The 57,671-nt window shown below is 43.9% G+C and carries 50 protein-coding genes (1 of these 50 only partly in view); 32 read left to right on the top strand and 18 right to left on the bottom strand.

Annotated elements, in window-relative coordinates; translation table 11 throughout:
- The 7 genes from ST37_RS02915 to aldA all read left to right on the top strand — a co-directional run.
- Window positions 1-865 carry the 3' portion of an ABC transporter permease gene (locus tag ST37_RS02915; protein WP_084883664.1) on the top strand. The gene continues 119 nt to the left of window position 1, outside the view, so the window shows 865 of its 984 coding nt (coding positions 120-984); its start codon lies beyond the left edge, outside the window; its stop codon occupies window positions 863-865.
- Window positions 866-883: 18 nt separating this feature from the next.
- The gene (locus ST37_RS02910; RefSeq protein ID WP_084883663.1) at window positions 884-1,891 is read left to right on the top strand and encodes an ABC transporter permease; all 1,008 of its coding nucleotides are present in this window, start codon (window positions 884-886) and stop codon (window positions 1,889-1,891) included.
- A 2-nt stretch (window positions 1,892-1,893) separates the two neighbouring features.
- Entirely contained in the window at window positions 1,894-2,220 is a 327-nt protein-coding gene (gene rhaM, locus ST37_RS02905; protein WP_084883661.1) for an L-rhamnose mutarotase, read from the top strand.
- Between the two features lie 31 nt (window positions 2,221-2,251).
- Window positions 2,252-3,076, top strand: a complete 825-nt coding sequence (gene rhaD / locus ST37_RS02900; protein WP_084883660.1) for a rhamnulose-1-phosphate aldolase — start codon at window positions 2,252-2,254, stop codon at window positions 3,074-3,076.
- Between the two features lie 10 nt (window positions 3,077-3,086).
- A complete protein-coding gene (fucO, locus tag ST37_RS02895; protein ID WP_084883658.1) occupies window positions 3,087-4,238 on the top strand; it encodes a lactaldehyde reductase in 1,152 nt (383 codons plus the stop codon).
- A 354-nt stretch (window positions 4,239-4,592) separates the two neighbouring features.
- Window positions 4,593-5,747 (top strand): FMN-dependent L-lactate dehydrogenase LldD, encoded by a 1,155-nt coding sequence (lldD, locus tag ST37_RS02890; protein WP_084883657.1) that lies wholly within the window; start codon window positions 4,593-4,595, stop codon window positions 5,745-5,747.
- 48 nt (window positions 5,748-5,795) lie between these two features.
- Window positions 5,796-7,229: an aldehyde dehydrogenase gene (aldA, locus tag ST37_RS02885; protein ID WP_084883655.1), complete on the top strand. Its 1,434-nt coding sequence runs from the start codon at window positions 5,796-5,798 to the stop codon at window positions 7,227-7,229.
- A gap of 106 nt (window positions 7,230-7,335) precedes the next feature.
- Here the strand turns inward: aldA and ST37_RS02880 are convergent, their stop codons facing one another.
- The 4 genes from ST37_RS02880 to ST37_RS02865 form a co-directional block, all read right to left on the bottom strand.
- Window positions 7,336-8,226 (bottom strand): carbohydrate ABC transporter permease, encoded by an 891-nt coding sequence (locus tag ST37_RS02880; protein WP_084883653.1) that lies wholly within the window; start codon window positions 8,224-8,226, stop codon window positions 7,336-7,338.
- Window positions 8,227-8,238: 12 nt separating this feature from the next.
- Complete coding sequence (locus tag ST37_RS02875) at window positions 8,239-9,198, bottom strand: ABC transporter permease subunit (RefSeq protein WP_084883652.1); 960 nt, start codon at window positions 9,196-9,198, stop codon at window positions 8,239-8,241.
- A gap of 9 nt (window positions 9,199-9,207) precedes the next feature.
- Window positions 9,208-10,308: a sn-glycerol-3-phosphate ABC transporter ATP-binding protein UgpC gene (ugpC, locus tag ST37_RS02870; protein ID WP_084883650.1), complete on the bottom strand. Its 1,101-nt coding sequence runs from the start codon at window positions 10,306-10,308 to the stop codon at window positions 9,208-9,210.
- Window positions 10,309-10,466: 158 nt separating this feature from the next.
- Window positions 10,467-12,014, bottom strand: a complete 1,548-nt coding sequence (locus ST37_RS02865; protein ID WP_197687442.1) for an extracellular solute-binding protein — start codon at window positions 12,012-12,014, stop codon at window positions 10,467-10,469.
- 1,403 nt (window positions 12,015-13,417) lie between these two features.
- Between ST37_RS02865 and ST37_RS02860 the strand changes: the two genes are divergently transcribed.
- Both ST37_RS02860 and ST37_RS02855 read left to right on the top strand, forming a co-directional pair.
- Window positions 13,418-15,208, top strand: coding sequence for a transporter (locus ST37_RS02860; protein WP_084883648.1), 1,791 nt, complete (start codon window positions 13,418-13,420; stop codon window positions 15,206-15,208).
- Between the two features lie 233 nt (window positions 15,209-15,441).
- Window positions 15,442-16,608, top strand: a complete 1,167-nt coding sequence (locus ST37_RS02855) for a glycoside hydrolase family 88 protein (protein WP_084883647.1) — start codon at window positions 15,442-15,444, stop codon at window positions 16,606-16,608.
- A 148-nt stretch (window positions 16,609-16,756) separates the two neighbouring features.
- On the opposite strand, the gene ST37_RS02850 is transcribed toward ST37_RS02855, so the two are convergent.
- The gene (locus ST37_RS02850) at window positions 16,757-17,830 is read right to left on the bottom strand and encodes a LacI family DNA-binding transcriptional regulator (protein WP_084883645.1); all 1,074 of its coding nucleotides are present in this window, start codon (window positions 17,828-17,830) and stop codon (window positions 16,757-16,759) included.
- A gap of 511 nt (window positions 17,831-18,341) precedes the next feature.
- Between ST37_RS02850 and ST37_RS02845 the strand changes: the two genes are divergently transcribed.
- The 3 genes from ST37_RS02845 to ST37_RS02835 all read left to right on the top strand — a co-directional run bounded on the left by ST37_RS02845 (window position 18,342) and on the right by ST37_RS02835 (window position 23,356).
- Window positions 18,342-19,541, top strand: a complete 1,200-nt coding sequence (locus ST37_RS02845; RefSeq protein ID WP_242426202.1) for a glycoside hydrolase family 88 protein — start codon at window positions 18,342-18,344, stop codon at window positions 19,539-19,541.
- Between the two features lie 129 nt (window positions 19,542-19,670).
- Window positions 19,671-21,452, top strand: coding sequence for a sodium:solute symporter family protein (locus ST37_RS02840; protein ID WP_084883644.1), 1,782 nt, complete (start codon window positions 19,671-19,673; stop codon window positions 21,450-21,452).
- A 194-nt stretch (window positions 21,453-21,646) separates the two neighbouring features.
- A complete protein-coding gene (locus ST37_RS02835; protein WP_084883642.1) occupies window positions 21,647-23,356 on the top strand; it encodes a glycoside hydrolase 43 family protein in 1,710 nt (569 codons plus the stop codon).
- Between the two features lie 172 nt (window positions 23,357-23,528).
- Here ST37_RS02835 and ST37_RS02830 read toward each other — a convergent pair whose 3' ends face one another.
- Entirely contained in the window at window positions 23,529-24,488 is a 960-nt protein-coding gene (locus ST37_RS02830; RefSeq protein WP_084883640.1) for an AraC family transcriptional regulator, read from the bottom strand.
- Window positions 24,489-24,912: 424 nt separating this feature from the next.
- Here ST37_RS02830 and rhaB point away from each other — a divergent pair, with 424 nt between their 5' ends.
- From rhaB to ST37_RS02800, 6 genes are all read left to right on the top strand, one after another.
- A complete protein-coding gene (rhaB, locus tag ST37_RS02825) occupies window positions 24,913-26,289 on the top strand; it encodes a rhamnulokinase (protein WP_084883639.1) in 1,377 nt (458 codons plus the stop codon).
- Window positions 26,290-26,299: 10 nt separating this feature from the next.
- Window positions 26,300-27,562: an L-rhamnose isomerase gene (gene rhaA, locus ST37_RS02820; RefSeq protein ID WP_084883637.1), complete on the top strand. Its 1,263-nt coding sequence runs from the start codon at window positions 26,300-26,302 to the stop codon at window positions 27,560-27,562.
- Window positions 27,563-27,564: 2 nt separating this feature from the next.
- Window positions 27,565-28,377, top strand: coding sequence for a rhamnulose-1-phosphate aldolase (gene rhaD / locus ST37_RS02815; protein WP_197687441.1), 813 nt, complete (start codon window positions 27,565-27,567; stop codon window positions 28,375-28,377).
- Between the two features lie 8 nt (window positions 28,378-28,385).
- Window positions 28,386-28,700 (top strand): L-rhamnose mutarotase, encoded by a 315-nt coding sequence (gene rhaM, locus ST37_RS02810; RefSeq protein WP_084883634.1) that lies wholly within the window; start codon window positions 28,386-28,388, stop codon window positions 28,698-28,700.
- 36 nt (window positions 28,701-28,736) lie between these two features.
- Entirely contained in the window at window positions 28,737-30,116 is a 1,380-nt protein-coding gene (locus ST37_RS02805; protein WP_084883633.1) for a sulfatase-like hydrolase/transferase, read from the top strand.
- Between the two features lie 164 nt (window positions 30,117-30,280).
- Window positions 30,281-31,429, top strand: coding sequence for an iron-containing alcohol dehydrogenase (locus ST37_RS02800; protein WP_084883631.1), 1,149 nt, complete (start codon window positions 30,281-30,283; stop codon window positions 31,427-31,429).
- A 74-nt stretch (window positions 31,430-31,503) separates the two neighbouring features.
- Here ST37_RS02800 and ST37_RS02795 read toward each other — a convergent pair whose 3' ends face one another.
- From ST37_RS02795 to ST37_RS02785, 3 genes are all read right to left on the bottom strand, one after another.
- Complete coding sequence (locus ST37_RS02795) at window positions 31,504-32,094, bottom strand: DJ-1/PfpI family protein (RefSeq protein ID WP_084883629.1); 591 nt, start codon at window positions 32,092-32,094, stop codon at window positions 31,504-31,506.
- A gap of 40 nt (window positions 32,095-32,134) precedes the next feature.
- A complete protein-coding gene (locus ST37_RS02790; RefSeq protein ID WP_084883627.1) occupies window positions 32,135-33,457 on the bottom strand; it encodes an anaerobic sulfatase maturase in 1,323 nt (440 codons plus the stop codon).
- Window positions 33,458-33,522: 65 nt separating this feature from the next.
- Window positions 33,523-34,137 (bottom strand): Crp/Fnr family transcriptional regulator, encoded by a 615-nt coding sequence (locus tag ST37_RS02785; RefSeq protein ID WP_172400918.1) that lies wholly within the window; start codon window positions 34,135-34,137, stop codon window positions 33,523-33,525.
- Window positions 34,138-34,282: 145 nt separating this feature from the next.
- Between ST37_RS02785 and ST37_RS02780 the strand changes: the two genes are divergently transcribed.
- Complete coding sequence (locus ST37_RS02780; protein ID WP_084883623.1) at window positions 34,283-35,101, top strand: sulfite exporter TauE/SafE family protein; 819 nt, start codon at window positions 34,283-34,285, stop codon at window positions 35,099-35,101.
- Between the two features lie 80 nt (window positions 35,102-35,181).
- Here ST37_RS02780 and ST37_RS02775 read toward each other — a convergent pair whose 3' ends face one another.
- The 7 genes from ST37_RS02775 to kduD all read right to left on the bottom strand — a co-directional run bounded on the left by ST37_RS02775 (window position 35,182) and on the right by kduD (window position 41,116).
- Window positions 35,182-36,948, bottom strand: coding sequence for a sodium:solute symporter family protein (locus tag ST37_RS02775; protein WP_084883622.1), 1,767 nt, complete (start codon window positions 36,946-36,948; stop codon window positions 35,182-35,184).
- A gap of 234 nt (window positions 36,949-37,182) precedes the next feature.
- Window positions 37,183-37,809 (bottom strand): bifunctional 4-hydroxy-2-oxoglutarate aldolase/2-dehydro-3-deoxy-phosphogluconate aldolase, encoded by a 627-nt coding sequence (locus ST37_RS02770; protein WP_084883620.1) that lies wholly within the window; start codon window positions 37,807-37,809, stop codon window positions 37,183-37,185.
- A 10-nt stretch (window positions 37,810-37,819) separates the two neighbouring features.
- Window positions 37,820-38,749 carry a sugar kinase gene (locus ST37_RS02765; protein ID WP_084883618.1) on the bottom strand — a complete coding sequence of 310 codons (930 nt, stop codon included), beginning with the start codon at window positions 38,747-38,749 and terminating at the stop codon, window positions 37,820-37,822.
- Between the two features lie 63 nt (window positions 38,750-38,812).
- Window positions 38,813-39,451: an RpiB/LacA/LacB family sugar-phosphate isomerase gene (locus ST37_RS02760; RefSeq protein ID WP_084883616.1), complete on the bottom strand. Its 639-nt coding sequence runs from the start codon at window positions 39,449-39,451 to the stop codon at window positions 38,813-38,815.
- Window positions 39,452-39,496: 45 nt separating this feature from the next.
- On the bottom strand, window positions 39,497-39,823 hold the full coding sequence (locus ST37_RS02755; RefSeq protein WP_084883615.1) for a cupin domain-containing protein: 327 nt from the start codon (window positions 39,821-39,823) through the stop codon (window positions 39,497-39,499).
- 9 nt (window positions 39,824-39,832) lie between these two features.
- The gene (locus ST37_RS02750; RefSeq protein WP_084883613.1) at window positions 39,833-40,342 is read right to left on the bottom strand and encodes a YgjV family protein; all 510 of its coding nucleotides are present in this window, start codon (window positions 40,340-40,342) and stop codon (window positions 39,833-39,835) included.
- Between the two features lie 15 nt (window positions 40,343-40,357).
- The gene (gene kduD, locus ST37_RS02745) at window positions 40,358-41,116 is read right to left on the bottom strand and encodes a 2-dehydro-3-deoxy-D-gluconate 5-dehydrogenase KduD (RefSeq protein WP_084883611.1); all 759 of its coding nucleotides are present in this window, start codon (window positions 41,114-41,116) and stop codon (window positions 40,358-40,360) included.
- A 257-nt stretch (window positions 41,117-41,373) separates the two neighbouring features.
- Here kduD and kdgR point away from each other — a divergent pair, with 257 nt between their 5' ends.
- The 10 genes from kdgR to ST37_RS02695 all read left to right on the top strand — a co-directional run bounded on the left by kdgR (window position 41,374) and on the right by ST37_RS02695 (window position 53,535).
- Window positions 41,374-42,156, top strand: coding sequence for a DNA-binding transcriptional regulator KdgR (gene kdgR / locus ST37_RS02740; RefSeq protein WP_084883609.1), 783 nt, complete (start codon window positions 41,374-41,376; stop codon window positions 42,154-42,156).
- Window positions 42,157-42,238: 82 nt separating this feature from the next.
- Complete coding sequence (locus tag ST37_RS02735) at window positions 42,239-44,107, top strand: DUF294 nucleotidyltransferase-like domain-containing protein (protein WP_084883607.1); 1,869 nt, start codon at window positions 42,239-42,241, stop codon at window positions 44,105-44,107.
- A 5-nt stretch (window positions 44,108-44,112) separates the two neighbouring features.
- Window positions 44,113-44,820: an exonuclease domain-containing protein gene (locus ST37_RS02730; protein ID WP_084883605.1), complete on the top strand. Its 708-nt coding sequence runs from the start codon at window positions 44,113-44,115 to the stop codon at window positions 44,818-44,820.
- 366 nt (window positions 44,821-45,186) lie between these two features.
- Window positions 45,187-46,596, top strand: a complete 1,410-nt coding sequence (gene uxaC / locus ST37_RS02725) for a glucuronate isomerase (RefSeq protein WP_242426201.1) — start codon at window positions 45,187-45,189, stop codon at window positions 46,594-46,596.
- A 30-nt stretch (window positions 46,597-46,626) separates the two neighbouring features.
- Complete coding sequence (locus ST37_RS02720) at window positions 46,627-48,654, top strand: heparinase II/III family protein (RefSeq protein WP_084883602.1); 2,028 nt, start codon at window positions 46,627-46,629, stop codon at window positions 48,652-48,654.
- A gap of 380 nt (window positions 48,655-49,034) precedes the next feature.
- Entirely contained in the window at window positions 49,035-49,868 is an 834-nt protein-coding gene (gene kduI, locus ST37_RS02715; RefSeq protein ID WP_084883600.1) for a 5-dehydro-4-deoxy-D-glucuronate isomerase, read from the top strand.
- Window positions 49,869-49,891: 23 nt separating this feature from the next.
- Window positions 49,892-50,875, top strand: a complete 984-nt coding sequence (locus ST37_RS02710; protein ID WP_084883598.1) for a TRAP transporter substrate-binding protein — start codon at window positions 49,892-49,894, stop codon at window positions 50,873-50,875.
- Between the two features lie 57 nt (window positions 50,876-50,932).
- Window positions 50,933-51,442, top strand: a complete 510-nt coding sequence (locus ST37_RS02705) for a TRAP transporter small permease (RefSeq protein WP_242426199.1) — start codon at window positions 50,933-50,935, stop codon at window positions 51,440-51,442.
- Between the two features lie 6 nt (window positions 51,443-51,448).
- Window positions 51,449-52,756: a TRAP transporter large permease gene (locus ST37_RS02700; protein WP_084883596.1), complete on the top strand. Its 1,308-nt coding sequence runs from the start codon at window positions 51,449-51,451 to the stop codon at window positions 52,754-52,756.
- An 11-nt stretch (window positions 52,757-52,767) separates the two neighbouring features.
- Complete coding sequence (locus ST37_RS02695; RefSeq protein WP_084883594.1) at window positions 52,768-53,535, top strand: IclR family transcriptional regulator; 768 nt, start codon at window positions 52,768-52,770, stop codon at window positions 53,533-53,535.
- 436 nt (window positions 53,536-53,971) lie between these two features.
- On the opposite strand, the gene ST37_RS02690 is transcribed toward ST37_RS02695, so the two are convergent.
- Window positions 53,972-54,217 (bottom strand): hypothetical protein, encoded by a 246-nt coding sequence (locus ST37_RS02690; RefSeq protein ID WP_143698111.1) that lies wholly within the window; start codon window positions 54,215-54,217, stop codon window positions 53,972-53,974.
- A gap of 543 nt (window positions 54,218-54,760) precedes the next feature.
- Here ST37_RS02690 and ST37_RS02685 point away from each other — a divergent pair.
- Both ST37_RS02685 and ST37_RS02680 read left to right on the top strand, forming a co-directional pair.
- Window positions 54,761-55,168: a hypothetical protein gene (locus ST37_RS02685; RefSeq protein WP_084883590.1), complete on the top strand. Its 408-nt coding sequence runs from the start codon at window positions 54,761-54,763 to the stop codon at window positions 55,166-55,168.
- Window positions 55,169-55,319: 151 nt separating this feature from the next.
- A complete protein-coding gene (locus tag ST37_RS02680; protein ID WP_084883587.1) occupies window positions 55,320-56,321 on the top strand; it encodes a S66 peptidase family protein in 1,002 nt (333 codons plus the stop codon).
- Between the two features lie 73 nt (window positions 56,322-56,394).
- Here ST37_RS02680 and ST37_RS02675 read toward each other — a convergent pair whose 3' ends face one another.
- Complete coding sequence (locus ST37_RS02675; RefSeq protein WP_084883585.1) at window positions 56,395-56,928, bottom strand: dihydrofolate reductase family protein; 534 nt, start codon at window positions 56,926-56,928, stop codon at window positions 56,395-56,397.
- Between the two features lie 99 nt (window positions 56,929-57,027).
- Between ST37_RS02675 and ST37_RS02670 the strand changes: the two genes are divergently transcribed.
- The gene (locus tag ST37_RS02670; RefSeq protein ID WP_084883583.1) at window positions 57,028-57,597 is read left to right on the top strand and encodes a TetR/AcrR family transcriptional regulator; all 570 of its coding nucleotides are present in this window, start codon (window positions 57,028-57,030) and stop codon (window positions 57,595-57,597) included.
- The last annotated feature ends 74 nt before the right edge of the window (window positions 57,598-57,671 follow it).

Below are 57,671 nucleotides of genomic sequence, written 5' to 3'. Positions count from 1 at the left end.
TAACGACACGTCCATCTTAATCATCTTGGCGCTTGGGCAAATGCTGGTCATCGTGACACGTTGTATCGATCTGTCGGTCGCCGCCAATGTCGCTCTAACCGGCATGGTGGTCGCTACCATTAATAGCCTTTATCCAGACTTCCCCGTACCCGTCATCATCTTGATTGGTGCTGCGCTAGGAACGGTTTTGGGAATGATCAATGGTTTGCTGGTATGGAAAATGGGTATACCCGCGATTGTGGTGACGTTAGGCACGATGAGTATTTATCGCGGCACAGTGTTCCTTATTAGTAAAGGCGCGTGGATCAACGCCCACCAAATGAGTGAAGCATTTATTCAGATCCCGAGAACAGAACTGTTAGGACTGCCGCTGCTTGGGTGGTCATCGATACTTGCCATCGCCGGTATGTACTACTTCACCAAACATCGCCAACTTGGGCGAAAGATCTATGCAGCTGGTAATAGCCCAACAGCGGCTTACTACATTGGCGTTGATGTAGGCAAGAAGCAGTTTATTGCCTTTACCTTGTCGGGCTTGTTTGCGGGTATTGCGAGTTATTTATGGATTTCTCGTTACGCAGTAGCTTACGTCGATATTGCCAATGGATTTGAACTGCAAGTGATTGCGGCGTGCGTAATTGGCGGCGTTAGTATCGCAGGTGGTACTGGAACCGTTATTGGTTGCGTCTTGGGCGCTTTGTTTCTTGGGATTATCAATAATGCTTTACCGGTTATCGGTGTCTCACCGTTTTGGCAAATGGCCATTTCAGGTTTTGTCATTATCGTTGCTGTGGTCGCGAACTCACGTTCAGAGCGTAAGCTGGGTCGAATTATTTTAAGAAAAGCTGTGCAAAACGCTTCTTAAAAATTGAGGACGACAAAAATGGAAGATCTAAAAAGTAATACCTTTGGTGGGAATTTAAAGCTAAACAAAAGCGTCCCAAACTGGTTGTTCACATGGGAATCATTTTTATTGCTAACGGCTGTTTTGGTATTCATTTTAAACAGTTTTGCATCCCCATATTTTCTTAACGCGTGGTCACTATCGGATGCGACATTCAACTTTTCCGAGAAAGCGATAATCGCATTACCACTAGCAATGGTCATTATTGTGCGTGAAATTGATATTTCAGTGGCTTCAATAATTGCACTAAGCTCTACGGCGATGGGATTTGCGGCTGAAGCGGGCTCAGGTGTATTTGCCATCTGCATGGTAGGAATGACCGTCGGTTGCTTGTGCGGTCTGTTCAATGGGTTATTAGTGACTCGCCTTAACATCCCTTCGATCGTTGTCACTATAGGGACCATGAGTCTATTTAGAGGGATAACCTACATCCTCTTAGGCGATCAGGCGCTTAAAAACTACCCTGAATCCTTTGCCTTTTTTGGTCAAGGTTACGTCTTTTGGTTGTTTGGTTTTGAGTTTGTCTGCTTCTTGGTTTTGGCAGTGGCGTTCTACGTACTTTTACAAAAAACCAACTTTGGGCGCAGAACCTATGCCATAGGCAATAACCCTACTGCGGCCTACTACTCTGGGATCAATGTGGCGAAGCATAAATTGATCTTGTTTACCCTAGTCGGACTGTTTTGCGGTATAGCGTCAATCATGCTCACGTCTCGACTTGGCAGTACGCGACCGACCATCGCTCTAGGCTGGGAGCTGAACATTATTACCATGGTTGTGTTAGGTGGCGTCAGTATTCTTGGCGGCTCAGGCACCATTGTAGGAGTGGTGATAGCGGTCTTTCTTATGGGGTTAGTGACCATAGGACTTGGGCTACTAAACGTGCCTGGCATTGTGATGTCGATAATTATTGGCCTGATGCTCATTAGTGTTATTGCACTGCCAAAAATCTTTGCGATGGTCAAAAACAGAGAGAGAAAGGACTAATTATGTCACATCCATTCATTCGAAAAGCTTTTGTAATGAGACTTCATGAAGGCTGTCATAGCGAATACCAAAAAAGACATGACGAGATTTGGCCAGAGCTGGTTGACGTATTAAAGCATGCCGGTGCCCAGCGGTATTCCATCTTTATGTTACCCAATAGCAGTATGTTATTTGCGTATGTAGAAATCCAAGACCAAGCCGCCTGGGATGCCGTGGCCAATACCGATGTGTGCAAAAGGTGGTGGTCATATATGAAAGATATTATGGAAACCAATCCCGATAATTCTCCAGTTTCAACAGAGTTGACTAGTGCGTTTTTTATGGAATAAACCGCGCAATCTAATACATATAGGAATAGACATGAGTAGCATTCAATTAAACGACCTAGTACTGAACGAAATCGCGAAAGTTTCTGAAGTGGGCACATACCTTTGGGAGCGAGAGTGGGCAGAACGCAATGGAGGCAATATTTCTGTTGATTTGACTGAAATTTTTGGTGAGCCACCCAGCGACCTCAGCCAGTTCCCACACTGTTACCTAACGTCGGTTGGCGAGTTTTCTTTTCCCAAAGAAAGTGCAGGGCACATTTTTTTCGTCAAAGGAACGGGCGAGCGCATTCGAGAGTTAGTGAAACCTCAAGATGCTGGGTGTGTGTTGCGCATCGACGATGAAGCGCAAGGCTATCACATACTTTGGGGCGGGAGAGGGCAAGATGACTACTCACCGACCAGTGAATTTATCTCCCATGTGGAAATTATTATGGCCAAGCAGAAACAAGGTTCGCTTGACCGCAGTGTGGTGCACACTCACCCACTGGAACTGATTATGTTATCGCATCACCCTGACTATGTTCACAGCGATGATGCCTTCACCCACGCTTGCTGGCAAATGTTGCCAGAAGTCAGAGCCTTCGTCCCTCGTGGGATTGGGGTCGTCCCTTATTGTATGCCGGGTAGTCAACAAATCGCCGATGGAACCAAACAAAAATTGGCACACGCAGATGTTGCTGTGTGGGAAAAACATGGTGCAGTGTCGACAGGCAAAGATGCACTGGAAGCGTTTGACTATATCGATGTCGCTAACAAAGGTGCAAAGTTGTTCTTAGGCTGTCTAGCCAGTGGTTTTGTGCCACAAGGGGTGAGTGAGCAAGATATGCAAGATTTAAAAGATACCTTTAATTTGTAGGAGTACAACTATGGTTTTTGCACTAAATCTTCCCAAACTGAGCTTTGCCGGAGCGGGATCAGTAACTGACGCGATTGAAGCGATGAGTAAGGAACCCGTTAGCAAAATCTTACTAGTTACCGACAGTAACTTAGTCAAACTGGGCATCCTGGACAGCTTGTTCGCAGAATTGGAAGCTCACAATATGGCCTATGTAATGTTTGATAAAGTGACACCAAACCCAACGGCCAGTTTGGTGCGAGAGGGTTATCAGCTCTATAAAGATAATCAATGTGACGGTTTTATTGCCGTTGGAGGTGGGAGCCCAATGGATTGCTGCAAGGCAATTCGTGTAATGGCTGCAAACCCAGGCAAAGACATCTGCGAGTTTAATGGCGTGGGCAAGGTTGCCAACTCGGGTGACTTTTTCGTCGCCATTAATACTACTGCGGGTACCGCGGCAGAAATGACGTCAAACTCGGTGATTACCGATGAAGAAAACCAAGTCAAAATGGTGATCATTGATGCCAAGCAGATCCCGGACATTGCCGTTAACGACGCTAACCTTATGTTGGGGTTGCCCGCTGATGTGACCGCAGCAACAGGTATGGATGCGTTAACTCATGCGATCGAAGCCTATACCACCGTTGGTGCGCACCCACTCACCAACCCGACGGCGCTAGAAGCGATTAAATTAATCGCACAGTGGCTTCCCAAAGCGGTGGATGACGGTCAGGACTTGCAGGCTCGTGAACAGTTAGCCTGTGCGCAATTTTTGGCTGGAATGGCCTTTAATAGTGCTGGATTAGGTTTGGTGCACGCGATGGCTCACCAACCAGGAGCTACACACAATTTGCCTCATGGTGTTTGTAATGCGATTTTGCTGCCATACATTTGCGAATATAACGCTCAGTATGTACCAGACAAATTTAAAACCATTGCAGAAGTTATGTCAGGTACGACTCTTGATGTGACTCCAGAGAAAGGTGCAGACATTGCGATTAAGCTCATTAGAGACCTGTCCGAGAGAGTGAAGATCCCTTCTGGATTTAGTGAACTGGGCATTGATACTCATGATGTGAGTGGGTGGATTGCCAAAGCGATGGCCGATCCGTGCTTGGGTGGTAACCCACATCAACCTACTGAAAAAGAAGTCGAAGATCTGTATATGGCTGCTATGTAGCCTTAGTCTGAATCGCCAAAAGTTGGCTGATCTTTCACTATAACCCGCTGTTTGACGGCGGGTTTTTTTATGCACTGAAAAGTGAAGCTGTACCCTGTGAGTTGAGTGCAGAAAGAAAAATGCATGATAACCACATGCTACGCACTTGTTGTGGGAATGTGACTTTGAGTGTGTGGATCTTTAGATTCTCGCCGTAATTTTGCAATCCAGCGAAAAATCTCGAAGGTTACATGGCTAATGAGGCCGTATTATTTTAGCGAAATGTAACATTTGGTTTACAAGGGCGCTTTGCAGCACCTTGTTGTAATACCTAGGTGTTTACGTCACTTATTACTACATCATAGAGGGATAGTTATGATCATTTCTGCACCAGCAGATTTTCGTCTAGCCGCCAAAGAAACCCTACCACCGTTTTTGTTTCACTACATTGACGGTGGCGCAAACAGTGAATGGACGTTAAAGCGAAACCAGCAAGACTTGCATCAGGTTGCTTTAAAGCAGCGTGTGTTAAACGACATGTCCAGCATCGATATTGATATCAAACTCTTTGGTGAATCTCTCTCTATGCCTGTTGCTTTGGCCCCTGTTGGTCTAACGGGCATGTATGCACGCAGAGGGGAAGTTCAAGCGGCTAAGGCTGCAGAGGAAAAAGGTGTTCCTTTTACCCTATCTACGGTGTCCGTTTGTCCCATTGAAGAAGTTGCTCCAGCCATCAATCGACCGATGTGGTTCCAACTTTACGTGCTCAAAGATCGGGGCTTTATGAAAGATGTATTGCAACGTGCTAAGGCCGCTGGTGTTACCACTTTAATATTTACCGTCGATATGCCAGTACCCGGAGCGAGATATCGCGATAAACACTCTGGCATGAGTGGTTCAAACGCCGCGACAAGACGAATACTGCAAGCGATGACTCACCTACGCTGGGCATGGGATGTCGGAGTGTTGGGCAAGCCGCACGACCTGGGCAATATCTCTGCGTACCGAGGCCAACGCACCGCACTTGAAGATTACATTGGCTGGTTAGGCGCCAACTTTGACCCATCTATTTCGTGGAAAGATCTGGAATGGATACGCGATTTTTGGGATGGACCAATGGTGATAAAAGGGATTCTTGATAGCCAAGATGCTCGCGATGCGGTGCAGTTTGGAGCCGATGGCATTGTGGTGTCTAATCACGGTGGGCGCCAGTTAGACGGTGTAACCTCGACCGCGCAAGCACTTCCTGCCATTGCCGATGCCGTAAAAGGGGAGACTAAGATTCTGGTCGACTCGGGCATTCGTTGTGGCTTAGATGTGGTGAAAATGATGGCGCTAGGGGCAGATTGTACCTTATTAGGACGCTCCTATATCTATGCTCTTGCTGCGAAGGGGGGCAAAGGCGTAGAGCAGTTGCTGGACCTCTACCAGCAAGAAATCCGCGTCGCCTTAACTCTTACCGGTATTAACAACATTAATGAGATCAATCATTCCTCGCTGGTTAACTTACAACAAGTGATCAACGAGTAAACGATCGTGTTTGAAAGACCCTACTACCTATAACGAGGAGAACAACACATGGAAACTAAACGACATTACAATAACTATATCAATGGCATGTTTACCGAAACCAGCGAACGTATTGATGTCTATAACCCTGCGACAGAAGCATTGATATCCACGGTGCCGAATTCGAGTGAAAGTGAAGTAGAAAAGGCTTTAGATGCTGCCACGAAAGCAAAGCGTCAGTGGGCAGGTACACCGGCTATTGAGCGAGCAAAGTATCTGCGTGCGATTGCTGAGAAAGTGCGTGAGAAGGCCGATTATCTGGCTACTGTGATCAGTGAAGAGCAAGGCAAGACGCTAGATCTTGCGAAAGTTGAAGTAGGCTTTACTGCCGATTATATCGATTATATGTCTGAGTGGGCGAGACGCATTGAAGGCGAAATCATCACAAGCGATCGACGTGGTGAAAACATTTTCTTGTTTAGAAAGCCCATTGGTGTTGTTGCTGGCATTCTTCCTTGGAATTTCCCTTTCTTCTTAATTGCTCGCAAAATGGCTCCTGCATTGGTTACGGGCAATACCATTGTTGTTAAACCAAGCGAAGAGACCCCCAACAACTGCTTTGAGTTCGCCAAGTTAGTGGCCGAAACGGACCTCCCAGAAGGGGTGTTCAATGTTGTCTCAGGGCGCGGAAATGTCGGAGCGCAACTATCCAGTAGCGGTAAAGTCGATATGATCAGTTTCACTGGCAGCGTTAAAACAGGTGAAAATATTATGGCAGCTGCAGCCCCTCATATTACTAAACTCAACCTAGAGCTTGGGGGCAAAGCACCCGCGATTGTACTAGACGACGCTGACGTGAATTTAGCGGTTAAAGCGATTAGAGACTCTAGAATTATTAACTCTGGGCAAGTGTGTAACTGTGCCGAACGAGTCTATGTTCAGCGGGGGATTGCTGAGGAGTTTATTTCGCATATAACCCGAGAGATGCGGGCGACTCGCTTTGGCGACCCATTGGTTGATCAAAATATTGAAATGGGCCCGTTGGTTAATCGCCAAGGCTTACAGAAGGTTCAAGATTCAGTGAATACCGCTTTGGCGCAAGGGGCGACATTAGAGTGCGGCGGGACAGTCGCAGATAGCGAAAAAGGCCACTACTTCTTACCGACGGTATTAAGCGGATGTGATATGTCTATGGATATCATGAAACTTGAAACCTTTGGTCCAGTATTGCCGATTCAGATAGTGGACTCGCTAGACGAAGCAATAGGCTATGCCAACGATTGTGAGTATGGACTCACTTCATCGATTTATACCAAAGACCTATCAAAAGCACTCCACGCGGTCAAAATGCTAGAGTTTGGTGAAACGTATATTAACCGTGAAAACTTTGAAGCGATGCAAGGCTTCCATGCTGGCGTAAGAAAGTCGGGAATTGGTGGTGCAGATGGAAAACACGGTCTGTACGAATACTTAAGTACGCAAGTTGTTTACATGCAGTCTTAACAATTAGGTATTTACAGCTGCGTAACGCTGTGCAGTCAATGATGGGATGACAAAAAGCGCTTGAGGTATCAAACCTCAAGCGCTTATTCATTGCCAAATGGTGTCGCTACTCCTTCACACCCCCTAACATGATCCCTTTATTAAAGTACTTCTGAATAAATGGATAAATAATGAGTACTGGGATGATCGAACAGACCATGATTGCCGCACTGACTGTTTCGAACGAATAGGCAGACTCAAGTAGTGTACTGGCAAAGGTATCGTCATCGGACAGTTGGGTTATGATTTGTCTAAGATAAACCTGCAGAGGCACTTTGGACTCGTCGCGCAGTAGCACCATCGCCCAGAAAAACCCATTCCAACGAGACACAATACAAAACAGTGTCACTGTCGCAATAGCTGGTTTGGCCAGCGGGACAAATACCTTCCACAGCACTTGGAAATCATTTGCACCATCCATACGAGCCGCCTCTTCAAACGAGGCAGGGACAGCTTCGAAGAAGTTACGCAACAGAATAATGTTGAACGCATTGCAAGCGAAACCAATAATGATACCAAAGTAGGAATCGAGCAGCCCTAAATCACGTATGTTCAAGAAAAACGGGATCATGCCCGCGTTAAACCACATGGTAAATGCGATCAAGATGTTCCAGTACTTTCTACCCAACAGTTGAGGTCGAGAGAGTGCGTAAGCACCAGGGATAATAAATGCCAAACTGGTGAGTGTTCCACCAATGGTATATATAAAGGTGTTCTTATAAGAAATCCAAAATGCAGGGTCATAGATGACCTTTTCATAAGCTGCGAAGGTTACGTCTACGGGAGTCAATATGACCTTCCCTGCGGTAACCGCTTCCCCCATACTCATCGATAGTGAAGCGACGTATATGAAGGGATACAGCGTACTTATCGTAAATGCAGCAACCAAAAACATATTGATGTAAACAAATGCTTTGTCACCACGCGAGTATAAATTCATGCTAATTGCTTGGCTCATAACGTTTCCTGTTTACCAAAGTGATGTTTTTGAGATTTTTTTACTGATTGTGTTAGCACTGATCACCAAGATGAAGGCGATGACTGCGTTAAACAATCCTGCGGCGGCAGCCAGATCATATTGCGCAGCTTGTAAACCTTGACGATAAATAAAGGTGCTAATAACGTCGGAGGTTTCGTAGGTCGCTGGCTGATACAACATAATGATCATCTCAAAACCGACTTCTAGAATGTTACCGATTCGGATGATAAGCATGATTAATATGGTTGGCATGATGCAAGGTAGCGTGATTTTCCACATCATTTGCCAGCGTGAAGCGCCATCGACGACGGCTGATTCATACAGCGATGGGTTCACACCCGCGATGGAGGCTAAGAAAACGATCGAGTTAAAGCCCGCCTCTTGCCATATCCCTGTACCGACGAAAATGGTTCGGAACCACTCAGGTTTAGTTAAAAAGTACACAGAGTCAAAACCCAATGCATTCAGCAGTAAGTTAACTACACCAGTTGACGGTGCAAACGCAGTGATCACAATACCTGCGATTATAACCGCGGATATAAAGTGCGGCAGATACACGATGGTTTGTGCGGTCTTCTTAAACTTAGGGTTGATAATTTCGTTAAACATTAATGCCAATATGATAGGGACAGGGAAGCCAAACAATAAGCTCGCGCCACTGATCATGATGGTGTTTTTGATTGCACGAATAAACTGATCGTTCTCGAACAGAGTATAAAAATGCTCAAATCCTACCCACGGACTGCCTTCAATGCCTCGGAACACACTGTAGTCTTTAAACGCGATTTGTAATCCATACATCGGTTTGTAGAGAAACAGCAAGAACCAAATAATGGTGGGAGCAAGCAGTACATAGATTTGCCATTCGCGACGGAAATGATGTCCTAGCCAGGTAAGTTTTTTGCTTAGGGGGCTGACAGTGGTCTCGGGTTGATTTTGTACGTTTTCCATAACAATTCCTCAGTTGATACTCACGGCTTTGCTTGGACTGATGGCTTTTTTGGTGGAATGATCAAATACCGTAATAGCATCCTGTCTAAAATAAAGGGTGTCGAGGCTGTGCAGGTGATCGACATGACCGTGAGTATCGACCTTGACCACAAATGGGCTGCTTTGGATCTTACAATGCAACAGCGCCTCAGAGCCTAAGGTTTCGACCAAATCAATACTGACTCTAATTGGGCTGCTATTTTCGGTTGGCTCTATATCCACATATTCTGGTCTAATCCCGACAATGGCTTGAGCGCCACAATCTGCTTCTAGTTCTGGTAATAAACAGTGTTGCCCCTCAATAATGGCGTACTGTTTGCCACGTTCGGTGATCACTTCAGCGTCCAGTAAGTTCATTGGAGGGGAGCCGATGAAGGTGGCAACAAACGTATTCACCGGATTGTTAAACAAATCCATTGGCGTACCAATTTGTTCAATGCGGCCAGCACTCATTACCACGATTCGGTCAGCTAAAGTCATTGCCTCTACCTGATCGTGTGTTACATACACACTGGTCACTCCAAGCTTGGTGTGCAAGCGCTTAATTTCAGCTCGCATTTGGGTACGTAATTTGGCGTCTAAGTTTGACAGTGGCTCATCAAATAAAAACACTTTAGGGTGCCTTACAATTGCACGCCCCATTGCGACACGTTGGCGTTGTCCACCGGAAAGATCCGCTGGTCGACGTTGTAATAGTGGGGTAAGTTCGAGCGTTTCGGCAACTTCCTTGACCAGCTGTTCAATGCGAGGCTTTGGCACTTTTCGGATGCGAAGGCCAAAGGCGATGTTTTCAGCCACCGTCAAATGTGGGTAGAGCGCGTAGTTTTGAAATACCATCGCCACATCACGATCTTTTGGTGCGATTTGGTTAACGACTTTACCGTCTATAGAGACCATGCCATCACTGATTTCTTCAAGACCGGCTAGCATTCTTAATGTCGTGGACTTACCGCATCCTGATGGACCAACAAGCACGACAAATTCTTGTGGTTTTACCTCAAGGTCAATTCCGTGAACTACCGTGATGTCTTTGTAACTCTTGACAACACGTTCTAATTTCACACCAGACATACATACTCCTTTATGCTTCTAATACTGCTTACCAAAGTGAGCCTATTTCAATTCGTGGGTAATACAATTTCTTGGGGAAATAGGGCTTAGTAAAAGGCACTAAGCCCTAATATTGGGTATGCTCGACACCCATGAGGTGTCGAGTTTTACGGGTTAGTTTATTTGTAGGCGCGATCGTAGGCTGATTGCATCGCCTTAATCACTTTTGGATAGCCCATGCGTTCGATTTGAGCTTGGTAGTTTTGCCAATCTTCATCGACGTCACGGGAGCCAAGGATCCACGCTTGCTGCATTTCGAGCATGTAGTCGCGAATGGTGATCCAGTGACGGTCATACACGCCTTTCTCAGTTGTATTCATCGACACACCTAGGAAGGGTTCGAGTAGGTAGTCCCCTTCGTCGTACAAGGCTATACCTTCTAATGCGTACTTGTTAGACCACTGCTCTTCATTGGCATAATCTTGATGGAAACCACGTTCAATTTGAGCACCTACAGCCCACATCTGTGAATTCACCGGAGTGTCTGAGTTAAGTACTTCATCCTTAAAGATGGGTTTTCCATCAATGATATCGTAGTGAACGCCTTCAACACCAAAGTTGGCTAGGCGTCGACCTTCTTCACTAAACCAAAAATCAAAGTACTTGATCGTTTCTACTGCATGTTCATTAGAATATGAAATCGCCCACCCAGACGGCTTAACTTGTGAACGGCGATGTTCTTCTACGCGCTTACCAGTCGTTGATGCTGGTGGGGCGAATGCGGTAAATCGAAACTCTGGCATTTCGTCAACAAAGGCATCGTTATAACCTGACGTCGATGCAAACCAATCATGCGTTGATCCGCCTAAGTCGTTCGCCAATAAGTATTCACGTGAGCGACTGCCACGGGTAAATACTTCGGGATCGATTAGACCTTCTTTGTACCATTTTGCGAGATTCTTAATACCTTCGCGATAGTTGTCACCGGCGTAACCGTGAGCAATAACGCCATCTTCTACGTAGAAGTCGTGATATTTATCCGACCCAGAAGAGCGTCCATCCCAAAGAGTGACAAGGCGAATTAACTCTTCCCAGTGACGGGTAAAGAATGGGACTTCATCTTTTTTACCGTTACCGTTTGGATCTTGATTTCTAAATGCGGTAAGTACTTCGTAAAGTTCATCAACGGTTTCGGGGGTTTTAAGGTCAAGTTTTGCCAACCAGTCTTGACGAATGAAGTATGCACGACCGTATTTGCCGTCAGGGATATAAGGGATGTAATAAACGTTGCCGTCGTGAGCTTTGATGGAGTTGTAGATGTTGGGCCTTTCATCAAACAGTGCTTTGATGTTGGGAGCGTGCTCTTCTATGAGATCATTAAGCGGAATAAAGGCACCTTCGGGACCATAACGATTCACTTGTTCTTTAAGGCTTTGACCACCTACGATATCTGGTAGGTCTCCAGACGCTATCATTAGGTTAAAGGCTTCTTCACTGTTGGTAGTTGCCATCGAGGCAACGTTATTTAGCGAGAGATTGGTGATTTTTGCCGCTTCTTTTTCGACTAACCAATCATTGTTGTAAACGAATTTCTTCTGGTGAAAATGTATATCAAGATTTAGTGGTTTGTCAGAAACAAGATGCTCACCACTTGCAATTGCTGGAGTGGTTGCTAATAAGCAGTTTGCCATTACGGCTGCGGCAATCGCTGTTTTCACATAGTGCATAAAGGTGTCCTTCAATTTGTTAATCATCCTAAAAGCGAGGTTTGTCTTGTACCAAGCTCTACCATTTTGATTCTCGTTACCTCTGTGCTCAGCCTTAGTCTGTAAAACCGAACATTTTTATTGTTTTGTTTGCCAATCTTTATTCGCTTGTTGTATTAAACGACTAGCGGTGTTGAAATTTTGGCAACATCCGTTTACTCAAATTAAACCGACGTTTCAAAATAAAACTAACTGATGTGATTTTTATGTAAATCATTAACTGACTAAAATGTGAGCTGCATAGTGAATTGCAGGGGGATTTGACTGGATTTTTGAGACCAATCTCGCTTTGAAGTCGCTATTTGAAACAGCAGTCATGATGGAGTGAAAGCGTCTCGATTTAAAAGTGAAATTGGGCTGATTGTTGCCGAAGAAACTACGTTGGGACTGAGCTTGGTGGGGAGGAAGTAAAATCTGTCAGCTGATTTTTTAGGGTCTTTTCCATTTAAGGGTAACGGCTAAAAAGCGCTTACAAGACCAATTTTTGCGTCGATCTATAGTGATCTTTGAGGAGATCAAAAGTCAGATTAATATGTCGCTACTTGTGGAAATTTTGTACCTTAACTTACCAAATTTTATTATTTATTACATTTTTGAATGTAGGTGGGTTTAGTGTTGTTGTTGTTTTTTCATGACGTTACGAGTCATAGTAGATCGGCCATCGAAAGAGCATCTCAAATCATGCAGTTTGCTTACAGAGCCAAATCCGATTGGCTGCGGATTGCTCTAGCATGCCTGACTCATACTAAAAACCACTCCTTGGCCAAGTTCGAGTTCTATTTTTTTGATGGTCTCTGTCCAGAATAACGTGGAGTATCTGGTTGGGTGACTTTAACAAGCATGGTAAGTGACTCTAAAGGTTGCGCCGACTCACTCAACTTAGTTGCTGCGGAAGAAATGGCTAGAGGTGTTAGCATGACCGCTTACAACCGAAAGCCCTTACTTTGAGGGAAGAGAGTCGTTAAAACTGTATTTGAGAGGTTTAGGGTAAACAGATAAAGTCTGAATTAGTTCACCTCAGCTATACCACTTAGCGTCAATAGAGTTACATTCGCTTTGTGACCAATCTATTGTTGCCAAAGTTGAAAGATTTTGGCTCATGTATTTGCGCCTCGCAAATTTTGTCCCTTAACTTACCAAAAATTATCATTTCTAACATTTTCAACTGTAGGTAGATTTAAAGCTGTTGTTGGCTTTATTTTAGAAATTTAATCAGTCTACATATGGAGTGTGAGATGTCTGCGACAATACCGTGGCATTCAAATCCACGAAATTTATAACGCTTTAACACATTGATAGTGCTGCTATTTGTGTGAGTTAAAGTAAACAAAAAAATAAATACGTTGAAATGAAAGGGAAGAGTCATGATAGATATCGCAATTGTACTTGTGTACTTCGGCTTTCTTGTGGCAATAGGGTTTCTGTTTAAATCCTTTAGTAACTCCACAAGTGATTATTTTCGTGGGGGCGGCAAAATGCTGTGGTGGATGGTGGGTTCAACATCATTTATGACAGCAGTGAGTGCCATGACCTTTACTGGTCACATGGGTAAGGCGTTAACTGGCGGTTTTGCTGTTGCAACCACAGTGTTTTATGCGAACGCTTTAGGTTACTTGTGTAATTACCTATTTTTCGCCGCAAAAGCACGCCAAATGCGCGTAGAAACACCACTCGAAGGTGTTCGCATGCGTCTGGGGCCTGTGAATGAACAAATTTTCACTTGGGCAAACGTTCCTCTCAGTGTGTTGCAAGCCTCAATCTGGATTAACGCGCTTGCGGTATTCTGTAGTGCGGTGATTGGCATCCCACTGCAACAAACGATTGTAGTAGCGGGCTGTGTGGTACTGTTTATGTCTTTGGTTGGTGGTAGCTGGGCGGTAATCGCATCTGACTTTATGCAGATGATTATTCTAACTACAATGACCTTGGTGACTGGCGCGGTAGCCATTTGGAAATCGGGTGGGTTGACTCCACTTCTTGAAGCAGGTCTTCCGGAGCAGCCGTTTATTGGTGACGGTTACAACCATGCATACTTGTTTGTCGGCTGGTTTATCTTCATGTTCATTAAGCAGTTCTTCAGCACAAACAACATGGTAGATTCTTACCGCTACATCGCGGCAAAAGACACCAAAAACGCACGTAAAGCGGCAATTTTAGCGGGTACGTTAATGTTGATTGGTCCTTTGCTTTGGTTTGTTCCAGCTTGGTATGTCGCCGCTCATTATCCAGATACCAGCACTTGGGGCCTTTCTGGCTTAGGCAATAAAGTCGCGGATGCAACCTACTTCATGTTTGTTAGCCGTGAAATGCCAGTAGGTATGGTTGGCTTGATGTTAGCCGCGATGTTTGCAGCTACCATGTCCTCTATGGACTCTGCACTAAACCGTAACGCAGGTATTATTCTTAAGAGTGTTTACCAACCTTACTTCTGTAAAAATCACTCTGAAAAACACCTGATGTTCGTAAGTAAGTTGCTCACCGCCGTATTTGGTATCGTGATCATTATTGCTGCGCTATTCCTTACGTCACTTCGAGAGTTCGGATTGTTCGATTTAACCATGTTGGTAAGCACCTTGATTGGATTCCCAATTCTAATCCCATCTATTATGTGTTTCTTCGTCAGAAAAACACCAGATTGGGCGGGTTGGGGTACAGTACTGGTTGGTATGTGTGTGTCAGGTACCATTGCGTTTGGTGCAACACCTGAAAACCTTCAAGCACTCCTTGGACTAGAGCAACCACTCACGTCACGCGAGTTCACAGAGATGAAATCTGTAACCCTAGGCTTGATTGGACATATGTCGATTACTCTGCCGTTCTTCATCTGTTCTCAGTTCTTCTACAAAGGTCTTCCTGAAAAACGTGCAGCGGAAGTGAAGCAGTTCTTCAGCAATGTCGATACGGAAGTAGTTGTTGAAGATACGCCACAAAGTGTTGCAATGGACAACAAGCAAAACGATGTATTGGGTAAGATGGTGCTGACGGCTTCAGTGTTTATTCTGTGCTTAACGCTCGTGCCTAACCCTCTTTGGGGAAGAATGCTGTTTGTTATCATAGCATCTATCCTAGCGCTGATTGGTACCTTGTTAGTCAGGTCTAAGCGTACGTTAGAAGTGAGCGAGGAAGAGAAACCTCGAGTTTCAGCAACAGCTTAACTCTGATTAATCGCGTTAAAAACCTTCCTGAGAGTTTGTGCTTTTTAGGAAGGTTTATTGACTTTTGGTCAATTGTAATTCACAGCTGTTCAAATCGGCAAAAACCACCCCAGAATAGAACAAAAACCGACATTTTATTTCGATATCTAAAGACTTAAATTAACACTATTAGTTAAGGTCTGCTGATCTCAACATACCCTAATAATGTACTTATAAAAAACTGAGAGATAAATATGGTTTCAAAAAAAACGTGGGCAAATGATGCTTGGAGACAAGTATTTGATAAGGTTAAGTTTAGCAGCGAGGATATATCGGTACAGTTTCCTTCCATGACTACCGATGGGAAGTACTGCGATACGCACGCGCCATGGGCTTGGGTCGTCGGTTTCTGGCCTGGTTTGCTATGGCTACTGTATGAAAAAGAGCACTACACACCGTTTAAAGAGATCGCGATAGCGCGCGAAGAAGCCATGGACGGCCCATTAGATGAATACGTTAACATTCATCATGACGTTGGTTTTATGTGGCAGCTGACGTCTATCAAGCATTATGAGCTGTTTGCTAACGAGCGTTCAAAAAATCGAGCATTGCGAGCTGCCAGTCATCTTGCCAGTCGATTTAACATTAATGGACGCTTCTTAACCGCATGGAACAAAAACGATGTGAGCGCTGCTGACCCTAGAGGGCTGAGCATCATTGATAGCATGATGAACCTGCCGATTTTGTATTGGGCAGCAGAGCAATTGGATGCGCCTCGATTTAAGCTTATTGCAATGGCGCACGCTGATACCGTACTTAAGGAGTTCATTCGTCCAGATGGCTCGGTGAGACACATGGTCGAGTTTGATTTTTTGACGGGTGATGTGAAAAGTTACTACGGTGGGCAAGGTTACAATGAGAATTCGGCATGGAGCCGTGGTGCCTCATGGGCTATCCATGGTTGTGCGTTAAGTTACCAATACACCAAAGAGCCGAGATATCTTGAAGCGGCCCTTAAAACAGCGGACTTTTTCATTGAACATCTACCAGAGGATTCGGTACCTCATTGGGATTTTCGTGCACCGCGAGATACCGATACGCCACGAGATACATCCGCGGCAGCGTGCGCTGCGAGCGGTATATTATTGATTTCAGAGCTAGTTGAAGACCCCGCGATGAAAAAACATTACTTTGACGTCGCCAACACCATCATCAAGAGCTTGTTTGAAAACTATTCTACCGTTGGTGATGACACCCAACAGGGGATTTTGACCGGTGGTGCATTCAATTGTCCTAAAAACTTGGGTATCAACTGTTCGCTAATTTATGGCGACTACTACTTTGTTGAAGCACTGTCCAAGTTAGTGAGTAAAAATGAAGCTACTCAAGCGCACCAGAAAAAACTAGCAACCACAGTGTAATACCAATGTACAAAGGTTTGTGTCATTCAACATTAAAAAACAGTTAGTTCATTCACAAAAAGCAGTCATAAGACTGCTTTTTTGCGATTAACGTTTAAATAAAAAGTAACTGGTGCTAGAGGACCCGAGTAAGAAGTAGGAATTTATTTTATCCTCCCCCCTCAGTATTGAGATCTTTTACAGATAATCGCTCAACAATCTCCACAGGGATCATCGAGCGGCTTTCAACATTATCAGGCTCGTTGGAAAGGCGAACTAATTTGATAAGGGTCGCTTTGGCCAGATTTGCATAGTTTACACTGAGCGTCGTGAGATTGGGTTTTACCAATGAAGTGAGATTTAAATTGTCAAACCCAATTACGGATATGTCATCTGGAACTTTGAGTTTGTGATGAGCCAATGCATCAATCAATGAAAATGCAATCATGTCACAAATACAGAAAACGGCAGTACAGTCAGAAAACACTCCCTCGTCTATTAATGTAGGCAGTAGTTCTTGGGCACCAAAATCCCCCAAAACGCTAGTGGAGCCACTTTTTTTAATCTTGTTTAAGTCAACAACAACATCATCATAATTGAGGTCGAGCCCTGCAAACTGTAGCGCTCGAAGAAAACCATCGGTTCGTTGGTAAATCGAGTGGCGATCGTTGGAGGTGATAATCTTAATTTTTGAGTGTCCTCGCTCCAGAAGGTAAGATGCCGCCATAAACCCTCCCAACTCGTAGTCAGGGTGAATACTAGGGACTTTCATCTGATCATCGATCGCATTTAATAGTAGTGCGGGCAGTTCTGATTGTCTCAATACTTCACTTAAGCTAATACTTGGTTCACCCAATATCAATAGCGCCTGACTATTGTTGGTCTTGCTACACAAAACCTCGTTGGAGGTGTTTTTATTGTACAGCACGATATCAACTGTGATGTTCATTTTATCGAACTCTTCTTTCACTGAACGCAAAATAGTTGAGTAAAATGAACTTGCGTTAGAGAGAACATCAATACAGAAGAAAGTGACATGGTTAAGCTGCATTGGAATTTGAAGCTTTGGGCTCTTATGCACATATCCGGTTTCAGCTACGACATTTTTAACGCGTTTCACCACATCATCCCTAACTAAACCACTGCCATTTAACACTCTCGATACTGTTGCTTTTGACACTCCTGCTACGCTAGCAATGTGAGCAAGGGTGGGTTTCCTTTCTTGGGTTTTCAACTTATGCATACTTGGCGCATTTCATATTTGACTGTGGAATGTGATTGTACTCTCTTTTATCAGGCAAGTCATGTGAGCAAATGAAACGTTTCATAAGAAAGGATGCTTAGAAGAGAGTGAAGCTGCTCACATATTGGGAACTTTAGTGGTTTCGATTCACTAGCTTTTTGGCGCGGTAAACACTCGACCTCAAGTACATGTTGATTAACTGGTTAAGACAGTTTCATTATATTTCGAGCTTAGGTTGCTGATTTTTAATGCTTTTAACTATCTTTAAGTAACGTTAATCATTCTGATACTTTTGGTATTAGTAATAGATTAGGTTTTTGCATCGGCATCACTAAACGCAGTCACTCAATGTAACGTTTCATTATTTGTGTATCGTTTCATTAGTGCGAATAGGGTCACAGTTATGCGGCAGTGAGAGTGGCAGAATAACAAGTGAGCGATAGTAAAGTTGAATATTAGGAAAATTAGTTGGTGGATTATTTTTATATCCGACTATTGAGAGAGGGTTAACGTGGTATTTAAAAAAATTGATAGTAATAACAATAATTTTCATCTTGAATGCATAAAAGAAGATATTCTTAGCAGTATTGAACGTAATGCTCCAATTATTGGTGCGAGAAACCCAATGATTGGTAAATCTGCCACAGATTTTTCGTGGGAGTACCCAAAGGACTATTTTTGGACAGATTCTTTTTGGACAGGAGAACTGTGGCTAGCCTATATGATTACAGGTAAGCAAGAGTATAAAAATATGGCAAGGATGCGTAATGCTCACCTAAAGAAAATACTCGATACACCACTTTGGTTAAATCATGATCTTGGATTTGAATTTAGCTTATCGGCTGTCGCTGATTACAAACTTACGGGGAATGAAAAAGCCAAAAGTTTAGCGATTAAAGCGGCAGAGGCATTGCGCAGCCGTTACAACTGGAATGGAGAGTACATCTTAGCTTGGACTGCGGGAAGCGGTAATAAAAAACACGCTGAGAGCGTGCAGGGCAAAATCATTATCGATGGTATGGAGAACCTGCCTTTGTTGATGTGGGCATACAGCGAGACGGGCAATGAAACCTATAAACAGGTGGCTATTGGCCACGCTGAGACGTGCATGAAATACATTATTCGAGGTGATTACAGCACTTACCATACCTATGACTTTGATCCTACAACCAATTCGCCAATTGGTGGAAAGACCCACCAAGGTTACGCAGATGAATCTTGTTGGAGTCGCGGGCAAGCTTGGGCGATTCATGGTTACGCTCAACTGGCACTGATGACAGGGGATCGCAAGTATGCGGAAACTAGTGCGAAACTGGCAGAGTATATGCTGGAAAAAATCACCGATGATCTCGTGCCTGTTTGGGACTACTTACTACCTGCAAACGAGATCCAATACAAAGACACTTCGGCCGGAGCAGTAACCTCTGCGGGATTGTTTATTCTAGCCAATCTGTTTGAAGAGTATGGGGAGTTTGCTAAGGCTGAGCGGTATCAAGGTGTCGCGATGGATATGCTGTGCGCGCTTAGAGATAAATATGACCTTACTGATAATGAATCAGCTCAAGGCTTGTTATCTGATTCGGCTTCCTCGGTACCACACGCACTATTAAGAGACCAAGAAAACTTGGCTAATGCAATGTTGCCATATGGTGACTACTACTACTTTGAAGCGGTATTAAGAGCGATAGGTCACAGAGACCTATTCTGGTAATAGAAAATAAAAATGAACATGTAGATTTTCCTATTAGTTCGTGAAATAGACGATGCTATTTACTGCGAGCTAATGGTTTGTCTGCATTTATTTACCTGACTCGAATATCTATATAATAAGGACGTGACAATGGATCTGAATATACTAATTATAGGATTTTATTTCCTATTTCTTATAGTAATTGGCTGGATGTTTAGAAAGTTTACCAATTCAACCAGTGACTATTTTCGTGGTGGCGGTAACATGCTCTGGTGGATGGTGGGCGCAACTGCCTTTATGACACAGTTTAGTGCTTGGACATTTACCGGTGCCGCGGGTAAAGCGTTTCAAGATGGCTTTGTTGTGGCATTTATATTTGTAGGTAACGCGCTTGGTTACCTAATGAACTATGTGTATTTTGCTCCTAGATGTCGGCAGCTACGCGTGGTTACCATCATTGAGGCGATCCGTATCCGATTTGGAAAAACTAATGAGCAGGTCTTTACTTGGTCATCAATGCCAAATGGGATCATCTTTGCAGGTATCTGGCTAAATAGCTTGGCGGTTATCGCTTCTGGCTTATTTGGCTTTGATTTGGAAGCAACAATCGTTGTTACCGGCCTAGTGGTTTTGGTGATGTCGGTTACGGGTGGCTCTTGGGCGGTCATCGCCTCTGACTTCATGCAAATGACAGTGATTATGGCGGTCACCACAACTTGTGCAATTGTTGCAATCATTCATGGTGGCGGTGTTAGCGAGATTGTTAGCAACTTCCCAGTTGATGAGGGAATGTCATTTGTCTCGGGCAACAACATAAACTATATCTCTATTTTCTTCCTATGGGTTGTGTTCATGTTCTTGCAGCAGTTCAGTATCACCAACAACCTATTGAACTCGTACCGCTACTTGGCGGCAAAAGACTCCAACAGTGCACGCAAGGCTGCTCTTTTGGCATGTTTTCTGATGACGGTTGGTCCAGTTTTATGGTTTATTCCGTCTTGGTTCCTCGCCGGACAAGGAGTGGACATGAACGCGGTATACCCTGATGCAGGTCGTAAAGCGGGTGACTTTGTTTACTTGTACTTTGTGACAGAGTATATGCCTGTGGGGATGGTTGGTTTGTTAATGTCTGCGATGTTCGCTGCAACTATGTCCTCTATGGATTCTGGGCTCAACAGAAACTCAGGTATCTTTGTTAAGAACTTTTATCAATCAGTGCTGCGCCCAAACGCTGGCGAGAAAGAGTTGGTAACGGTTTCTAAGATAAGCTCAGCGGTATTTGGTTGCCTTATCATTTTGGTGGCGCTGTTTATCAATTCGCTCCGTGGTCTAAGCTTATTTGACACCATGATGTACGTGTCAGCTTTGATCGGTGTGCCAATGACCATTCCTGCTTTGCTAGGTATCTTTATTAAGAAGACACCAGATTGGGCTGCATGGGGGACTTTGATAATGGGTGGTATCGTGTCATACGTGGTTGGCTTCCAACTGGACATCGCTTCTGTAGGGGAGTTTTTTGGAATGACAGACCTTACAGCACGTGAGTTAGGTGACTTTAAAGTAACACTTAGCTTAGCCTCCCACTTGATCTTTACCGCAGGTTTCTTCTGCTTATCCACCTTGTTCTACAAACCACTACCAAGTGAAAGACAAAAAGAGGTGGAGAACTTCTTTGAGAATCTGCGCACCCCAGTAGTTGCTGAGGGTGATGGCCAAACTGCTTTGGACAACAAACAGCGCAGAATGCTGGGTACGTTAATCGCGGCGGTGGGAATAGGCATTATGGTCCTGTTTGTATTACCGAACACTATTGGTGGACGATTCATCTTCGTATTGTGTGGAGCGATTGTCTTCGGAGTAGGCTTATTACTCGTTAAGTCCGTTCAATATAAAGACGAAGTAGAGAACTACAAACAAGTAGAAAATACGTAACTTCTAAGTTGAATTAGGAGTAACACAGAGAAAACTGATAATAGTGAGCCATGAATTGGCTCACTTTGAATAGCCTAGATAAAACAATAAATATCTATTATTTTGAAAGATATTCTTTTATGAGATTCTTTGATTGTTGTTATGGTTTTATTAAGTGGGTTTTTATTGCTGATATTTAATGTAAGGAGTGTGTTTTGCCTAAAGAGAAAAATAATAAATTTGGCCATGTTGGAAGCTGGGGGGATCAAGGAGATGGCACATATATTAACCCAGTTTTAAACGCGGACTATCCAGACTCTGATATAGAGAAAGTCGGTGATACCTATTATATGATCACCTCCAAACAACATATGTCTCCAGGTATGCCAATTTTAGAATCTAAAGATATGGTGAACTGGACTAATGCTGGCTTTGGTTTTTCAAACCTTTCTTGGGGGCCAGAATATAATTGGGACCGAATGAATGGTTACTCTTTTGGGGTATGGGCGGGAGATTTAGCCTACAACGATGGCACTTGGTATATCTATCAAGTGGATTACAAGCACGGTCTAATGGTGACAACGGCAAAAGATATTCGAGGACCTTGGAGTGCTCCTGTGATACTGCTGCCGACTGAGTTGGTGATGGATGACCCCGCAGTGTATTGGGATCATGACACAAAAAGAGCCTACCTGCTAGTGAACACTGGTCGTCGTCAAGAGAACGAAAATAGCCAAGCAGAAGGAAATGAGAACCGGCTGTATGAGATGAGTTGGGATGGCCTCCAAATCCTAGATGAGGGTAAAGTGGTTTATACAGGGATAGGTGCTGAGGCGGCTAAAATCTATAGAATTAATAACACTTGGTACTTATTTATTTCTGAGTGGACCATCGGAGACCCTGCTACAGGGTTAGGAGTTAAAAACCCCAAAAATGATAGAAAACAAGTGGTATTACGTTCGGAAGACAGTATCTACGGTCCTTATGAGAAAAAAGTCGTCCTGCAAAAAGGGCGCCACTTTGGTCATCGAAGCGCCAGCCAAGGGGCATTGATGCAAGCACCCGATCAGTCGTGGTGGTATATGCACCAGCTAGTTCAAAATGATGACGAACCGTTTCAGGGGCGTGCCCAGTGCTTGGAGCCAGTTACTTGGCAAGATGGCTGGCCTCTAATTGGCGAGGATGAAAACAATGATGGTATCGGTGAGCCTGTTAAACGCTATACAAAGCCGATTCAGGGACATCCGATCACAGCACCTTTGTCAGATGATGACTTCACTGGGATTGAACTGGGGCCGCAGTGGGAGTGGAATCATGACCCAAGAGACAGTCACTGGCAGTTGTTACCTGAGCAGCAAAGGCTGAGATTACATGCCAGCAAATTGCCACCCAACAATGACAATGTTGGCCCAACAACCAACCAATGGACTAATGAAGATGGGTCCGATATTAAGTTTTGGCGAGCCTGTAACACATTGAGCCAGCGTGGAATGGGTACAACCTTTGGTATTGCAGAGGCCAAGTTTGATTTGACTGGCATGTGTGCTGATCAACTGGGAGGTTTTGCTCGCTTTGGAGGTACTGCTAACTTGTTTGGTATTAAAGTAGATGCTGACGGTGTCAAGAATATCTTCTTTATGGATAAAAATGGTGAGTTTTTATTGGGTGATGTTTTTACTCATGACAAAATTTTCGTCCGCACACGAAATAACAAATCAACAGCGCATTTTGAATACAGCGAGGATGGCTCAAGCTATCAACGTTTTGGACCAGACTTTACGTTGGAGTTTGGTAATTGGACAGGTGATAGGCTTGGGTTCTTTACTTGGAACGAAAAAGATGAAAACGGTTATCTCGATGTTGAATGGTTTAAATACCAATATGATGGTCCCAAGGGAACAAACATTAAGGCCGATTCAAATTAATATGTGGGTTTATAGAAGGTGTATCCTAGTGTTATAAACTAATGAAAACTACTACCAAAGATTATAGTTTCTTCCCAAATTGACGCCATATGGTCAACTTAATATGGCGTCCTTTTTGATCAATGACAAACTTTAAGTTAAATTTATAAAGAGTCAACAATGACTTATCATTCTACTGCGTATTGCGATATTCACGTGGTGAAATACCGTATTTTGCTTTAAATTTTTTGTAGAAGTCGCTGGTGTTTGAAAAGCCAACTTCAATCGCAAGGTCATTGATACTTACGTTTTTCACTTTAATCAGTTCGCAGAATTTACCCAGCCTTATTTCTCGAAGTAGGGTGTTAAATGTGACACCGCTTTCTTTTTTGATCAGTTTGGAGAGATTGTAGTTCTTTATATTCAACTCATCGGATATTTCGTTAAGATTGGCGTTTTTTAGATTTTTCTCTATGTAGGTGATCACGATAGCGAGGATCCCTTGATCGTAAGACACCTTTTTCACTTTAGTGGGTTTTTCTTGGGAGAGATCTAAGATCATTAAGCCAAGCAAAAATTTTAGTCTTGGCTCGGTTAGATCCGTATCTTCAGCCAACTCTGACAGGATCTCTTCCAACAACTGCTCTAGGTTATCGTTGTCTTTGGTTGAAAAAATAAGTGCCAATGCAGAAGAGCGTTTGAATACCACATCGGTGAAAAAATTAGATAGGCTGCAATCTTCATTGATGAACTCGAAGATATAGCTAAAGAACTTTTTATGGATAATAAAATTAACCGCTATATCTTCTTCATTTGAGGGAAGAATTTCATGAATTACGCCAGGCCCAAGAAATAACAGATCACCTGCTGCTAACTCAACTCTTTCCCCTTCTATGTTTTGAATGGATTGACCGCTTAAGATGTAGCAAATTTCAACGTAATCATGGCTGTGAGCGGGGTAGTGAATAAAGCGTGTGTGTTTGCGAATGGACACCAACTTGCCCGCGGGAGCCACTTTGTCGAACGAGATGGTTTTTCGATACCTATCAGCAAAAATGGTGTTATCGATACCACAGCTGCTATTGATGATGCCTTCCTCCTCTTTATTACGAGGTTTCATTTTTTCAATAAAATCGTATAACCCTCTATCCATAATCAATTCCCGTATTGCAATGTTCAACTTGTGAATAAGTGTTGCAAAAATTGACTTTATAAAGTTCAATTTTTGCAACTACTGCAGTCTACAACTAATTAAATATCGTATGAATAGGTGATATTGAAACGACGTTTTGATTGTGATCATGGTCAATAATGGTGTAGAAAAATCAGCTATTTATTGGCCTTAGAGCACAGTTGGTTTTTAGCCTTACCAAGTTCAAGCAATGGAAATTTGAGGACCTAGCGAACTTCCAGGTCCTCCTAAATGGATAATTTTGGAGTATATCTCCTGCTTGATAAAGCGAATGCTTAGCTGTTGCTTTTGTAGCAAAAAATGACCTTTTAAAGGGCAAAGCTATGCATTTCTTCGTTACTAGCAGCTACCTATAATTTTAGCCTAGAGAGTAATGGAGGTAGTAATGAACTATTTTTTGGCGATAGATATCGGGGCTTCTAGTGGGCGCCATTTGCTGGGCCACCTTGATAAGGGGGAGCTAAAACTGGAAGAGGTTTACCGGTTTAGCAACGAAATCTCGAATTTGAGTGGTGAGCTGTGCTGGGACCTAGATTATCTGTTTACAGAAATCATTGCTGGCCTAAAAAAATGTAAGAAGCTTGGTAAAGCGCCTACCACCTTGGGTATCGATACCTGGGGAGTGGACTTTGTACTACTGGATGAGAGTGATAGACCTCTTGGAAATGCAGTGTCTTACCGTGACAAACGCACCAGTGGAGTAATGACTCAGGTTTCTTCGCAAATAGGGAGTGAAAGGCTGTATGCGAAAACGGGTATTCAATTTATGGACTTCAATACCATTTGTCAGCTTACTCAAACCTCAGCAGAGTACAAAACAAAAGCTAAGTCATTCCTGATGATCCCTGATTACCTGAACTATTTGTTAACAGGTAAAAAGGTGAATGAATACACCAATGCAACCACCACACAATTGTATAACGTTGAGAACGATGACTGGGACGAAGACCTCATTCGTTTAACGGGTTTGAACAAAGATGTGTTCTCTAAAGCGCTTCCGCCACTTACAAAAATTGGTGGTTTACAACAAGAGATTATCGACAGCGTTGGCTTTGATTGTGAAGTCATCTTGCCGCCGACTCACGATACCGGGTCGGCGTTCATTGCAAGCATGTTAGACATTGAAGACGACGGGGTGATCCTAAGTTCAGGTACTTGGTCACTGCTCGGTATGGAGCTGTTCAAGCCGATTCTCACAGAAAACTCTAGACTGAAAAATTTCACCAACGAAGGTGGTTTTGATAAGCGATTTCGTTTTCTAAAAAACATCATGGGGCTGTGGATAATTCAAGAGGTCGCTAGAAATCTTGAGAACCGATACAGCTTTGCAGAGCTTGCCCAACTGGCAAAAGAGGCCAGCGATTTTAAATCAACCATTGACGTCAGTGATGAGCGTTTTTTTGTCAGCGACAACATGATTGAAGAGATCGTTAGCTATTGCAAAGTAACAAACCAAGTACCGCCAAAATCTGTTGGAGAAGTGAGTGTGTGTGTCTACAGAAGCCTCGCCATTTGCTACGCCAAACACATCAATGAAATCACCGACATCACTGGGAAAAACGTTAATAAAATCAACATTATTGGTGGTGGTTGCAAAAACCAATTTCTCAATGAATTGATCCGAGAAGAAACCAACAAAGAAGTCATTGTCGGCCCAGTCGAGGCGACAGGGATAGGCAACATCGTGACACAAATGATAGCAGTGAACGAAATAGACAATCTGTCATCTGCTAAACAAATAATTAGACAAAGCGCTCTATAAAGGAAAATAAATGAATAACGAAATAGCGAAGAGATATCAAGCGAGCAAAAGTTTGTATGAAAAGTGGGGAATTAACGTTGACCTAGTACTTGAGAAGCTGCAACAAGTAAAAGTGTCTATCCACTGCTGGCAAGGCGATGATGTGACAGGATTTGAGGTCGCACAAAATGCATTGTCCGGTGGTATTTCTACTACCGGAAATTACCCAGGTAAAGCGCGCGGAGCAACTGAGCTTCGTGCAGACTTAGACAAAGCCCTCAGTCTTATTCCAGGTACCCACAAAATCAACTTACACGCACTATACGCCGAAACCGACGGAAAAGTAGTTGAGCGTGATGAACTGCTCCCTGAGCATTTTGCTGGTTGGGTTGAGTGGGCGAAAGAGCGCTCTTTAGGTTTGGACTTTAACCCTAGTTTATTTTCTCATCCAAAAGCCTCAGACGGCCTTACTCTGTCACACCCAGACAAAGAAATCCGTGATTTTTGGGTAAAACACTGTATTGCCTCTCGAAAAATTGGTGAGTACTTCGGTAAAGAGCTTGAGCAAACGTGTTTGACCAATATCTGGATCCCTGATGGTTTTAAAGATACCCCAAGCGATCGCCTTGCGCCTCGCCAGCGCCTCAAAGATTCACTGGATCAAATCTTTGCCGTTGAGGTGGATGAAAGATTCAACAAAGATTCTGTGGAGTCCAAAGTCTTTGGTATAGGCGTTGAGTCTTACACGGTAGGCTCGCACGAGTTTTACATGGGCTATGCCGTGGCAAACAATAAACTGTGTCTACTTGACAATGGCCACTATCACCCAACCGAATCAGTTGCAGATAAGATTTCATCGATGCTGCTGTATCAAGATGAGTTGGCGCTTCACGTGACTCGTCCAGTGCGCTGGGACAGCGATCACGTCGTTACACTCAACGATGAGGTTCGCGAAATCGCAAAAGAGCTAGTACGCACCGATGCGCTAGACAAAACGTACCTTGGTTTAGATTTCTTTGACGCCAGCATTAACCGAGTCGCGGCTTGGGTGTTAGGCACACGCAACATGCAAAAAGCACTGCTCGAAGCAATGCTAATGCCTCATGATGCACTTTCGCAATATCAAGATGATGGCAAATTCACTGACCGCTTAGTGATGTTGGAGGAGCTAAAAACCTATCCACTAGGTGATATTTGGAACTATTTCTGTGAAATCAGCGGTGTTCCTGCTCAAGAAGATTGGTTCCAAGAGGTGTTAACGTACGAAGAAAGCGTACTGCGTGAGCGAGTGTGATCATGGAAAATCTACAATTTATCAAAGAGTTCAAGAAAACCACTTTGGATGCTTGGTTAAAAGGCTGGCATGAAAGAAATGGTGGCAACCTGTCGTACCGTATTGAGGACGAAAACGTAGCACTCGCCTCTGAGTACTTCAACGAGTCAGCTCCATGGCAGGACATTGGTGTCGAGGTCGCTAATCTAGCCGGAGAACACTTCCTTGTTACCGGCAGTGGCAAGTACTTTCGCAATGTCGATGGCGACATTAAGAACAACGCGGGGATTATTCGAATCTCTGATGATGGAACCCAGTACCAAGTCGTTTGGGGGCTAGACAATGGTGCGCGCCCGACCAGTGAACTGCCTGCCCACTTAATGAATCACGCAGTTAAAGTGGATGTGTCAGGTGGGTTACACCGCGTAGTGATGCATTCTCATACCACAAACCTAATTGCACTGACTTTTGTATTGCCCCTCGAAGATGAGTTATTTACTCGCGAGCTTTGGGAAATGGCTACAGAGTGCCCAGTGGTATTCCCAGACGGTGTTGGCATCGTTCCGTGGATGGTGCCTGGTGGTAACGACATTGCAAAACACACTAGTGAGCTAATGAAGAAATACGATGTTGCCATTTGGGCTCACCATGGCACATTCTGCTCTGCTGAAGATCTCAGCTTGGCATTTGGCCTAATGGATACGGTGGAAAAAGCCGCAGAAATCTTGGTTAAAGTGCTGTCGATGGGCGGCAAACGTCAAACCATTCAAACCTCAGAGTTTAAGCAGCTAGAGAGCGCGTTTTCTGTGACCTTGAATGACAAAGCATTGAGTTAGGAGCGGACATGATTCGTAAAGCATTTAAGCTTCAAGTCTATGCAGATAAGTACCAAGAGTATATCGATAGACATAACAACGTTTTCCCTGCTCTCGTGGAAGAGATTAAGAAGTCGGGCGCTGCGAACTATTCTATTTTTCTTGATGAAGAAACAGGTTTTTTGTTTGGCTATGTTGAACTTGAGTCTGAAGAAAAGTGGCAGCAAATTTCTAAAACCGATGCTTGCCGTGAGTGGTGGGGTTACATGCAAGATATTATGGAAACCAACGCCGACACTAGCCCGAAATCCATAGAGCTTAAAAACGTATTTTACTTAGCGTAATACGTGGCGACTAACGTGAAACAAGAAGGATTGAAAATGAAAAGACCAAATATAGTCGTGATTTTTAGTGACCAGCAACGTTGGGATACCCTAGGTTGTTATGGTCAGGAACTGCCAGTCACCCCTAATCTTGACCAGCTTGCCAACGAAGGTGTTCGCTTTGAACGTGCGTTTACGGTAAACCCTGTCTGTGGGCCGACTCGCTCAACCATGCAAACCGGCTTGTACCCTACAGAAACGGGCTGTTTTCGCAATGACATTATCTTGCCGGAGGGTAAGAAAACGGTCGCGCACTTTTTGTCTGATGAAGGCTACGATGTGGGCTACGTAGGCAAGTGGCATCTTGCTTCAAACAATACTTCTCATGAAGGGTTTGTTGTTGCAGCAGATGAAGATGCAATTGGTGAAACCATTGATAACTGTTTTACCGCAATTCCTAAGCAGTACCGTGGTGGCTATCGAGATTTTTGGGTAGCATCAGACATTCTTGAGGGTACGTCACATGGCTATGGCGGCTTCATGTTTGATATCGATGGTAACAAAGTAGAGTGGGACGAAGATGTTTATCGCGCTGATTTCCTGACCGACCTCACTGCTGATTACATCACCGATTACGATAAAGACGAGCCATTTTTCTTATTCTTGTCTTACCTTGAGCCGCATCATCAAAATGATCGCAAGACCTATGAAGGTCCACACGGATCAAAAGATGAGTGGGCCGACTTTAAAGTGCCGAAAGACCTAGAGCCATTTGTTGATGGTGACTGGGCTACGGAGTACCCAGACTACTTGGGATGCTGTCATAATCTAGACCAAAATGTTGGTCGAATTCGCCAAGCCATCAAAGATAAGGGCATTGATGACAATACCATCATCATTTACCTAAGCGATCATGGTTCGCACTTTAAAACTCGTAATAGCGAATACAAACGCTCTTGCCACGATGCATCGATTCGAATCCCGTTTATCGTTTACGACCCAACGGCGCAAGGTGGTCAGGTGATTGATAAGCATGCAAGTATTATTGATGTGGTTCCAACGCTACTGGATGCTGCGGGGATTAAGGTGCCTGATTACATGCAAGGTAAACCGCTGCAAAGCATGTACAAAGAGGGCGATCTAGACAGCAACAATAATGAGACGTTTATCCAAATCAGTGAGTCTCAAGTGGGTCGTGCTATCCGTACCGATAAGTGGACCTATTCTGTTTCTGCTCCGGATGTGAGCGGCATTTCTGTGAAAGATCATGACGTCTATAAAGAAGAGTTTTTATATAACCTTGAAGACGATCCGTACCAGCTGAATAACGTTGTCAGCGATAGCCGTTACGCGAAAGTTAAAGCGGAATTACGCCAGAAGCTACTTGATAAAATTAAGCAGATTGAGGACAAAGAGCCTGAGATTGAGGTGGTATAACTCAGCCAATTTACCCTAACAGGGTGTCCTGCCCTGTTAGGGGATTATTTACCTTCCCCCTTATAGACTCTCCCTACTATGCTCGTATCGAATTAGGCAAAAGTCGTTCGGTATTTTGGTGAGGGTCTATCCCATTTTCGTAAATAATATAATTGGAGTATTAGATGACATTTGCACTTAAAATGCCAAAGTTAGCGTTGGTTGGCGTCGGCGCAATTGAGGAATCGATTGAAAACTTAATCGGCGCAGGTTATTCAAAACCGCTATTAGTTACAGATGAAACCATTGTTAAGCTGGGCTTAACTGACAAAGTCACCCAGACACTTTCTAAACATAATGTTGAGTCTGTACTGTTTGGCCATGTTACCCCAAATCCAACCGCCGAATTAGTACGCGAGGGTAAGCAGGCTTATCTGGATAATGACTGTGACTGCTTTATTGCTGTCGGTGGCGGTAGTCCTATAGACTGTGCGAAAGCGATTCGAGTTATGGTTTCTAACGATGGCGATATCTGCGATTACAACGGTATCAACAAAGTGAAAAACTCGGGTGACTTTTTCATCGCAATCAACACGACCGCCGGGACGTCGGCTGAGATGACCTCAAACTCGGTGATCACCGATACAGTTACCTCAACCAAAATGGTCATTATTGACGATAAGCAAATCCCAGACATCGCGGTTAACGACCCAACGATAATGATTGGCTTGCCATCGCACGTTACTGCCTCAACTGGTATGGATGCACTGACTCATGCTATTGAAGCCTTTGTCACACCAGGCAATCATACGCTTACTGAACCTACGGCAGCGGAAGCGATTAAGTTGATTAGCCAATGGCTACCAGTGGCAGTTGAAGACGGAGAAAACATAGAGGCGCGCGAGAAACTGGCTTGTGGTCAGTACCTAGCGGGCATGGCGTTTAACAGTGCTGGGCTGGGATTGGTTCATGCAATGGCGCACCAACCAGGTGCCACTCACGATTTACCACACGGGGTGTGTAACGCAATTTTGTTGCCACACGTTTGTGAGTTCAACGCCCAGCAAGTTCCAGAGCGCTATAAGCGTATTGCGGAAGTGATGTCAGGTAAAACCCTGGATCTGGACGACGAAAGTGGCGCTCAACTCGCCGTGAAGTTGATTCAAGAGCTATCAGATAAAGTCAAAATCCCAAGCGGTTTTGAAGCTTTAGGTATCAAAGAAGCCGACATTGATATGTGGATTGACAAAGCGTTAGCGGATCCATGTTTAGGGGGCAACCCTCGTGTTCCTACCGCAGATGAAATTAAAAATCTGTATGTCGAAGCGCTTTAACTTGATTATCAGACCTTAAAACGAAAAAGCCTTCCATTTGGAAGGCTTAATTTTTGTCAGGTTGTGCTTAACGCTTAGTAATCGGTGAAGCGTCGATAGTTGATGTGATTACATACCCAATCGACATCGTTTATCTCCCTTGCGCGAGTTCGTTTGTCACCCAATAACGCTTCGGCTAACGCAAACGCAAAATCGAGGGTGTAGCCATAGTCTTGTCCTGTAATGAACTGCCCGTCAATCACCACAGGTTGGGCGACATACTGTCCATCGTCATAATCTTTATAGAATTGACCACAGCAGACGTAGCGGTGAGAGCCAAGAAGGCGGTTTTTTGCTAACACTTTTGCCGCTGAAGAACACAAGGCTGCAATGTAAGCACCTTGTTGGATGTGGCGCTCAATAAAATCAACTGCTTCTAGATAATTACCGAGCTTGTCAGTATTTGGTGGACCTCCCACTAATACTACGGCGTCAAAGCTGTTTTCAACATGCTGAGAAAGAAAGTCGTCGGCATTAATTGTTACATCGTGATAAGAGGTAAGTTCGAGCGTAGCATCACAAGATAGGGTGGTTACAGATATTTGAAGGCGACGCAATACGTCGACAACATTAATCGCCTCACCTTCTTCGAAACCGGCGCTTAGTAATAGTGCTACTGTTTTCATTTTTACTCGTTATTCTTTTAAGGGGTTAGAAACACTGCAACTAACCGCAGCAACGCTTGAATTTCTTGCCACTTTGGCAAGGGCAAGCATCGTTTCGGCCAACACTCTGTGTTTTAGCAAACTGCTGCTGTTGTGTTTGTTGCTGGGCAAGATAGCTCATAATTTGCGCCGGGGATTGACGCTGTTTAATCAAACTCGCCATAAACTGCATGGGTTTTTCTGTATGAGCGAAGAACTTGAAGTAGCCAGAGCATAGGTAATTATGATCAGGTTTTCCTGAAGGGCCTCGCTCGAAACGGTGCTTAGGACAACCGCCGTGACAGGCAAATCGATAACGACAGTCAACGCATTTTTGGTTTAGATGAGTGCGTTTGTCTTGACCAAACTTAATCGCTTCATCGCTGTTGTTCATATCAAAAATGGTTTGCTGGTGGATATTACCAAGCTTGTACTCTGGGTAAACATAGTGGTCACACTGGTAAAGATCGCCATTGGCTTCTAAGGCAAAGGCGTGACCACATTGCGATGCGGTCACACACATAGTCGAAGGGTTTCCAAGCCAGGTGTTGAGCGTAGAGTCGAACATCTGCACAAAGGTTTGGCCGACATCATGCCTTACCCAATAATCAAAGATGGTGTTGAGGAACTGACCAAACTCATCAGAGTCTACGGACCAGCTTGTCATCTTCGCTAAAGGTTCACCAGGACTTGCGAGCAGCACAGCGCTATCATGGTTGGCATCCGGATCCTGTAATGCCTCTCTTTCAACCAGAGGAATAAATTGCAAGTAAGTCGAGCCGATACTTTTCAGGAATTGGTATACTTCAACAGGTTGTTTTACGTTGCGAGCATTAACTACGGTAAGGGTATTGAACTCGACTTGATACTTTTTGAGTAACTCAATGGCACTGACGACTTTTGCGTGTGTTCCCTTATTACTGCGAGATTTTCGATAACAGTCATGCAAGTGCTCGGGACCGTCAATTGACACACCAATAAGAAAGTTATGCTGTTTGAAAAACTGACACCACTCATCGTTGATTAATAACCCATTGGTTTGAAAGCCGTGGTGGATGTTTTTTCCCTTTCCATACTTTTCGCAAAGCTCTACGACCTTTTTGTAAAAGCTAAGCCCCAGCAAAGTCGGCTCTCCTCCTTGCCATGCAAAGTGCACTTCGTCAGTTTGCTGCGCCTCAATGTGCTGTTTAACGAACTGCTCTAGAGTTTCGAAGCTCATACGCCAGTTGCTCTGCCTTTCTGGATAGAGCTGATCTTTTTCTAAATAGAAACAGTAGTCACAATCGATGTTGCATACCGATCCAGATGGCTTTGCCATCACGTGACAATTAGGGATAGGGGGCATTGGTGCGATCCTGTGTTGAAGCGAGCAAACTGGAAGAAGAAAGGTTGCTCGCCAATTTTTTCATTTTATACAACAGAGTCTTTAAATATCTCAAGTTGTTGCAAGGTTACCGGCTTTGGTTTGCGTGTTGAGTTTTCGAGAACACCAGATTCTTTTAACGTCTTGCAATAACGAATTACAGTAGCAATATCAGTTCCACTGTATTCCGAAATCTCACGATAAGTCCAAGGGTATTTAGGGTACATTTCAAAGAAATAATACAACGTATCTAAGATCCGTTTCTTAGCATTAAAGGAATTAAACTGCATAAGCCTCTTTTCCGCTTCTCCCAGTTCAATACAGACTTCCTGCATCAAAAAATTGGCCAGAACCGGTGATAACTTGTTGAGCGACTGAAAATCGTTAATGCCAAACTTAACCACTTCACTGTCGAGCATCGCTCTCGCAGTTGATGGATACGATTGCTGGGTAAAAAGAGACCGATAGCCGAAATAGGTGTTTGGCCCATAAATTCTAAGAAGCGACTCTTTACCGGTTTTTGTTACCTGATACAGGCCAATCAATCCTTTGGTCACATAATAAAAACCATTCGCATCTTGACCACTTTCATAAATGACTTGTTTTTTCTTTAAACAAGTCTTCTGTGATTCGGTTTCAATTAGTCTATGTTCGTTATGCACAGTGAATATATAACCCAGTAAGTTTACATTAATTAATATATCAGCTTTTTATTTTTCTAAATATGACCACTATCATAAATGTTTTATAAGTCGGTGAAATAAAATTCAGGTATCTAATTGAATTATAATCTTACTGGTGTTGTTAATGGATATGAATACTTTTCTGTCAGAGGTTTTAGCCGCCGATGCGGTGGTGTTGAAAATGACATTGGGGTGTATTTTTGGTTTGTGCTTAGGCCTAACCGGTGTGGGTGGCGGGGTTCTTTTGATACCCATGTTGCAGGTTTTCTGTGGTATGGCACCGGTACTGGCAGTAGGTACCGCTAGCACAATTTCAGCTATGGTAAAAGTCAATGCATCTATTGCTCACGTTAGATCGCGCAACGTTTCTTGGCGACAAGTCATGACGTTATTTATTGGTGCGGTTCCCGTCACCATCTTGGTAACGCAAGCGGTAGTTTTCTTTAACCATCACCCTGTCTATGGAGAGCTCACCCAGTCAGTAGTCACAATGTTAGTCGCGTCAGTAATGATTGGTTCGCTGGCGTCTGTGTTAAGGAAATATTTAAGTAGCAATAAAGAAGTAAGCATAGCGTCAAATATTAAACCTAGTAAAAGGAAAACAATTATTTCTGGTGCTTTCTGTGGATCTGTTCTAGGTTCTACCGGTGTAGGTGGTGGGGTTCTTCTTTTACCTATTCTTAATAATGTTCTTCATTTAGATATTAAAAAGGCGGTTGGTTCTTCTGTCGTATTGGCGCTATTTTTGTCAACAATAGCGGCGCTTGGGTACGCTAAAGGCGGTCAGACAGATGTTATCACGGCAATTTGGTTTCTGGTGGGTTCTTTCGTTGGGGTTCCTGTATCTTCTATGCTGATGAAGAAGATGAGCGACAATATGGTTTATCTTGTTACTTTGGTTGTTATTTTGATCAGCATAGTGATGTATTTTCAAACCTTGTAGGTGAGTGATTTAGTGTATCTTAAGTGGATTCAAAAAAATCAAAGAAAACCAGAGGGTCACTACCCTCTGGTTTCAAACGATTAACTTGCTGTCTGTGGCGTTAAGGCATCACCTTTTGCGGCACTTTTAAGCAGTAGGCCACCTACGGTCACAATCACAGCGGCACAGAAAACAAATGCCATGCGACCCCAGAATGGGTTAGGGATGAGAACCATAGAGAATACAAGGCAACCAAAGACTAAGATCAGTTTACCAAGCATGCTGCGTTGTTGACGATCCATCTCGTCTTGACCTTCATCAGCTACAACTGGGGTTGCAACATCAGACCAAAAGTTATCAAGCTCTGTTTTGCGCTCGTTTGCAGGCTCTTTGTAGAACTTAGTAGTAAGGCAGAAGAATCCACCTGTAATCACCAAGTGTCCGACAATGCCTAGTAGTACTTTAAGATCCGATGCTTCACGGGCGGTAAAGCCAGATTCTAGGTTCAGTAGGTTTGATACGACATCAGCAGTAAACACAAAGCTAACAACGTACGACACGAACATACCTACCACAAGTGTTGCCCACGCCGCCCAGTCAGGTGTTTTCTTAATAAACATACCAAAGAATAGAGGCACTAGGATTGGCATTTGAAGTAACGTACTTACGTACATCATTGCATCAAAAAGACTCAAACCGCGAAGCGAGTTAATAAACAGCGCAACCATGATGATCAATACACCAAATACCATTGTGACCAATTGGCTCACACGCATTAGCTTTTTGTCATCAGCATTCTTGTTGATGATTGGGGCGTAAAAGTTACGCACAAACACACCAGCGTTACGGTTAAGACCAGAGTCCATAGAGGACATGGTGGCTGCAAATACCGCAGACATCAGTAGGCCGACCATACCAACTGGCATAGCTTTTTCAACAAATACTAGGTAAACAGCATCTGCCGCTTTACCACCCAGTTCAGCCGCGTGTGCTGTAGCAGCCTCAGGGTAGATCACTGCCGTTACCCAAGGTGGCAAGAACCAAATCGCGGGACCAATTAACATCAATACGAACGCGAGTAATGCAGCTTTACGAGCGTTGTTGGAGTCTTTGGCCGTTAGGAATCGGTAGGAATCCTGCATATTATTAATGTTTTGCAGCTGCTTCACAAACATGAAGATGAACCACGAGACAAACAGTAGCGGATAGTTCATACCTGAACCCATTATGCTTTCGGCAGGGAATTGCTCAATCAGGTTTGAAGGACCACCAATCTTAAACAGCGCCGCAACGGCACACACCACGGTGACTGCCATGATAACCACCATCTGCACAAAGTCTGACGCAACCACACCCCATGCGCCACCCAGAACTGAGATGAATAGCACGATAAGTCCAGTGACAACGATAGTCGTTTCAATATCAACTTTAAATACCGCACTTACAAACAGCGCAAGACCATTAAGCCAAATACCTGTGTAAACCACGCTTGTAGGCATAGTTGCCCATGTGAATACTTGCTCGTTGGTTGCGCCAAATCGGCGACGAACGCCTTCAATCGGTGTTATTACTCGCATTTGACGAAAGCGGTACGAAAAGAAAATCCACGATAGTAGGAAGCCAAATGCATTTGCCATAAAGACAACCATAATTGGGAAACCATCGGTGAACGCTTTACCTGCGGCGCCAGTGAATGTCCACGCACTGAATTGCGTCATAAACGCAGTGGCACCAACCATCCACCAAAGCATTTTACCGCCGCCACGAAAGTAGTCACTGGTAGAGCTACCAGCAAAACGCTTAAAAATGATGCCTATCGCTATCATAAAGATAAAGTAGACACCAACAACTAGCATGTCGATATTCATTATTAAACCTATTTCCTAAATTATATTTAAAGAGAGATTCTTTTAAAACATTGTTTCATTATTGCATACACGTAGGTTCAATAAAGTTGAAGGGTATGTTTTTGTGATCTGGACAATAAAAAAGTGCTGTGTAAACGAGAGGGTAATGCGCAACTTAAGTGATGTTAGCAGGCAAAAAAAAGCTGCTAGACAGACAGGGACTAGCAGCAAAGTGCAAGTAGTGGGGATTTCTAATTATTGGTCAAGAATTCCGGCTACATTGCGGACAAGCTCAGCCAGTTCTTCCCATTTTTCGTCGTCGATAAGATGAGTAGGAACCATCCAAGTGCCGCCACACGCAAACACGCTTGAAATCGCCAAGTAGTCATTCACATTAGATGGATTAACACCACCAGTAGGCATAAATTGAACAGGGTATACCGCAGTTAGCGCTTTTAGCATACTGACACCGCCAGACGGCTCTGCTGGGAAAAACTTCAGTGTTTTGAGCCCAAGTTCCATCGCTTGTTCTACTAGACTGGGATTGTTAACACCAGGAACGATAGTCACGTGTTTTTGTTGACAGTACTGAACGATGTTAGGATTTAGACCTGGGCTAACAACAAAATCCACCCCAGCTTCAATGGAGGCGTCGACTTGCGCTTTTGTGAGCACCGTACCTGATCCGATTAGCATCTCTGGGTAGGCGTTTCGCATTGCCTTTATCGCATCCGCAGCTTGCTCCGTTCTAAAGGTCACTTCAGCGCAAGGTAAGCCGTTTTCAATCAGTACTTCTGCCAGTTTTGCCGCTTTTGATGCATCTTTTATTGCGATGACAGGTACCACTTTAATTTGCGCGAGGCGCTGTTCTAATGGTTGCATTGATTATTCCTTAAATTATGGGCATAAATTCTTTTGCGATCACCGCACCAGAATGTTGGATCACTGTCCCTGCCAGCAGGTGTCCTGCCTGAGCAGATTCAATTGGCGTTCCACCAATCAGCTTTTTAGCCAGATAACCTCCGCTAAAAGAGTCGCCTGCCGCAGTCGTATCAACCACGTTTTCAATAAGGTTTGCTGGAACTTCAAACTTGTCATCACCGCTAACAATGAAGCAGGCTTCTGCACCGCGCTTTACTACGATTTCTGATACACCCAGATCTCGAGCGCGATTGATCGACTGTTGCTCAGACTCATCTCCCCACAACAACACTTCGTCATCAAAAGTGAGAAAAGCGATGTTAGTGAGCGCAAGGATTTGGCGATAGGCGGATTGAGCTCGCTCGCGGTTTTGCCATAAAGTCGGTCTATAATTGTTGTCGAACGCAATAGCTGTGCCGTTAGAATGGCAGGCGGTAAGCACTTTAATCAATTTGCTCAAGCAGTCTTCAGGCAATATAGCAAGGCTGATACCGCTAAGATAAATCCAGTGATTGTTCGATAAAGTGTCGATCAGCTGCTGATTCGAATAGTGACGTAACCAGAACTTTGCTGCTGAATCATTGCGCCAGTAAGAAAAACTGCGCTCACCGTCTTCAGACGTTTCGATCGCGTAAATACCAGGATTTTTTTCGTCGTCAATGTGCACATGTTCGGTGGCAATGTTTTCTTGTTGCCATAGTTCTAGCATCTTACGGCTAAAGGGATCTTTGCCTAAACCGGTTAAGTATTGAGTTTCAATACCATGTTTATGAGTCAACCGAGCAATGTAGGTAGCCGTGTTGAGGGTATCACCACCAAAACCATGGTCCAGCGTCCCATTTGATGTTCGTAGCTCCACCATACACTCACCAAGGATTGCGATTTTTATTGGAGTAGTCATGTTAGTCCGTTACTTTGCAATAAAAAAAGCCAGTAGAGACTGGCTTTTAGTGTTGTTTCTCAATCAATCTAGTAGAGAGCGTACGTAAGCTTCTAGTTCTGCATCTTGGCAATGATCGAAGAAGCACTGTTGGAAACGTGCACTCCCTACAGCGGTTTTAACCAAATCTTGATCTATAGCGCGAAGTGAATCCACAATGTTGTCTTTAGCAACCGCGGCTTTCACTTGGTTTAGAATGGCAGCATTGGCTTGCTGTGGTACAGCACGCTCTACAGGGTAACCTTGGCCACGCTCACCAGTGAACGCTTTCTCGAAGATATAACGGACATTAAGCTCGCCCGCCCAACCGAAGCCTTTAGCAAACGCCAGAGAAAGTGCGTTACCATTGTTGATTTGGTTGTAAAGGAAGGCATCCGATGGCTCTAGACAGTAACCACAAGTTACACCAGGGTGAAGGTTTAGAGACATTAGAGCACCTTGGCCAGTACCACAGCCTGTGACTACGAAATCTACGGCTTTTGAGTTGATCAAAATACTTGCCATGATACCAAGGTGAATATAGGTAAGATGGTGGTCATTTTCATCGGTCATACCAAGGTTGAACACTTCATGACCAAGAGGAACAGCAACATGTTCCAGCTCAGAAGCTACCATGGCATTTTTGCCTGCTTGGCTGTTTTCCATCATTAGTGCGATTTTCATTGTAATCTCCTGCAGTCTTTCTGCTTGGTTTAATCTTAAAGTTTTTTATTCTTGAATGAAGTCTTTACGCATTGGCGTAAAGTTATCAATCAGCACACCTGCTTCTAAGCATACACAGCCATGCTCAATATTGGGTTCTTTATACATGGTGTCACCAGCAACAACGACTTGTATTTCGTCACCGATAGTGAACTCAAACTTGCCTGACAGCACATAGGTTAATTGCTCATGAGGGTGTGTATGTAAAGCGCCTACCGCGCCTTTTTCAAAATGCACTTCTACTGCCATCATGTTTTCACTGTGGGCAAGTATTTTGCGCGAAATACCCTCTCCAAGGTCTTCAAGAGGGAGCGAATTGTTATGTACAAACATGGTTTTACCTTATTGTTGAAGCAGAGGCTGCCTATCTCTATAGATACGGACAATTGTGGTGATATTCATGACTATCACCGATATTTCTAGCAAGCTTCCACCGATTGAACCGACCATTAAGTTATTTACTAACCAACAAGTTGAACCGAGTAAAAAGCCTATCCGTAAAGTAATGCCTTTGAGTAAAAATATCGAATAGGTCCCTATAATGGTTCCTGCTATTGGGAACAGCTGATACCAGTTTTCTGCTAATGCGGTACCACTTGCCACTCCTACCCCAATAAAAATTGCGGCTACCCAGATTGATCGAGTATAAATTGCGCAATAAGTTCTCAGAGCAGATAACGCCGCTCCAACCGCAGAAAGTAAAGACCCTAACAACAAAAAATGGACAAGATGGTTTACGTTTAGTAGTAGCATTATGACTTTGAGTTTGCGATCGTCTTTCTGATAGAAAGTTGAAAGCCCTAAGCCGAAGCTTACTAGTCCGAATAACTGTGCTGTAAACTCTACGTTCATCTTGTCCTACAATTGCTATCGTGCGAGCCAACCACCGTCGACTGCGATCGTGTAGCCATTGATGTAATCTGCAGCAGCAGAAGCAAGGAATACACAAGGACCGGCAACATCCTGAGGTGTGCCCCAACGATTAGCAGGGATGCGCTCAAGAATTGATTGGCTACGCTCTGCGTCTTCACGGAGTGCTTGGGTATTGTTAGTTGCCATATAGCCAGGCGCAATAGCATTGACGTTGATGTTATGACTCGCCCATTCGTTTGCCATAGCACGAGTAATGCCCATTACTGCGCTTTTGGAAGCGGTATAAGATGGAACACGAATTCCGCCTTGGTACGAAAGCATCGAAGCGATATTAATGATCTTGCCGCCGTTACCTTGAGCGATCATCTGCTTTGCAACTGCTTGAGACATAAAGAAAACAGTCTTTGAGTTGATGTTCATTACATCATCCCAATTCTGTTCAGAGAAATCGATGGCGTCTTCGCGGCGGATGATACCTGCGTTGTTAACCAATACATCGACACGACCAAACTCGGTTATAGTTTTGTCTAAAATGGTTGGAATGTCTTCTTGCTTAAGTAGGTTTGCACGTACATCAAGAAAGGTATGACCAGCTGCTTCCATCTTTTCTATGGTTTCAGTTGGTTCAACGTAGTTTACACCGACAACTTTACAACCCGCTTCTGCTAGACCCAGTGCCATGCCTTGACCTAGTCCAGTATCACAACCCGTTACAATCGCTACTTTGCCTTCTAGATTGAATGAATTCAACATAGTGCTTTTATCCTTAGTTACGTTTGATTACGTGGCGATATCGCGCATCGCTCACTCTGTTATGTCATACAATATAGATTTTCGATCACGCTGTAAATAAATTTTGAAACGACATTTCAGTTTTAATTTCCAAAATGTTTATTCTGTGAAGCTGATCATTAAGTAGTTCTAATTTTTTTAAAACACTGTTTAGAAATTATGAAAAATGCTATTTTATCGGTATAACTCTCTTATCCAAGTTTTCAAAAGGGCAATTGATGGACAAATCCACCCAACCAGAAGCAGTATCGTCGGTTTTAAAAGTATTCAATATCGTCGAGTCTTTAGGAGACCAAAAGGAAGTCGGCGTATCTGAACTGTCTCAACGTTTGATGATGTCTAAGGCGACCACTTACCGATTTCTGCAAACCATGAAAATGTTAGGTTATGTTTCACAGCAAGGCGAGGCTGACAAATACTCTCTTACACTAAAAATGTTTGAGCTAGGGTCCAAGTCCTTGGAATGGGTTGACATGGTGACGATTGCGGAAAAAGAAATGCGCCTGATCTCAGAAGAGACCAATGAAACGGTCCACTTGGGTGCTTTAGACCACGGTACTATCATCTATGTACATAAAATTGACTCAAGCTACGCGCTTCGCATGCACTCTCGCGTTGGTCGACGGAACCCATTGCACACTACCGCAATTGGTAAAGTATTATTGGCAGAGCGTGATGAAGCCTATGTCCGTAATCAGCTCTCCGACGCCGAGTTTGTAAAAAGTACCCCAAATACTTTAGAGAGTATTGACCAGTTTATTGACGAGCTTAAGTTGGTTAAAGAGCAACATTTCGGTGAAGATAATGAAGAGCAAGAGCCTGGTCTTCGGTGTATCGCCGCTCCGGTGTATGATCGATTCGGGACAGTCATTGCCGGTGTTTCCATCTCATTTCCAACCATTCGATTCGACGAAAACAAAAAAGGCCGATACATTGAACTGCTTCACGATGCCGGCCGAAGTATCTCCAAACAACTGGGTTTTACCGACTATCCGGTTTAATCCTTAAAAAAGCAGTTTAATAACTGCTTTTTTTTGGCGCTGATTCATTTAATGAAACGCTGGTTTATTTTAAGGAGAAAAAATGACGACTTCTATTACGCCTAATGTAAGTGAATTTTTAAAACGTATTGATCCTTTCGACAAGCTGCCTAGTGACGTTGTGGACCAACTGGCGGCGACTGTGTTAGTCAAATACCTTGAAAAAGACGAAGTCATTAAGTTTAGTGCCCTGTGTACTAAGCGGTATCTTTACCTAATAAGAACTGGGGTCGTAGAGCAACGCTCACCAAACGGTGAGCTCAAAGCACGATTAGGTGAAGAAGATCAGTTTGGATTTACTTTCTTAGAACCACTCGTTGATAGTGAAGATGGTTATCAAGCTCATACGGTTGAAGATTCACTCCTGTATATGATCCCTCATGAGCAGCTTCAACTTGTTACTCAAACCAATCCAGAGTTTAGCGATTTTTTTACCTCCAAAAGTAAAGATAGACTGCATAAAGCTACTCGCGATGTAGTTTCGAAGGAAGACAAGCCGTTTTTTTTTAAAGCTGTGGGTGAAGTGGCTAGCGAGAACATTACTATTGTGACGAGTACAACGCCGATCAAAGCCGTAGCAAGGAAAATGTGTGGAAAACACCCTAGCTCATGTGCAGTGGTAATGGACAATAATGACATTGTAGGGGTTGTGACGGACAGAGATATGACTCGAGCCGTGATTGCTGCGGAAGTCGATACCGATCAACCGATAACTGCAGTGATGAACCGTTCACCAGTGGTGGTACAATATGAAGATAAAATTATCCAAGCCATCTCCTTGATGCTTCAGTACCACATCCGATGCTTACCGGTTGTAAAAGACCAGCAGGTTGTTGGTCTACTTACTACCACGCATTTAGTACATAACCACAAAACTCAGTCACTGTTTCTGATTGAAAAAATCAGATACGCAGACTCGATAGAGGCATTAGGCGCTCTTAAGCAGGAAAAGCAATACATATTTCAAGCGTTGGTCGAGAGTGGGGTCAGTGCAGAGGTTCAGGGACAGGTAATGTCAATGATCATGGATGCATTTACTCGTAGGATCATCCAGATTAGTGAAGAGAAGCTCGGGCAACCGCCATGCGAATACGCGTGGCTAGTTGCAGGCTCTCACGCTCGAAACGAAGTTCACATGCTATCCGATCAAGATAGTGCGATTGTGTTATCTGATGACGCTAAAGAGTCCGATCGCGCGTACTTTTTACATTTAGCGATGATTGTATGTAATGGCTTGGACGCGTGTGGCTACCCACTATGCAGTGGCAAATATATGGCAGCGACACCTAAGTGGTGCCAACCAATTTCGCGTTGGAAGCAGTATTACCACAAGTGGGTGTCTAACCCTGAGTATAACCGCTTGCTCAGTATTAGTGTGTTTTTAGAGATACGAGCGATTCACGGCAATAAAGAGTTTGTCGATACGCTTCATAACACGCTGCATACTGCAATACATGAGAATCAGCGATTTTTATCTACCTTGGTACGAGATGCGATCACCACGAACCCTCCACTGGGAATTTTTAATAGCTTAGTGTTGGAAAAAGGGGGAGATCACACTAATACGCTCAATATAAAGAAATTCGCCCTCAACCTTATTATCGATTTAGCGCGGATATTTTGTCTCGCTGCGGGCGGAAGCTTGACGGGAACCGAAGAGAGGTTTCGTTATGCGGTCGAAAAAGGCACTCTTTCTCAAGACAGTTGCGACAACATCATTGAAGCCTACCGATTTATCAGTCAGGTCCGTTTTAGGCACCAGCTTATGGCGGCAAAAGAGGGAAAAGTGCCAAATAACCAGATTTCTCCCGACGATTTTAGTAGTTTTGAGCGAAAGCACTTAAAAGAAGCATTTAAGATCATCGCTCAACTGCAAGATGTAGCGAAGATCAAGTTTCTGAATGTGGGGTAAATGAGATGATCAAATGGTTAAGACAAAGACGTCGGCCTAGTGCTGAAAAGCTAAGACAATCCATGGCCGTTCAGCCACACTTTAGCGAAAGTATTAAGCGTTATATTTCTACCCCTTTGCCGAAACTTGAAAAGCCACTAGAAGAGCAGCAATTCATCGCAATTGATTTTGAAACGACTGGGCTTGATTTTGAACGCGACAAGATCCTCTCAATTGGCAGTGTTGGTTGCAGTATGGATGGTATCAACATAGCTAGTAGCATTGAGTTGTATGTGAATAACGGCGAGCATATTAATGCGACGAGCGCTGAGGTTAACGGTATAACCTCAAAGATGGCGAACAAAGGGACCGATATGGGTAGGGCATTTGATACCTTACTCGATGCTATGCGAGGCAAGATTGTACTGGCTCATAATGCGAGTATTGAAAAAGCATTTATCAACAACTTCACACGCCAAGCCTATCAAATTGACGATTTTCCTTGTTACTTTATCGATACCATGGCCCTAGAAAAGCGCTTTAGCTACGCGGCTCGCAGCAAGCTCCACACGAGTTATCAGCTAGGTGATTTGCGACGACATCATAATTTGCCAAACTATTCCGCACACTCTGCTGCTATCGATTCTGCTGCATGCGCTGAATTGTTTCTGGTGCAGTGTAAAAAATTCAAGTTAGGACAGGAGTGTTTGGATAAAGTAATTATGAGTTATTGAGATTCTTTTTGATAACGACAGAAATTGGGTGAGTAACCGGCAATGGGCATTTGTGACTATCACACTTCATTCAAAGTAGCGTAACTACCATTATTAATTTATAAACGCTCATGGGCTTATGATCGCTACACAGTGGGCTGAAGCTGCATCCTTGCACACATAATGAAACGCCGTTTCGTAGATCACATAAACAACATTTTCTTATGGAAAAGTCGAGCGAAAACACTAAAATCAAAACATTGTTTTATTATTAGTAAACTGACGATCCCTTTTTGTTGGGTAATGCTTGAAATACAATGCCTAATAGCTATCGTTACCGGCTAGAGGGCAAGTTTGAGTCAGTTTATGATTTTGGGAATTCTCTAAGTGAAGAACAACGTTTATATGCATGACGATTACTTACTCAACTCGCCGCTAGCGAGACAGTTGTACCATGAATGCGCAAAGCACCTACCGATAATCGATTACCACAATCATCTTGATGCAAAAGAGATCTGGGAAGATGCTCAACCGAAAAACCTGTGTGAAGCCTGGCTAACTAGTGATCACTATGTCTGGCGAGCAATGCGCAGCAACGGGGTTGATGAATTCTATATTACGGGTGACGCAAGCGATGAGGACAAATTCAGTAAGTGGTGTGAATCACTGCCTTATCTAGTGGGAAATCCATTGTATCAGTGGTCACACCTAGAATTATCGCGCTTTTTTGGTAACGATTTACTGCTCAACCCCGAGAACGAGAAAACGATCTGGGCACAGACTAAAGCACTACTGGCTGAAGGGAAGAACAGTACACGTCAAGTTCTACGAGATCTAAAGGTTGATGTGCTTTGTACAACCGATTCACCACTCAGTCATCTTCAATATCATGCAGCGTTAAGAGAGTCGGAGTTTGGCACTCGAGTGTTTCCAACTTTTCGCGCAGATGAACTGTTTACCTTTGATGATCCTAGCGCGACCCAGTTATTGGCTAAAAAACTCAATACACTGACCACTATAAACGTTCAGTCATTCTTTAGCTTGGTTGGCGCTATAAGCAAACGAATAGAACACTTTCATCTACTTGGCGCAAGGCTTGCTGATCTGGGGTTAATGAAGGTTGAGTATGCGCAATGCAGCTCAAATGATGCTGAACGTCTTTATGCGCAGCTTTGCGTCGGTAACTCATTGTCGGCGGAAGAAGTTACGCAACTCAATTCACGGCTCTTTTTTGAGCTAGGAAGGCTCTATCATCAACATGGATGGAGCTCACAAATTCATATTGGCGTCTTGCCTAATGTTAATGAAAGACGCCAAGCTGAGATTGGAAGGGGGACTGGGTTTAGCGTAATGAATGACCAAAATATTGCCGAGGATTTGGTTAAGTTGTTGAGCGAGCTGGATAAAAATAGATGCCTTCCTAATACAGTGCTCTACAGTTTAAATGCCAACCACAATCAACTACTTAGCTGTATTGCAGGTGCTTTCCAAGACAGTGATGCCTCCGCAAGTAAAATTCAGTTTGGCGCTGCGTGGTGGTTTAACGATCATAAAGATGGCATGGAAGCGCAGCTCACGACACTCAAAAATCTAGGAGCATTGGGCCGATTTGTGGGGATGTTAACGGACTCGAGAAATATCTTTTCATTTAGCCGTCACGAATACTTTCGAAGAGTACTTTGCAACTTGATGGCACGGTGGGTGTTGGAAGGTGAAATTCCTAATGACGAGGCTTTGCTCAAACAAACGATCCAAAATATCTGTTATTTCAATGCTAAACGTTACTTCAAGTTTTAGCCTTATTCTTTTTTTAGGGAACTGACTATCATGCTTCAATTTACCCTCCAAGAGATGGTCTCTATTAAGCAAAGAGCCACTGCAGACGTCATTGATGCGCTACGCAATGACAATGACATAGTACTTAACAACGACGTGTTAGTCCCTTGCGATGGCAGAGCGACTTGGAACCTTTACTATTTCTGTCCGGAGCATGGAGTGCGCCTTAATTGGGACCGAAACAAGCCTGAATCTCACTGCTGTCCTGTCGATGGGAAAGAGTTTACTGGAGAGCCTTATGATGGTGCTTGGTGGCGTTGGCTAAATGGCCTCAATGCAAAAGCTTGTTACGATTTGGGTTTGTTGTGGCATCTTACCGATGATAGTCAGTATTTTAACAAGGTTAAGCAGATCTTGTGTGAGTACGCGAACTATTATCCTGACTACGAAGTTCATGGCGGGATCCCTTACAACGGGCCGGGTAAAGCAAATGCACAAACCTTGTGTGAGGCCAATTGCCATTTAGATTTGGCGCGCGGATACGATTTTATCAAACAAGGTCTGACGCAAGCAGAACAGCAACACATTGAACAGCGCCTATTGCGTGAAGGTGCGGATTTTTTAATGGCCCACCGAACGCCACAATTGCATAATCACGAAATGAAGATCAATGCTACCATCGGGGTTATTGGTCTTATTCTCGATGACACTAATTACATTGAATTTGCCTTAAACACAGAGTACGGCCTGCATTACCAGTTAGATAATGGCTGCATTGGTGAAGGAATGTGGTTTGAGGGATCCATTCACTATCACTACTACGCATTGCAAGCGTTGCTGAATTTTGAAAAAATCGCGTTTAATACGCCGTACTCTATTAGCTCAAATCCGAACTATCTAAAACTACTTAAGTTTCCTTTAAAACTGGTGATGAACACCGGAGATTTCCCCCGCCTTAACGACTGTATTGCAGGACAAGAGAAGTTAACTCATGCACATCTGTTTGAGTTTGCCTACAAACAGTTCCCGTGTGATGAATTTGCCACAGTCTTGGCATCGATTTATCAAAACATCAGTCGAGATAATATAAATGCGCTTCTCTACGGTGTGGACTCTCTACCAGATAGCGTTGGTCTTGAGTGTCAGTCGATCCACGCACCGGGTGCTGGCATCACTATAGAATATGACCGCGAATTGAATAATGCTCTACTTTACAAGCATTCTCCGTATGGCGGTGAACATGACCATTACGATCGATTAGGCTTGATTCTAACGCGCCAAGGTAGAGAAATATTGCCCGATCTTGGTACAACCGGTTATGGCGCTGAACTGCATTATGGCTACTATAAAAATAGTGCTACTCACAATACGCTTGTCGTGGAGCAGCAAAACCAGTCGCCTATTAATCCGCAATTACTTGGGTATCAAAGTGGTGACAAGTACCGAGTAATTGATTGTGTGGCGGATTGGTCAGGTGAGGCCGCTAAAGTCGACAGTCATACCATTGTGCAATGGGATGCAAAAGCATACAAAGACGTGCGATTTCGCCGTGTGGTGATTTGGTTGGGGGATGCGACCATCGAATTGATTAAAATTGATAATCCCCACGAAAGGCAGTTAGACCTGACGTACCATGTGCGCGGAACGCATGGGTTCGATAGTCACGAAGACAACATGCAGCCACGACCAGTGCCAAACCCGCTAGAAGGGCCATTAGCGCGCATGACGCAAACTGCGATGTTCGATAGCGCACTTCAGCACACTTTAAGTTACGAGATCGAGTCGCAGCCGCAATATAATCAGCATATTGTGTCGCAGCAGCCATTTAACATACTCACAGGTTATGCCCCAGATAACCCTGCCACTTCTGATTTGGCGTACAGCTTACTGCGCAGCCACAGCAGAGACTGGAACGTAGCGGTTCTCCACGATATTTCGATGGAGCAGCACTATAAATTGTTAGAGGCAAGGTGGGGCAACGAAAGTGTGAGCCTAATATTTAACAATGGACATGATCTTCAAGTTATTGACTATCTGTACCACTCCCAAACTTTAAAGCTACGAGATATACAAGGATAGTTGTTTTTTTAAGCAGAAATCGACTAAGTTTATAGACAAAGCATACGCTGCACGTATAGCTCAGGTAACACACTTAGTTACCAAAACACTGGCCGCAGCTACCATTGATTATCGAGAGATGATCAGTGGTAGCTGCGGTTTTCTTTATCTACTTAATCGTACTTTCAAATTTTAACTGCCTTTACGTCTCACCTAGCAATGTTTACTTCAAACTAGATAATAAAACGCAGTTTCAAAATGCGATTTAGCTCAAAAATGCAGCGGATTATTTTAAGAAATAGCGATCATGGATCACGTCCATACATGTTCGCATATGAACGATATTGATCGCATAGGAAATTTAATTACTATATAGACAGTCGTAATCATTAGGAAACACTATGCTAACCAAGTACTCCGCCAATCCAAATGACGTAAAAACCTATTCAACAGCTCAGTTACGTAACGAGTTCTTGATTGAGGATTTGTTTGAGCGTTCCAGTATAAAACTCGCATACAGTCATATTGATAGAGCCGTGGCTCTGGGAGTGTGCCCTGACAGTGAGCCATTGATTCTCGATCAATGGATAGACAGTAAATCTTTTGGAACAGACTACTTTTTACAACGACGTGAAATGGGACTGGCTTGCTTGCAGGGGCAGGTCACGATCACCGTTGATGGAGAGTCTTATGATCTTAATACTCTGGACGTGTTGTATATCGGGCAAGGGTCGAAAAACATCGAAATTGTCCGAAGAGAAGGTGATGCACGTATCTATGGATTGAGTGCGCCGGCTCACATGAGCTTACCTTGTAAATTAATCACCAAGGCAAATGCTCGAGTGGTGGAGCTAGGCAGTCTAGAGACCTCAAATAAACGTGTCATTAACCAGTACCTGCATCCTGATGTTGTGCAAACCTGCCAACTCTGCCTTGGTATTACTCACTTAGAATCAGGCAGTGTTTGGAACACCATGCCTGCACATACTCACGAGCGTCGAATGGAGGCGTACCTCTACTTCAATATTAAGCCTGAACAGGCTGTCTTCCACATGATGGGAGAACCGACTGAAACTCGCCACTTAGTCGTGCGAAATCACCAATTAGTATTGTCGCCAAGCTGGTCTATTCATTCTGGCTGCGGCACTCAAAACTATAGCTTTGTCTGGGGAATGTTAGGTGAAAACCAAACGTTTGACGACATGGACTTTATACCAATGAATACATTGGCTTAAATTAAAAATAATAGGAAAATAACATGAACAAGACTCTACAGAACGTACTATTTACAACCCTAGCGGGCGCGGCGATCACCGTATCTTCACTGACTTACGCTGCAACAGAGATTAAAGCGGCATTTAATCAGTCGGATCAACATCCTCAATATCTTGCACTGGAAGAGTTTGGAAAGCAGCTAGAAACTGCAACCGATGGTCGTTATAAAGTGACGATTTTCCCCAATGCCTTATTGGGTGATCAACGTGCATCCTTGGAGTTGGTGCAAGCTGGTGCCGTTCAGATGGCCGTAGTGGCAAACCCACTCGTCGAGAATTATGATAACACCTTCACAGCCATTGGTATGCCGTTCGCTTATACCGGTATCGAACATCAAGAGAAGGTCTTTACATCAGGTGTGTTGAATGACCTATTTGCCTCAACTAAAAAGTTTGGTTTTGAAGTGCTAACTGCTTATACCGCAGGCTCTCGAAACATCTATACCAAAGGAAGTAATGTTGAGTCGGTATCTGATATGAAAGGCCAAAAAATTCGAGTCATGCAGTCCAATACAATGGTTGAAATGCTGACATGTATGGGCGGTACGGGTGTTCCAATGAGCCAGGGAGAGGTATACACCGCAGTGCAGCAAGGCGTTCTTGATGGTGGCGAAAACAATGAAATAACCTATGCGGACATGAAGCACTATGAGGTCGCGCCATACTTCAGCAAAACATCACACTTAATGGTTCCGGATCTTGTTGTGATCAGCGATGACTTCATTAACTCACTGCCTAGTGATGATCAAGCAACGATTCGCAAATTAGCTAAGGAATCGACTGTCGATGAGTTTGCTAAATGGAACGCAAAGATTGGTTCTGCACGCGCTTTGGCTGAAAAGAATGGCGCAACTTTTAAGGATGTTGATGTTAAACAATTCCAAGACAGCTGTTTGCCTCTGCAGCAGAAGCTCATCAAAACTGATGCCCAAAAAGAATTAACTAAAGCAATCAATGAATTGAGTTAATGATGTATGAAGCTAGGCATTGTGCCTAGCTTCTTTGAAATGCAAGGAATGAGTCTAGTGGAAAAATTGTTAGTCTGGACAGAAAAAGTCAACGCGGTCATTAACTGGGTGGTAGAGCGAACCTGTATCGCCATAATGGCGCTGCTGACGGTACTGGTTACCTACCAAGTTGTTACCCGTTATGTGTTTAATAGTCCTAGCGCCGTGAGCGAGGTGTTATCAAGGTACATGTTTGTTTGGCTGGTTCTAATTGGAAGTGCTTACGTTTTTGGGTTAAGGGAACACATGGCAATAACTTACGTACGTGACAAATTCTCACCTAGAATCGGCATCATCGTAGATATTGTTACTGAATGGGGGATAGCTATTTTTGCGTTCATTGTTATGTGGCAGGGAGGTTATAAAGCATCTGTTCGACAGATGTGGCAACTCGATTCAGCATTGGAGATTCCAATGGGAGTTATCTATGCCGCATTGCCGATTTCAGGCGCGTTGATCTTGATCTATTTCGTGATTAACCAATTGAAGCTTGTTCATCAGTTTCAACAAATTAGACTCAAAGGATAATTGACCATGGATGCAGCAACTCTTGCCGCCCTAATCATGTTTGGTGGCGCTATTTTATTATTGGTTCTTGGTGCACCGATTGGTATTGGTATCGGGCTACCATCATTTGTCGCAATGATTAGTATTTTACCTCTCGCGGGTGCAACGACAACCGCGGCTCAACGTATGTTCACTGGACTAGACAGTTTTGCCCTATTAGCCATTCCATTTTTTATCTTGGCAGGCAATATCATGAACAATGGGGGAATTGCCATACGGCTCATCAATTGTTCAAAGATTGTGACTGGGTATTTCCCTGGCGCTTTGGCTCAAACGAACGTTGTGTCAAACATGTTGTTTGGCTCAATTAGCGGATCGGGTGTCGCGTCGGCAGCGGCTATTGGTGGGATCATGAACCCCATTCAAGAAAAAGAAGGGTATGACAAATCCTTTAGAACAGCTGTCAATATCGCATCTGCACCGACTGGAATGTTGATTCCACCAAGCAATACGCTAATTGTCTATGCCACCGTTGCAGGTTCAGTTTCTATTTCTGCTCTATTTATGGGCGGCTATTTGCCCGGATTATTGTGGGGTGGTGGGGTTATGTTGGTGGCGGGAATAATGGCTTACCGACGCGGTTATACCTCACGTCACATATTGAGTATCTCTGAACGAGTGCGCCTGTTTATTGATGCTATACCGAGTCTATCGCTCGTTGTGGTCGTGATTGGTGGAATACTTGCTGGGATATTTACACCAACAGAAGCCTCGGCTATTGCAGTAGTATATTCATTGCTTCTTGGGTTTCTATACAAAGCATTAAAAGCAGAGCAGTTGCCCGATATTTTGTTAGCAACGGCCAAACTAACCGCAATCGTTATTTTTATGATTGCCGCTTCATCAATCATGTCATGGGTGATGGCGTTTACACAGATCCCAGGCATGATTGCAGACACGTTGCTTGCATTGACTGACAATCCTTTAGTGATACTGTTGATAATTAATATTGTATTGCTATTTGTCGGCACTTTTATGGACCCAACACCAGCAGTCTTAATTTTCACACCAATTTTTCTACCTATCTGTGTGAATTTAGGTATGGATCCCGTTCAATTTGGCATCCTGTTGGTGTTTAATTTGTCGTTGGGAACTATTACACCACCTGTCGGGCCAATTCTTTTTACCGGTTGTAAAATCAGTGACATCAAAATTGACCACGTGATCAAAACGCTGTTACCATTCTTTGCGGTAATATTTTTAGTCTTGATGGCGGTAACCTATATACCGGCTATTTCGATGACGATCCCAAGAATGATGGGGTTAGTTAACTAAGGAGAGAGTACTTGGAAAAAGCAGTTAGGCAAGAGTATAACGCTCCTGCGCTAGAGAAAGGACTAGATATACTAGAACTACTTGCCAGTTCTGCACAGCCTTTGTCCAAAAAGCAAATCGCTGAACTGGTGGGTAGAAGCGTTGGGGAGATTTTCCGAGTACTGTCAGTATTGTCTCGTCGTGGGTATGTAACCTTTGATGAATATACTGGTAAGTATTTGTTTTCAATGCAAATGTTTACAGTAGCAAATCAATACCCACCTCAAGCACAACTGCTTAATGTTGCTAAGCCTTTGATGAAAACGTTGAGTGAAAAGGTGAATCAATCTTGTCATATATCTTGGTATGACAGTCAAGACCTAGTGGTTATCGGACGAGAAGAGAGCCCATATAAAATGGGCTTTAGCTTAAAGATTGGTGCAAAACTCGATGTTTGCTCGTCGGGGTCGGGAATCGTATTGCTTAGCTTTTGTGACCCTATCGACAAGCCCACCATACTCAAGCAAAGTGGTGCAACACAGAGTGAAATCGATCAAGCCAGTATTCTTATCGAACCTACTCAAAAACAAGGTTACTACATAGGGCCCAGTCCGCAGATATCCGGCATCACTAACATAAGTGTTCCAATCTTTACTGCGGATCGATTTTTGGCGGCGCTGACAGTTCCTTATGTAACCTTAGATTCCGATGCTGTGCATCATGCAGTGTACAGCATTGAGACGACAAAGAACCTTCTTGTAGAGTTGTGTCAGTCCATTACGACCAAACTGACACCATAATGTTGGGTCGTGGTAGTTGTTGAAAGACGCTAATTTTTTTTTCAGGCGGTATAACCCTTCAACATAGTAGTAGTCACCATAGATCAACGAACAATCGATACCGAGTCCTTTAGGGTAGTTAAAGGTACCGCCAACTAAAATACCTTGTTGGCTATCGTCATTATACGTTTCGTAGTTCTGATGAAGGCTCATTAATATATCGTTAGTAGCGAGTAAGTAACGCTCACGCAGTCCCCCGGAGGGTACTAATTCAGATAGCATTACAAGCTCACTTGCGGCGCAAGTACTAGCAAAGGTATCTCTTAGCGTTTAGGGGGGGGTATTATGGCTCTGAAACCCCAATAAGGCACCGAGTCCTCACCGAGGAGGGCATTGAATAAGTTAACCGTTTTCATTGCAGCGTCTAGAGAGTGTTGTTTTTTGGTGTACTGATAGTTTAATGCAAACCGTCAACCGCCCATGTTGCTCGAAGGCTCCATGCGGACTTTGGGTTGTATCCTTGGCCGCCATGATATTGCTTAACCTCGCCCGCGTAACAATCGAACTCAAACAGATGTCTTACAGAGACGTCTTCACGTATAAACTCTTTAAGTATAGTGTCGGCGTGGGCTATTGCGATTGACTTAAATGGTGGGGTGTCTAACTGTCCAACGGCCCAAAATTGAATAGGTAAGTTCATCATACTGTCGATGATACTTAGCCCCTTCGGGTCTGCGCTATGGCATCTTTTTGTTCGAAGCAGTGAGAAAACGACAGTTGATATTAAAGCGGCTTGCAAGATAACTGGCTGGCCGCTCGTAAAGCGTGCATTCTTGATTGCTTATTACCCAATAATTGGTAGTGTTTGATAAACGTGAGTCGCCTCATAAACCTGACATCATGATGACAATTAAAAAATTAATCTAACGGATCATTTGTGGTGATGTCACGCTCTTTGGCGATCTCTTTGAAGGTTGAAAAGGGTATAGCTTTGCAATCTCGATATCGCTTATTTCACGATCAATAGGACACCTTTATAACGGTTGTTGTTAGAGCATGTCGCTTGTATCAATCATTGCTTCGGCTTTATTGAGCTGGAGACAGCGTCACAATGACTGCATGACATATGTCGAAACAATACTTTTGCGTTAACCCGTAGAGCGTACCGACAATTGGAATCTTCTATTGCGGTGGTTTAGTATTGAGCGATACCATAAGCACTCATTATTTCAGTAAAGATTGGATTATGTCTGACGAAAAACTCGCTCTTGAATGGATGCGCCAGCAAGCGCATAAAATTGATCCTTATGTTGTAGACCCTTCTTTTGAAGAGTGTGTCGAGCTGATTGATCCTGCATTCAAAAAAGGTAAAAGTATTGCTCAGTTACGATTCTTGCTGGGAGAAGCCGATCGCCGCGCCGGAGCAGCTGAGCGTAAGCACGCCGCGTTAAAGTTTGCGAAAGAGAAAAGCCCAAACGCAGGACAAATACTGCGTCTGCAAAGTAAACTGCAGCAGGTTCAATTGGCGTTAAAACTCGCAACCGGTGATAACAATATGACGATCTCGCAGTTTTGTTCGGAGTACGATGTGAGCAAACGAGATGGCAACACCGCGTGGAATGAGAAATTGGTTCAACAGAATCGAAAGCGCTAGTCGTTCAATGGTTTCATAGCGGGTGACATTATGGCCAACAACGTGAAATAACCTCTTGATAATTAAACAGAGTTAAGAGATTGTACGGGGATGACATTTCACGAAAAATACCCAGTAAATCTAGTGTATCCAGTCAAAAGGAATCAACTGAGTGATCTATCCCAAGGCATTAAAACAAGGCGACAAGATTGGTTATTTTTCACCGTCTTCTCCCGTGACCAGTTTTGCCCCCAATCGATTTGAACGCGCCAAATCCTATTTAGCTTCTCATGGTTTTGAGCTGGTTGCAGGCTCACTGACTGGATGCTCCGACTACTATCGTTCGGGGTCCATTCAGCAGCGTGCAGACGAGCTCAATCAACTGATTCGCGATCCTAGCGTCCGCTGTATTATGTCCACAATCGGCGGCTACAACAGTAATTCGCTCCTTCCCTACATCGATTATCAAGCTCTCAAAGCGGATCCTAAGATCATTATTGGATATTCCGATGCGACAGCGCTACTGTTAGGCATAGTCGCAAAAACGGATATAGTGACGTTTTATGGCCCTGCGCTGGTGGCGTCTTTTGGTGAACTGCCACCGCTGGTTGACGAGACATTTGCTTCCTTTCGCGACATCTTATGTGGGTTGTCGTCCTCGCATCAATACACTATGCCAGCGGTGTGGACCGATGTGATGCATGACTGGGAGACTCAAGACGCCGCAAAACCTACGTTCGATAATCAATGGCAATACATTGGTAGCGGCAAGGTTAGTGGCCGAATTATTGGGGGCAACCTCAATACCATGTCGGGGATATGGGGCAGTGAGTATATGCCTAAGATAGAAGCTGGCGATATAGTGTTGCTGGAAGATTCACTTATGGGTATTGAATCGGTTGAGCGCTCCTTTGCGCACCTTTTCGCGTGTGGCGTTTTTGATAAGGTAGGGGCCATTGTGTTAGGCAAGCATGAGTTGTTTAACGACAAAGGGACCGGTCGCTCGCCACTGGATGTTCTTATGGAAGTGCTTAGTGGTAAAGCCGTTCCTATTTTGAATGGCTTCGACAGTTGCCATACGCACCCAATGTTAGTTACACCATTGGGTGTGAGCGCAACCATTGATTTTGATGAAAAATCGTTCGCGCTGGATGGTCGTTGGCTTGCTGAATAAGGGCAAGTTGAGCCATTGATTTAACGGGTGGTAAGACACCCGTTTATCTGTAGAAATGCGCTTCGATAGTGGCTTATCGACTACGCAGATAGGTTGTTTGAACCAGCTGATCCAGCACGACTTTACTTTTACTCACAGTGAAATTCAACGGGTTGTCCAAGTCGCCAAACAATGGCGCACCACCTCCAAGCAACATTGGAAAACGTGTGATCACCATTTCGTCGATGAGGTCGAGTTTCAGGAAGCTTTGAATTGTTTTCCCACCATCAATGTAAAGATCGTTGAAGCCCTTCGCATTTAGATCCGCCACCACGTCTTTTAGGTCGCCATTTACTAACGTGACCTTATCTTCATAGCCCATTGGCAATTCAGTCATGGTGTTACTTAACACAAACACAGGTTTTGAGTACGGCCACTCTCCTCCAAATCCCAACACCACGTCTAAGGTGTTACGTCCCATGACTAATCCATCAATACGTTCCATCAAAGAAAAGAAGCCAGTGTCGACATGATCGGGGTTCGGCACTGATTCAAGCCAATCCAACCCTCCGTTTTTGTCGGCAATGAATCCGTCTAAGCTTGTTGCAATAAATACGATGTTCGCCATGTAAACCTCACTAAAGGATGACTTGCTTGAGTCATGGTTTGGGATAGGGTAAAATTAATTCTACAGTGTAGATTTAATGGAGTTTAGCGAGAAGACTTTATGGCTGTCAATGAGAAAAAACGCGGTAGACCGCGCGCGCAGCAAACACAACTTAGTGCTGACGTTGTTTTAGGTATGGCAAAGTCTTTGATGAAAAGCGAAGGACAAGTGCCCAGCATTCGTTTGCTAGCAAAAGAGCTCAATGTCGACCCTATGGCGATTTACCACTACTTCAAGAATAAAAATGCCTTGCTAGAATCCCTCACCTCTTCGTTGGTGGAAGAGATATATCAGCCAAGCCAGAATGCAGATTGGCAGCACGAGCTATTACAATTATCGGTCAGCTATATTGAGCTTCTTCGGGAGTATCGCGGGCTGTTGGCTATTGTGCTAAGTATGAAATCGGGCAGTCCGGCGCACGTTTTTACCCGTCGTTATCTTGCACTCATCAGGCCGCTTGAATTATCAGAAAGAATTGAAAAGGACTGTTTGGATTTGCTTGCCGATTATCTACATGGTTTTGCTTTTTCAATCAGTTGCTGTGAAGACCAGACATTGATTAAAACGGACATGATTAAAGGACCAATGTCGCTGATTGTCGCGTCGCTTGAGGCTTCTAAGTCGAAATGATAGCCGTAAACTGGCCAAGAACACCCAAGACAACATTGTTTCTTGCCATGGGTGTTAATGGGGGGGATTGAAAC

The organism is Vibrio sp. qd031, from assembly GCF_002100145.1.
GTDB lineage: Bacteria > Pseudomonadota > Gammaproteobacteria > Enterobacterales > Vibrionaceae > Vibrio.
The sequence above is the reverse complement of the archived record's forward strand: the minus strand, read 5'-3'. Positions and strand labels throughout refer to the sequence as shown.

Excerpts from the sequence above, each read along its gene's own strand:
- ST37_RS02910 (WP_084883663.1), top strand. The coding sequence starts at position 884 with ATGGAAGATCTAAAAAGTAATACCTTTGGTGGGAATTTAAAGCTAAAC.
- rhaM (WP_084883661.1), top strand. The coding sequence starts at position 1,894 with ATGTCACATCCATTCATTCGAAAAGCTTTTGTAATGAGACTTCATGAA.
- rhaD (WP_084883660.1), top strand. The coding sequence starts at position 2,252 with ATGAGTAGCATTCAATTAAACGACCTAGTACTGAACGAAATCGCGAAA.
- fucO (WP_084883658.1), top strand. The coding sequence starts at position 3,087 with ATGGTTTTTGCACTAAATCTTCCCAAACTGAGCTTTGCCGGAGCGGGA.
- lldD (WP_084883657.1), top strand. The coding sequence starts at position 4,593 with ATGATCATTTCTGCACCAGCAGATTTTCGTCTAGCCGCCAAAGAAACC.
- aldA (WP_084883655.1), top strand. The coding sequence starts at position 5,796 with ATGGAAACTAAACGACATTACAATAACTATATCAATGGCATGTTTACC.
- ST37_RS02880 (WP_084883653.1), bottom strand. The coding sequence starts at position 8,226 with ATGAGCCAAGCAATTAGCATGAATTTATACTCGCGTGGTGACAAAGCA.
- ST37_RS02875 (WP_084883652.1), bottom strand. The coding sequence starts at position 9,198 with ATGGAAAACGTACAAAATCAACCCGAGACCACTGTCAGCCCCCTAAGC.
- ugpC (WP_084883650.1), bottom strand. The coding sequence starts at position 10,308 with ATGTCTGGTGTGAAATTAGAACGTGTTGTCAAGAGTTACAAAGACATC.
- ST37_RS02865 (WP_197687442.1), bottom strand. The coding sequence starts at position 12,014 with ATGCACTATGTGAAAACAGCGATTGCCGCAGCCGTAATGGCAAACTGC.
- ST37_RS02860 (WP_084883648.1), top strand. The coding sequence starts at position 13,418 with ATGATAGATATCGCAATTGTACTTGTGTACTTCGGCTTTCTTGTGGCA.
- ST37_RS02855 (WP_084883647.1), top strand. The coding sequence starts at position 15,442 with ATGGTTTCAAAAAAAACGTGGGCAAATGATGCTTGGAGACAAGTATTT.
- ST37_RS02850 (WP_084883645.1), bottom strand. The coding sequence starts at position 17,830 with ATGCATAAGTTGAAAACCCAAGAAAGGAAACCCACCCTTGCTCACATT.
- ST37_RS02840 (WP_084883644.1), top strand. The coding sequence starts at position 19,671 with ATGGATCTGAATATACTAATTATAGGATTTTATTTCCTATTTCTTATA.
- ST37_RS02830 (WP_084883640.1), bottom strand. The coding sequence starts at position 24,488 with ATGGATAGAGGGTTATACGATTTTATTGAAAAAATGAAACCTCGTAAT.
- rhaB (WP_084883639.1), top strand. The coding sequence starts at position 24,913 with ATGAACTATTTTTTGGCGATAGATATCGGGGCTTCTAGTGGGCGCCAT.
- rhaA (WP_084883637.1), top strand. The coding sequence starts at position 26,300 with ATGAATAACGAAATAGCGAAGAGATATCAAGCGAGCAAAAGTTTGTAT.
- rhaD (WP_197687441.1), top strand. The coding sequence starts at position 27,565 with ATGGAAAATCTACAATTTATCAAAGAGTTCAAGAAAACCACTTTGGAT.
- rhaM (WP_084883634.1), top strand. The coding sequence starts at position 28,386 with ATGATTCGTAAAGCATTTAAGCTTCAAGTCTATGCAGATAAGTACCAA.
- ST37_RS02805 (WP_084883633.1), top strand. The coding sequence starts at position 28,737 with ATGAAAAGACCAAATATAGTCGTGATTTTTAGTGACCAGCAACGTTGG.
- ST37_RS02800 (WP_084883631.1), top strand. The coding sequence starts at position 30,281 with ATGACATTTGCACTTAAAATGCCAAAGTTAGCGTTGGTTGGCGTCGGC.
- ST37_RS02795 (WP_084883629.1), bottom strand. The coding sequence starts at position 32,094 with ATGAAAACAGTAGCACTATTACTAAGCGCCGGTTTCGAAGAAGGTGAG.
- ST37_RS02790 (WP_084883627.1), bottom strand. The coding sequence starts at position 33,457 with ATGCCCCCTATCCCTAATTGTCACGTGATGGCAAAGCCATCTGGATCG.
- ST37_RS02780 (WP_084883623.1), top strand. The coding sequence starts at position 34,283 with ATGGATATGAATACTTTTCTGTCAGAGGTTTTAGCCGCCGATGCGGTG.
- ST37_RS02775 (WP_084883622.1), bottom strand. The coding sequence starts at position 36,948 with ATGAATATCGACATGCTAGTTGTTGGTGTCTACTTTATCTTTATGATA.
- ST37_RS02770 (WP_084883620.1), bottom strand. The coding sequence starts at position 37,809 with ATGCAACCATTAGAACAGCGCCTCGCGCAAATTAAAGTGGTACCTGTC.
- ST37_RS02765 (WP_084883618.1), bottom strand. The coding sequence starts at position 38,749 with ATGACTACTCCAATAAAAATCGCAATCCTTGGTGAGTGTATGGTGGAG.
- ST37_RS02760 (WP_084883616.1), bottom strand. The coding sequence starts at position 39,451 with ATGAAAATCGCACTAATGATGGAAAACAGCCAAGCAGGCAAAAATGCC.
- ST37_RS02755 (WP_084883615.1), bottom strand. The coding sequence starts at position 39,823 with ATGTTTGTACATAACAATTCGCTCCCTCTTGAAGACCTTGGAGAGGGT.
- ST37_RS02750 (WP_084883613.1), bottom strand. The coding sequence starts at position 40,342 with ATGAACGTAGAGTTTACAGCACAGTTATTCGGACTAGTAAGCTTCGGC.
- kduD (WP_084883611.1), bottom strand. The coding sequence starts at position 41,116 with ATGTTGAATTCATTCAATCTAGAAGGCAAAGTAGCGATTGTAACGGGT.
- kdgR (WP_084883609.1), top strand. The coding sequence starts at position 41,374 with ATGGACAAATCCACCCAACCAGAAGCAGTATCGTCGGTTTTAAAAGTA.
- ST37_RS02735 (WP_084883607.1), top strand. The coding sequence starts at position 42,239 with ATGACGACTTCTATTACGCCTAATGTAAGTGAATTTTTAAAACGTATT.
- ST37_RS02730 (WP_084883605.1), top strand. The coding sequence starts at position 44,113 with ATGATCAAATGGTTAAGACAAAGACGTCGGCCTAGTGCTGAAAAGCTA.
- ST37_RS02720 (WP_084883602.1), top strand. The coding sequence starts at position 46,627 with ATGCTTCAATTTACCCTCCAAGAGATGGTCTCTATTAAGCAAAGAGCC.
- kduI (WP_084883600.1), top strand. The coding sequence starts at position 49,035 with ATGCTAACCAAGTACTCCGCCAATCCAAATGACGTAAAAACCTATTCA.
- ST37_RS02710 (WP_084883598.1), top strand. The coding sequence starts at position 49,892 with ATGAACAAGACTCTACAGAACGTACTATTTACAACCCTAGCGGGCGCG.
- ST37_RS02700 (WP_084883596.1), top strand. The coding sequence starts at position 51,449 with ATGGATGCAGCAACTCTTGCCGCCCTAATCATGTTTGGTGGCGCTATT.
- ST37_RS02690 (WP_143698111.1), bottom strand. The coding sequence starts at position 54,217 with ATGATGAACTTACCTATTCAATTTTGGGCCGTTGGACAGTTAGACACC.
- ST37_RS02685 (WP_084883590.1), top strand. The coding sequence starts at position 54,761 with ATGTCTGACGAAAAACTCGCTCTTGAATGGATGCGCCAGCAAGCGCAT.
- ST37_RS02675 (WP_084883585.1), bottom strand. The coding sequence starts at position 56,928 with ATGGCGAACATCGTATTTATTGCAACAAGCTTAGACGGATTCATTGCC.
- ST37_RS02670 (WP_084883583.1), top strand. The coding sequence starts at position 57,028 with ATGGCTGTCAATGAGAAAAAACGCGGTAGACCGCGCGCGCAGCAAACA.